This window comes from Sharpea azabuensis DSM 18934 (assembly GCF_000702165.1).
GTDB lineage: Bacteria > Bacillota_I > Bacilli_A > Erysipelotrichales > Coprobacillaceae > Sharpea > Sharpea azabuensis.
Genome location: NZ_JNKU01000012.1, coordinates 1 through 57,671, shown reverse-complemented (window position 1 = coordinate 57,671; position 57,671 = coordinate 1). Strand labels below are relative to the sequence as shown.

Below are 57,671 nucleotides of genomic sequence, written 5' to 3'. Positions count from 1 at the left end.
GAACTGAAATACGCTGGTGATAAATTATATGTCAGCACGATCCTTGACCTGTATGACCGATATCCGGTTGGCGTTGTCGTCAGCAGAAGAAACGATACCAAACTGGTCAATGATACATACTTCATGGCCATCACCTTGAATCAGGGAGCTACTCCGCTCCTGCACAGCGACAGAGGATTTCAGTACACACGCGAGGTATTTTCCGGGATGCTTGAGAATGACGGACTGACACAATCCATGTCACGGGTTGGCCACTGTATCGATAACGGGCCAGTAGAATCCTTTCAGGGGTTCATCAAGGATATGGCCAAGGTTCTGTTTGGCAAGGCGCATACGTATGAGGAAGCTGCAGAGATCATATACCGGACATATGAATACTATATCTACAGATATCCACAGAAACGTTTTCATGGGAAGACTGCAAATCATGTAAGACAGGAAGCACTGGCTGCAGTTACACCGGAACAGTATCCGATTGCACCAAACAGAAGAATAGAACGATTCTGGGAAAAGATTCAAAAGAGCAAAGCAAAACACCAGGAGCAAGCACAACAATAAAAAAACAAGGCCAAATCTAATTGACCTTGCTTGGTAGTTGTTTTGGATATTTTCTCTGTCTACTTGACAGGGGTCATATCAGATACGCTATCTTAGAAGATTATTTTTTTGTAATGAAACCTTTCGCCTTCAGCAGTTCAGCACAAAGTACACCGCCACCAGCAGCGCCGCGGATTGTATTATGAGAAAGTCCCACAAACTTCCAGTCATAAACCTTATCTTCTCTTAAACGGCCAACAGATACACCAAAGCCATTTTCATAGTTGACATCTAATGTGACCTGTGGACGGTTATCTTCTTCAAGATACTGAATGAACTGTTTTGGGGCATTTGGTAACTGCAATCTCTGTGGTTCACCTGAGAATGAAGTCATGGCATCAATTAATTGTTGCTTTGTAGGATTCTTTCTGAATTTGACAAAGACAGCAGCAGTATGACCATAAAGAACAGGAACACGAATACATTGTGAAGTAATAGTGATTGTATCTTCACCTAAAGGTACAATGGCTTTCTTTTCATCATCAACATGGCCCCATACACGTAATGGTTCTCTTTCACTCTTTTCTTCTTCGCCACCAATGAAAGGAATAATATTGCCAACCATTTCTGGCCATTCCTTAAAGTTTTTACCAGCCCCTGAAATAGCCTGATAAGTTGTAACAACAACTTCATAAGGTTCAAATTCTTTCCAGGCTGTTAAGACTGGTGTATAAGACTGAATTGAACAGTTTGGTTTAACGGCAATAAAACCACGCTTAGTGCCTAATCTTTCTTTTTGGTATTTGATAACATCGGTTGCTTCTGGATTGATTTCAGGGATGATCATTGGGACATCAGGTGTCCAGCGATGCGCTGAGTTATTAGAAACAACAGGTGTTTCTGTCTTGGCATAGGCTTCTTCAATTGCTTTAATTTCATCCTTACTCATATCAACAGCTGAGAAGACAAAATCAACATGACTTGCGACTTCTTCAACTTCATTAACGTTATGAACAACAAGATTCTTGACGCTTTCGGGAATAGGTGTGTCCATCTTCCAACGGCTGCCAACTGCTTCTTCATATGTCTTGCCTGCAGAACGTGGTGATGCAGCAACTGTAGTTACTTCAAACCATGGATGATTCTCCAGTAAAGCTATAAAACGCTGGCCAACCATACCAGTTGCACCAAGAATACCAACTCTTAATTTATCACTCATGAAATTATTCCTCCTCATTATTTTCTATGAATGCTTCATGTAATAATACTTGTGCATCATTGACATCATTGCGGTCAATATAACAGCTGATATTGATTTCTGAACAGCTTGCCATTTCCACATGAATGCCATTGCTTTCTAATGTATTATAGACTTTTTCAAACATACCTTGACGATTGCGGATGCCTATTCCTACGACGGCTACTTTCCCAATATTGCCACGCACAATCGTTCGCTTAGGCTGTAATTCTTGTTTCATACTGTTTATCACTTCTAAAACAGTATCAATATCTTCTTGCTGGGTAATAATGGAGATATCCATATGTCCTCCACCTGTCAGTGCTTGATTATAGACATTGACATTAACACCGGCTTCACTGATTTTCTTAAACAAATTTCCCGCAACATTATTTTTAATTTCCACACCCACTAAAGTAAATCGTGCTTCATTCTGAGTGCCTGTAATGCCGCTAATTGCGAATTTATTGACATCTTTCATATCTTCTTCTCCTACCACATAAGTCCCTCTGCCAGGACGAAATGATGAACAACAATGAATCTTAATGCCCGTCTTTGCCGCGAGCACGACACAACGATGATTAAGTACTTTCGCACCATTGTTGGAAAGTTCAAGCATTTCTTCATAGCTCACCATATCTAGGCGCATAGCTCTTGGTACAATACGTGGATCAGCCGTATAGATGCCATCGACATCACTGTAGATTTCGACTTCACTTGCACCAATGGCGGCTCCTATCGCTACAGCTGATAAATCAGAACCACCACGACCAAGCGTCGTAATGACATGATCTTTGTTGTGGCCTTGGAAGCCAGGAGCAATGACAATATCAGCCTCTTCAAGCTTCTTCAAGATGGCTTCACCCTCAGCTGCTTCAATTGAAGCACATGTGAAAGAGTCATCAGTCATAATACCTAATTCTTCATTTGAAACAGAAGCAACACGGTACCCTAGTGAAGCAAGTTCACTTTTAATTACGAGCGTTGCTAAGGTTTCACCGATACTTGAAAGACGGTCAATTTCTTCGTCATTCAAGTATTTTTTTCTAACAACTGATAAAAGAGTATCAGTTGCATAAGGGTCATCATAGCGACCCATGGCACTTACGACAACAACAGCCTTGTTTTTTGCATTAACCACATCAATGATATTGTCATACATCATTGAACGTGTTTCTCTGTTACGTGTTGAAGTCCCACCATATTTTTGAACAATAATACGCATATCCTATCTCACTTTAAACAAATGATATTCCTGATCTCCTAGTTTGTTTAATAGTTCGTCTTTTTCATAGGCTCTTGTGATATAGATATGATCATTACCAAGAGTAAGATATTGATCATAATCAACATCAATAGGCTTATTTGTACGGATATAATAACTACTATAAGTAATAGGATAGATTTCATCTGTATGTTCATAATGATATGTCCATTTCTTATCATCATGACATTTGATAATATCACTTACAACCGCACTAGCCGTAACATAGCGGCCTGCACCCTTGCCATAGAATAAGACGTTTTCTAGGTAATCTGAGGTAATCTCCACTACATTATATGCCTCCATGACATTTCCGACAATATCATTTATAGGGACGAGGGTAGGAGCGACATCTAGGCCATAGCCATGTTCGAGCTTTTTTGCCTGGGCAATAAGCTTAATACGATAACCAAGCTTCTTGGCATAGTCCATATCTTTCTTTGTGACATTACGAATACCTTCAAGCTGAATTTTGTCAAAGTCAAAGAAGATATGGAAGGCATTCATGGCAAGCAGCTTAATCTTATGGGCAGCATCATAGCCATCTAAGTCAAGTGAAGCATCGGCTTCCACAAAGCCCTGATCATCAGCAATTGTGAGAGCTTCATTAAAATCAAGATTTTCTTTTTCCATTAATGTCAGAATAAAGTTAGTGGTACCATTCAGAATCCCTTCAATCTTATAGATGTTATTTGCGATTAAAGATTCTTTAGCTGGAACAACAACAGGAATACCACCACCAACAGCTGCTTCATAGTATAAATTGACATTGTTTTCTGTTGCACATTTGAAGAGCTCTTCACCATCATGGGCTAATAGAGCTTTATTAGCAGTAACAACATGTTTACCTTTCTTCAAGGCTTCAAGAATAATCTTTTTAGCTATCGTGACCCCACCAATGAGTTCAACAACAACATCAACTTCTTCATCATTAATGATATCATTGAAATCTCTGGTATAAATAATGCCCTCAGGCAAATCAACATCTTCAAGAGAACAGCCATATTTCACTTTTACTTCTTCACCAATCTCTTTTTCAAGACGTGCTTTTTCTTTGACAAGAATATCAACAGTACCAAAGCCAACAGTACCAAGGCCCACAACGCCAATAATCATAAGTTATCCTCCTTTAATACAAAAAGAAGCCAGTTTTCACATTGCCTTTTTTCATCAATTGCTTAAACTCGCTTCTCCCTTCTTTCAATATTTTTATCACCTTAACAAACATACTCTTAAAAGTCAATTTTTAACACATATATTTATGAATAAATAAAATGTGAATATATTAATTTAGAAAATAGCTATTTTTATAAGAGATACTTTAGAGATTCTCCGACACTTCCAACGATGTAATCAGCTTCCTTCTTTAAATCGTCTGGCCCATAGTCAAAAGTAAAGCTAACCCCACCTGCTTGAAGCAAGCTAATGTCATTGAAGCTATCACCAATCGCCCCAACTTTATGATGAGGGGTATTAAAATAATCTTCAATAAACTTTAACCCTGCACCCTTAGAGCAACCGTTCGCACAAATATCTACATGTTCATTATTCTGGAAAGCACTCATATGATCAAAGTATTGTTCATTAATCATATCAGTACATGCCTTTGCCTCTGCTAGCTGTCCTTTAGGAAAATGAAAACTCATTCCCATAATAAAGTCATCATCTATACTATCGAATGATTTTAAGACGCGTTGGTGGGGATGAAGGATCTTCGGAATCTTCTTATAATAATAAAATAACATCTTTTCATTATGAATAATCGATACATCCACATGTACTTTACTAATCAGTTCACGCGCTAAATCAAGGGGGATTTTCTTCATCATCAGCACATCTCTATTCTGATCATAAATCGCTCCACCACTATTACAAATATAGAAATCATATTTGATTTTACCCAGTGTTGGTGCCACAATCCCAAGTAATGGTCTACCCGTACAGACACCAAACTTACCACCAGCTTCTTGGAAGGCTTTTATGGCTTTAAGGTCATCTTTTTTAAAATGCCCTCTAAAATATAATGTATTATCAAAATCACTTGCAAGAATCACAACATTACCTCCATCACTATTATAGAATATCATAAATTCTCTATTATGAAAGTGGACGAACAAGAGAAAAAACAATAAAATATGAGAAGAAGGGAGGATAACGAGATGCTGAGTCAGGCTATTTTAGAGAAGTTGCTGGCATTTAGTGATGAAGAGATTGATGCCCTTAATGGTAAGGTGAATATTGATCGCAGTATTTACCTTGACGATGAAGAAACGATTGATGCAAGAAAGATTCTTGATGAAGGTGCCCTTATTGGTGTCAGAAAGCATACTCGCTTTATGTCCTATCCCGCTCATAAACATAATTATATTGAGCTGATGTATGTCTATAGTGGTACGATGACAACGACAATTGATGATCATGATATTCACTTAAAGACCGGTCAGTTGCTTCTTGTCAATCAAGCGATTGAACATTCCATTGCTCCTAGTGGGGAGAATGATATTATCTTTAACTTTATCATTAAGCAGGAAATGCTTTCCTTCTTATCAAGTGTAATGGGCAGTGAATATAAGCTTAATGATTTTATCTTTCATTCACTTTATTCATCGGAGAATATCGGGGAATATCTGATCTTTGACTTAGAGAAGAATGACTTGGTCACCTCCTATGTTGAGGCTATTATTACCCATCTCTATGAACCAACCCTCAACAACAAGATTGAATTAAAGCTATTAATGGGACTCTTGATGAGTGAACTGATGAATCATCCTGAAGCCATACAGTCCTATACAAAGAGTACTTATGATAAGGTCTTAATGAGCACAATCTATAAATACATCACTCTTAATTACAACAATGCCTCACTTAGTGAGCTTGGTGAAATGGTCCATATGAAAGACTATCAGCTCTCTAAATTCATTAAGAAAATGACGGGGACAACCTTCATTCAATTACTCAAAGATATGCGTTTTAAGAAAGCTACTGAACTCATGGAATATTCATCTTATTCCATTGAGAGAATTATTAATGAAGTAGGTTATGAAAATGAATCCTATTTCTATAAGACCTTCAAGAAGCAATATCATATGACACCAATGGCCTATAAGAAAAAGCAGGAGGGCAAGCATGAATCACTATAAAGTCGCTGTATTTGATCTAGATGGCACACTTTTCAACAATCAGAGTCAAGTCTCTCAACAGAATCTAAAAGCTTTAAAGTCTCTTAAAGAGACGGGCATGCTTTTGGGCATTGCGAGTGGGCGTGATTATGCCCATATTGCCACACACTATCAAGATCTTGCGAATCTGATGGATTTTATCGTTGAGGAAAACGGCACACATTTCATAGATTTACATACAAACAAAGAAACATTGATAAGTAAACCAGTTGATAGCCAACAGTTCGCCAACTTCTATCAGAAACTAAGCGTAGTGACAACCGCTGCCTTCTTCAATGAAAAAGGCAAACCTTATGGTGTTGGTGATCGTGATGTTCTTGATTTCTTCATGGCTCAAGCGAACGCAAATGAAGTTCATATGATTTCAACACAGGATTTAGAACAACATACCTTTCATAAGATTGTTGTGGCACATTATTTAGCAGACAGTGCACAATTAGATCAGCTTGTATCAAAATATCTGCCTCATAACCTTTCTGCAACCAAGTCTGTCAATTTCCTATTTGAAATACAGGATGCTGATACATCAAAAAGCAGTGGCATTCAATCCTATCTTGATACGCAAGGGATCAAGATGAGTGAGGTTGTAGCTTTTGGTGATGGGGATAATGATTTATCGATGATTCAGGATGCAGGTTTAGGTGTTGCGATGAAGAATGCCATGAATGATGTAAAAAAGGTGGCAAATATGATAACAGAAGACGATGCCAATAGAAATGGTGTGGCAAAATTTATCGAAAAGTATTTTTTTCATGCATGATTTTCATGCATTTTTTCTTTTTTTCAAAAAAACGCGATGAAATCGTGATAAAATAGCTATAGAAAGCTCTTATGTAGTGAACTATATTTAGGATAAATAGAAACTATACTTTTTTGGTATAATCTAAAAAGTGGCGTTATATAAGGCTTTTTTGGCTCTTCAAGAACTTGAATTTTGATTTTGTGAAGAGTAACATATATTCGATATTGATAGGAGTGATAACATGGATAAACTGATACAAGATATCATTAATTTTGACCATGAATGTGCAGCATCAGTAGAAGATGCCAAACATCAGCGTGCTCTTAGTTCTACGAACATGAACGCACGTAAAAAAGAGGTCTATGATCAATTCGTTAATGAATATCAGAAGACTCTCGATGAAAAGAAGAAAGAATTAAAAGCTTCTATTGAAGCAACGAAGAAAGAGAATGATGAACACTATATGCAGCAGTTAAGTTCACTTTCTTCCTATTTTGAAGCCCATAAAGATGAATGGATTGCCAAAATGGTTGCCGCTTGTAAGGAGTAAAAATGGCATTTGCTTCTAATGCGATTCTTGCGAAAGCAAGATCGATGTATGGAGGACATCTCACTTCATCAGATTATGAGGCTTTATTATCTTTAAAGTCTGTTAGTGAAGTTGTGAATTATCTCAAAAACAATACTGCCTATAGCAGTGTGTTTGGAGATATTCGTGAAAATGATGTCCATCGTGGACAGCTTGAAGCACTCTTGAGTGAAGAAACATTCATGCGTATTTCAAGACTGGCACGCTATGGTGTAGGTAAAGAAAGAGATTTCTATATGTTGAATATTATGGGGCGTGAGATCAATATTCTTCTCCATGTCCTCAGACTCATCAACGCTGATCGTTTAGAGGATCTCAAAGTCATCCTACCATCCTACTTGAAAGGTTATACGACATTTGATATCAATGGGCTATTAAATGTGCATAACATTGATGACCTGATGAAATTAATCGAAAAGACAGATTATGCCAAGGTCATTTCATCTTGCTTGCCTGAAAGAGGTAAGAGAATCAACGTAAACAAGATTGAACTAGAATTAAAGCGAGCATACTATGATCACTATGAAGAAACTGTAAAGTCGTTATATAAAGGGAAAACACAGCAGGAACTTCTCAAGATGCTTGATACAAGTGTTGAATTAGACAATATCACAAAGATCTATCGTTTAAAGAAATACTTCAATGCATCACCTGTCGACATTACAGAACTCTTGCTTTTGGATCATACAAGAATCTCTAAGCGCATGATGAAAGAACTCATCAATGCCAAAGATGCTGATGATATGCTTGCGAAATTATCAACATCAGCCTATAAGATTGATGTTGGTGATCATGATTATGTTTATATTGAATACTATACACAGCGTATTGAATATAACCTTGCTAAGAAATATATGATGTTTTCAACAAGTGCACCACTTGTCTTCATGACTTATGTTATTGTGCATAATCTTGAAATTGAAAATCTCAAACATATTGTTGAAGGGGTTAGATATAATCAAGATGCAGATAGTATTCGCAAACTAATCATTCAATAAAAGGGAGGGAATATTGAAGCATGGCTATTGCAAAACTGAAATTACTTGAAATCGAATTCCCTGTCGAAAATGTTGATGTTATATTGGATAAGCTTGTTGATTCAACAACATTTCATCCAGAGCTTGCCAGCAAGTTTGCTGATGGCGTAAGAGACATCACTGTGATGAATGTCGATAACCCATATGGGGATATCGCCCATCGTATTGAAGATGCCTGTAAGAACCATCATCTTGAACTTGATGAAGCGCGTACAGAAGAAATCGATGTTGAAAAAGAAGTGCAATTTCTCAATGATTTTGTGAAGAAGTTTGATGACTTCGATGAAACAAAACGTCAGCTTTTAGAAATGATGGATGAGAATGCGGCTGTTAAGAAAGAAATCAGTCACATGGTGAATTCCGGCATTAACTTCGACTATTTGTTCGATTCCCACTATCTACAAATTAGAATTGGCCACATGCCAAGTTCTTCGCTGACAAAGCTTGAATATTATGAAAATCAGGAATTCCTTTATAAGGTCTTTGAAGAAGATACTCAAGAATGTTATATCATGTATATTACAACCCGTAATAAGGCACCTGAAATTGATAATATTTTCTCGACATTATTCTTCAAACGTGTGCGTATTCCAGAATTCGTCCATGGCTCAGTTGAAGATGCAATTGTGAAACTGGATGAAGAAACCAATACAGCAACAGCCTATCTTGAAGAATTAAAAGCAAGAAGAGCGAACTTTATTGAAGAAAACAAAGCCCATCTTTCAAAGCTTTACGCATCAGCACGCGAACTCAACCGTATTACCGAAGCGAAGAAATATGTGGTGATCTTTGGTAAGAGTGCTGCTATTTATGGCTTTGCGACTGTCAAAGATGCCAATGTGATTAAAGAAGAATATGAAAAGATGGACCGTGTGCGTGTTGATTTAACACCACCAATGAGTGATTATCGACTCAAACCACCTACAAAGCTTGTCAACCACTGGTTTGCGAAACCGTTTGGTATGTTCGTAGAAATGTATGGTGTACCTAATTATACGGATATGGATCCGACGAACTTCGTGGCTTTAACTTATTGTATTCTTTTTGGCATCATGTTTGGTGATGTTGGCCAAGGGGCAATGTTGATTCTCTTTGGTTATTTGATGAGTAAGTTCAAAGGCTTCAAGCTTGGTGAAGTTGGGGTAAGAATTGGGATCTTCTCCATTATTATGGGGATTATCTTTGGTTCAGTCTTTGGTAGTGAAACCTTGATTAAACCATTCTTCGTCCCACTTAAAGCTTCCAATACTATGACACTACTGGGAACAGCAGTTGCGATTGGGGCTGTCCTCATCATAATTACGATTAGCTTTAATACTTATATGAATGGCAAGAAGAAGAATTGGGGCGAATTCCTTTTCTCACAAAATGGTCTCGCTGGTTTGGTATTCTATTTAGCAGTGATTGCCTTAATTATTAATATGATTGCTGGTTTACATTTACCATTAGGTCGTCCATTTGTGGTCTTCTTCATTGTTGTACCAATATTATTGATGTTCTTAAAAGAACCACTGACAAGAAAGATTGGTGGTTATCCAATGTTCCCAGATGGATTTGGGGCATTCTTTACAGAAGGATTCTTTGAACTCTTTGATGTCCTTCTTACATTTATTACCAATACAGTATCTTATCTTCGTGTGGGTGGCTTCGTATTGTCCCATGCGGGCATGATGCTAGTTGTTTATACATTAGCCGGAATGGTGGGTGGCTTTGGCTACTGGATTGTTCTTGTGCTAGGCAATATCTTTGTCATGGTGCTTGAAGGTATGATCGTTGGTATTCAGGTTCTACGATTAGAATTCTATGAAATGTTCTCACGTTACTATGAAGGTGGCGGAAGACCATTTGAAAGTATGAAAGAGGCTTTAGATAAAGCCAAATAAAAAGGAAAAAGAGGAGAGAAAAACATGTTAACATTTATTTTACCTGCAATCGTTGTTGTTGCATTATCATTACCATTAATCAAGGTGTTCAAAGGAGAAGCAAGTGTCAATAGTGCGAAGAAGAGACTTGACTTACATATCTCAGGTGTTGTTGGTGCTGCTGCTTTAGTATTATTCTTAGGTGTTGCGAATGCACCAGTATTCGCTGCTGGTTCAGCTATCACTGGTACAATTGCTCAGGGTCTTGGTTTCTTAGCTGCTGCTTTAGCTACTGGTATGTCAGCTCTTGGTGCTGGTATTGCCGTTGCTGCTGCTGCCCCTGCTGCTATTGGTGCATTCTCTGAAAATGCTGAAAACTTCGGTCGTTCATTAATCTTCGTTGCCTTAGGTGAAGGTGTTGCCATCTATGGTCTATTAATTTCTATCTTGATTATCAACCAGTTATAAGAGGGGATTAAATTGAAGTTCTATTTAATCAGTGATAACATCGATACCTTAACAGGTATGCGATTGGTTGGTATCGAAGGGCAGGTTGTCCATACGAGACATGATTTCCTGAATTTATTAAAAGAGAAAATGCAGGAAAAAGATATCGCAATCATTCTTGTTACGACCAAACTGATTGAATTGGCACCCGATGTTATCTCTGAAATCAAATTGAAACAGCCTAAACCGCTTATTACAGAAATCCCTGACCGTCATGGTGAAAGCAAGATTGGTGAAGCTATTGATGGTTATGTATCTGAAGCGATTGGTGTAAAACTATAGGAGATGTGAAATGCAAGATATAGAAAGAATCTTCGCTGACATGAAGAAGGAAATTGCTGAAGAATCAAAAGAAGAAGTCAATGCCATCTTAGCAGATGTCAAGAAGTCTGAAGATGATGCTTTGGTCACAATGCAGCAAGAAGCTAAGAAGAATGCTGATTTACGTTTAAAACAGGAACTTGAAGAAATGCATTCTGAAGCAGCTACAGAAATTTCTCAGGTTAATAGCGAAAGAATGAAAAAACTGATTGAAAAGCGTGATGAATATGTCAATACAATCTTTAAGACTGTAGAAGATCAATTACATGCTTTTGTTGAATCAGATGAATATGTTACTTATTTAGAAAAGAAAGCTAAGCAGGCAAGTGAGGCACAGTTTGAAGAAGCTGTGATGTATGTCCGCGATGCTGATCTCAAATTAGCTGATCAATTAGTAAAAGCTTATGGCAAGCAGATTGAAGTGAAAGCATCAGATCGTATTCAATTAGGTGGTTTGATTGTTGAAGACAAGCTTTCTGCTTTAGTTGTCAATGAAACATTGGATGAAGCTTTAAAAGCTCAGCATGAATGGTTTAATAAAAATTCTGGACTTGTCATTAAGTAGAAGGGGGTAACGAATGAATAATCAAGATGTCATCTATTCAATTAACGGACCCGTTGTCAAGGTTAGAAATACAAAATCATTTTCAATGATGGAAATGGTTTATGTTGGTAAGAAGAAGCTGATGGGGGAAGTTATTTCTGTCAGCCGTGATGAAACAACAATCCAGGTCTATGAAGAGACAAGTATGCTTCAGCCTGGAGAACCTGTGGAAGGAACGGGTGAACCTATTTCCTTAACATTGGGTCCTGGTATCTTAAAGAATATCTATGATGGTATTGAAAGACCATTACAGGCTATTCGTGAAAGCAGTGGGGCTTTTATTCCTACTGGTAGTGCTGTTGATCCATTGGATGTTAAGAAGTTATGGGATGTGACTTTAACAGTTAAGCCCGGTGATCATCTTGTTGGTGGGGATGTCTATGCGACTGTTCCTGAAACAGGATTGATTACGCATAAGTTAATGGTACCTCCTTATATGAAAGGTACTGTTAAATCAGTTAAAGAAAATGGCATGTATCGTATTCATGATACAGTTGTTGTTCTTGAAACTGAAGATGGTGATAAAGAATTAACACTTTGTCAAAAATGGCCAATTAAGACAAGTCGTCCTGTCAATAAGAGACTACCAATCTCAATGCCTCTTGTAACAGGTCAGCGTGTTCTTGATACACTCTTCCCAATTGCCAAGGGTGGTGCAGCAGCCATCCCAGGTGGATTTGGTACTGGTAAGACAATGACACAGCACCAGATTGCCAAATGGTGTGATGCCGATATCATTGTTTATATTGGTTGTGGTGAACGTGGAAATGAAATGACTCAGGTTCTTGAAGAATTCCAGGAACTGATTGACCCTAAGAGTGGTCATCCATTAGTAGACCGTACTGTTCTTATTGCGAATACATCCAATATGCCAGTTGCAGCCCGTGAAGCATCTATTTATACAGGTGTAACACTTGCGGAATATTACCGTGATATGGGTTATCATGTTGCCATCATGGCTGACTCGACTTCACGTTGGGCTGAAGCGCTTCGTGAAATCTCTGGTCGTCTAGAAGAAATGCCTGCTGAAGAAGGTTTCCCAGCTTACTTACCATCACGTCTAGCGCAGTTCTATGAACGTGCAGGTTATGTGGAAAATCTCAATGGTACAAATGGTTCCGTTACAATTATCGGTGCCGTTTCACCACAGGGCGGCGACTTCTCCGAACCAGTTACTCAGAATACAAAGCGTTTCGTACGTACATTCTGGGCTCTAGATAAGGCTCTTGCTTATGCGCGTCACTATTTTGCCATCAACTGGACACAGAGCTATTCAGAATATATCCCTGATGTCGAAAGATGGTATGCCAAGAATGTCGATCCTGAGTTCATGCGTGATCGTCAGGAACTCCAAAGAATTCTTGCTGAAGAAGCAAGATTGATGGAAATCGTCCAGTTAATGGGTTCTGATGTCTTACCAGATGATCAGAAGCTGATGATTGAAATTGCGAGAGTTGTTCGTGTTGGTTACCTTCAGCAGAATGCCTTCCATAAGGATGATACATTCGTACCTCTTGAAAAACAGTTCAAGATGATGGAAGTTATTCTTTACCTCTATAAGAAGGCTAAGGAAGTTGTTGATGAAGGCAAGCCAATTCGTGAAGTTGTTGAAACAGGTATCTTTGATGAAGTCACAAAGATGAAATATGATGTGCCAAATGATAATTTAGCACTCTTTGATAATTACTATACAAAGATCGACAAGATCTGTGCATCCATTGAATAGGAGGAATAATATGGCTTTACAGTATATCGGATTAGATGATATTAATGGCTCATTAGTCGTATTGGATCATGTCAAAGATGCACATTACGATGAAATGGTCGAACTACAGTTAGAAAATGGTACGACAAGATCTGGACGTATCGTTCAAGTTGAAGGGGAAAGAGTTGTTATTCAGGTCTTTGAAGGGACAAATGCCCTTTCACTTAAGAATACAAGAACGAGACTTTTAGGTCATCCAATGGAATTACCAGTCTCAATGGAAATGCTTGGAAGAGTATTCTCTGGGGCCGGTAAGCCAATTGATGGCATGGGTGAAATCTATGCCGAAGAAAGCAAGGACATCAATGGTCAGCCATTGAATCCAGTTGCCCGTGTTTATCCAAGAAACTACATTAATACAGGTATTTCTTCAATTGATGCCTTAATGACATTGATTCGTGGGCAGAAATTACCAATCTTCTCAGGCTCAGGTTTACCTCATAACCAGTTAGCTGTTCAGATTGTCAAACAAGCCCAGATTACCGATAAGAACCAGGGCTTTGCGGTTGTTTTTGCGGCAATGGGTGTCACAAATGACGTTGCCAACTACTTCAGAAAATCATTTGAAGAAGCTGGTATCATGGATCATGTTGTCATGTTCTTAAACTTGGCTAATGATCCAATTATCGAACGTATCTTAACACCTCGTTGTGCTTTGACAGCAGCAGAATATCTTGCTTTTGAAAAGAATTATCATGTTCTTGTTATTTATACGGATGTGACTTCTTATTGTGAAGCTATTCGTGAATTCTCATCTTCTAAAGGTGAAATCCCTTCACGTAAAGGTTACCCAGGTTACCTCTACTCTGACTTAGCTTCACTTTATGAAAGAGCTGGTATTTCAGCTGATGCCAAGGGCTCAGTAACTCAGATTCCAATTTTGACAATGCCTAATAATGATATTACCCACCCAGTACCTGACTTAACAGGATATATTACTGAGGGTCAGATTTCATTATCACCAGAACTTAACCAGAAGGGTATTTTCCCACCTGTTGATGTTCTTCCATCTCTTTCTCGTTTGATGAAGGATGGTATTGGTGAAGGTTATACAAGAAAAGACCACCAGGATGTTGCCAACCAGTTATTTGCGGCTTATGCCCATGTCCAGGAAGTCCGTTCGCTTACTTCCGTTATTGGTGAAGATGAATTAAGTGCAACAGATAAGAAGTTCATGGAATTTGGTCGTTTATTCGAAGAATATTTCCTTAATCAGGGATTTGAAGCCAATCGTAGTATTGAAGAAACATTGGATCTAGGCTGGAATCTACTTTCCGTACTTCCAAGAAATGCCTTAGACCGTGTTGATGACAAGGTTCTTGATCAGTTCTATGATCATGATAAGGCTGTTCGCAGCTTTAATCTTCAAGAAGATGGTGTCATCAAAGAACTACAGGAAGCAGTTAAATAATGGCACAGAATGTAACACCTACAAAATCCAACTTAATGGCAACCCAGAAATCTCTGGCTCTTGCCAAGATGGGTTATAATCTTCTTGATAAGAAGAGAAATGTTTTGATTAAGGAAATGATGGGATTACTAGATGATGTGAAACTGATCCGTGATCAGATTACGGATAAATATAATCTTGCCTATCATGCTCTTCAGGAAGCCAATATTTCACTCGGTATTATTTCGGATATTGTTGAAGATGTACCAGTGGATTATGGCATTCATGTCAAATATCGTTCGGTTATGGGTGTGGAATTACCTCGTATTGATTATGAGGAAAGTAAATTAAATTTAGACTATGGATTTGAGCAGGCCAACTCTAAAGTAGACTATGCTTATAAATGTTTTAGCGATGTCAAAGAATTAACTGTCAAGCTAGCAGAAATTGAAAACTCAGTTTACCGTCTAGCCAATGCTATTCGTCAGACATCGACAAGATCTAATGCCTTAAAGAATATTTCCATTCCACAATTCGAAAAGACCGTTAAGATGATTTCTGAATCGCTTGAAGAAAAGGAAAGAGAAAGTTTCTCAGTACAAAAAGTCATCAAATCACAGAAGGAAAGAGCACAATAGCTCTTTCTTTTTTTTATACTGACTTAGATATTCATAATGTTTGTGCTAGAATAGCCTGGGAAGACATTATAAATATCAAAGAATATATTTATCGCTGGATTTTCGTATTGCTTGGTTTTATTGGGTTAGTGGCTTTATTTCCCAGTGATTTTTATCATTTACGCTATTATACCTATTTACCCAATTTCGTTGTGATGGGTTTTTATGCTTATCTTGTCCTAAAGAATAAGCCCCTTACAAATCGTGAACTACGCATTAAAACAGGTGTGATAATTGCCATCACATTAACTTTTGTGATCTACAATCTCTTATTACTGCCCCAACAAACAACCCATCAGATCTTTCAAATAAGAAATCTGGTCATGCATGAAATCATTCCTTTAATGGTGATTTTTGATTGGCTGATATTTGATGATAAGACGTACTATCGTCAACGTGATCCACTGATTTGGGCTATCTTTCCCATGGTCTATTGTATACTCAGCGTGTTTGCAGAATTGAGTCAATGGCTATTCCTCACGAAAAAGCGTCACCATTTCCTTATTTCTTCTTAAATGTGAGTCAAAATGGCTGGTTGAGTCTTTTGACTCACGTTGGGATTATTACCATATGTTATGTGGGACTGGGGTATATTATGCGCTTTGTCAAGATGAAATAAGAATCAGCCTTAGTGCTGATTTTTTTGGTTGGGGAGAGAAGAGAGAACTTGTCTATAGGCACAAAGAAATGTACAATACACATAAGGTGATAGAATGGAAATTTATTATGAAGACCATGGCAAAGGCTTTCCTATTCTGCTTTTACATGGCAATCAAGAAAATCGAAAAATCTATGATCGACTGATTGGTGATCTAGAAAATCAATATCGTCTTATTGCGATTGATACAAGATATCATGGTAAATCGATCAAGAGTGGAGAAGTGAGCTTGAATCAGTTTGCCTTGGACGTGAAAAATGTAGCGGATGAATTACATTTAAAAGCTTATGATGTAATTGGTTTTAGTGATGGGGCTAATATAGCCTTAACACTTGCTGGCATGGATGAACGCATGAAGAGTATGATCTTGCTTTCACCCAATAGTACACCAAAAGGTATTAAGGCTATTTATCGTATTGGAATGATTTCTCAGCTCATTCTTTTACCTATTTTTATGATTTATAATAAGAAGGCTAGACGCATGTTTAAGCTGACTCAGTTCATGTTGAAAGAACCACATTTTGACTATGATTATTTACATAGCTTAAAGATACCTGCTTTACTTATGTCAGGCGAAAATGACATGATTAAAGCAAGTGATATCCGTTTTATTGGGGAAAGTCTGCCTTATTGTGTCAGTCATGTGATGGAGAATTCTTCACATTTTCTACTCGAAGATGCTTATAACAATGTATTAAAAGAAATCAGGGGGTTCCTATATGCAAGTCATCAAAACTAATCATCCCGTTGTTCAAGTCAAAGATGTCATCTTAGGTGAAGGGATGCCAAAAATCTGTTTACCTGTCGTGGGGAAAACAGAAGAAGAAATCCTACAAACAGTAGAACACTACGAAAGTCTTTCAAACTGGGATATACTCGAAGTGCGCTTGGATTATTATGAAGGGCTTGCCTTTGGGGATTCTGTAGAATTGTTAGGAAAAATCAGACATGAGACAACACGTCCAATTCTTGCCACAATTCGCACTCGACAAGAAGGGGGAGAAGTGGATCTTGATGATGATCATTATTCATTAGCCTTAACATCCATTATCACCAGTCATACAGCCGACCTAGTTGATATTGAAGCAAGTCATAGTCATGGAGTAGTCTTGAGTCTTTGTGATTTATGTGAAGAGCATGATGTTGTATCCATTATTTCATCCCATAACTTTGAAGAAACACCAAGCAATGATGATATGCGTGAAATGCTTTCAACAATGCATGTCCTAGGTGGGGATATCTTGAAGCTAGCTGTTATGCCCCATGATCGTATTGATGTGATGCGTCTTATGAAAGTAACGACAGAAATGAGTCAACGTATTAACCGTCCACTGATTACTATGAGCATGGGTGACTTGGGCAAGATATCGCGAATTTCCGGGGAAATAACTGGATCCGTGATGACTTTTGGGACTGCTGGCAAAGCGAGTGCACCAGGACAGATTGCACTTGATGAACTTTATCAGTTCTTGAAGGAGCTTCATTGTGATTGATATGCAGAAGGCTAGAGTCGCCTTTAAAGACTATGTTGGACATTATGATGTGCATGTAGATGAAATTCGTTTGAAGATTGTTCATACCTATGAAGTCATCAAGCTTACTGATTATATTTGTGACAAGCGTCATATAAAAGGTGATGACAAAGCTCTTGGTGAACTGATTGCCTTATTGCATGATATTGGACGCTTTGAACAGTTTGTCCGTTATGGCAGCTATATTGACTATCAGACCATTGATCATGCTCAGCTAGGTAGTGATATACTCTTTAAGGATGGACTTATACGCTCATTTGTAGAAGATGATCAATATGATGATATCATTCGTCATGCCATCGAACAGCACAATAAATTTCAAGTCAGTTCATCCTATGATGATCATACAATGTTTTATATCAAGCTCATCCGTGATACGGATAAGCTTGATAACTTCAGGGTCAAAGAAACAGAAAAAGTAGAAACATTATTGCATGCCCCTCTTGATACCATTCTTCAAGAAGATATTACTGATAAAGTCTATGATGATTTTATGCATCATCATCTTATCTATGGCCCTGATCGTCAGAGTCATATTGATATGTGGGTTTCCCTCGTTGCCTTTATTTATGACTTTAACTTTCCTGAAAGCAAGCAATATGTCTTAGAAAATGATTATATCAATCGTTCATTCAACCGACTTACTCCTGCAAGAGAAGACGTTAGACAGAAATATGAAGCATTAAGACAGGAAGCATTACGTTACATTCATGAATAAAACACGATCAATGAGTTTTCTCGCCATGCTTTCAGCCATGGCGATTGTTTTGAATATGATTGAAAATATGCTTGCTTTGCCTTTAGGTGTTCGTATCGGTATGGCTAATATTATGGCTTTGATTGTTGTGCATATCTATGGTGTGAAGGAAATGCTTTTTGTGAATTTCTTGAGGGTTGTTGTCTCAGGACTTCTTTCTGGGATTATTCTTAGCTATCCCTGGTGGATGAGTGTTGGGGGTGTGACTTTATCAAGTCTCATGTTGATGACGGTTTATAAACATAGTTCCTTCATGTTTACTGGCGTCATGTGTGCTATCGCTCATAGTGTGGGGCAAATTCTTGTTCTCTCATTCTTCTTGACATCATCGGCCTTCATGCCTTATTTAGGCATCATGATTATCATGTCCATCATCACTGGTATTTTGACTGGCAAAGTCAGTGAAATTGCGACAAAGAGACTTAAGCGAGGTATTCATCATGCATCCTGATCTTTCGAAGCTTACAAACAAAGAACGAGAAGCTTATCAATTTCTCAATACCCATCAACAACTCATTAGCTATATGTCACTAAGAGATATCGCAAAACAAACACATATCTCAACCGCGACAATCTTAAGACTAATCACAAAAATGGGTTATAAAAGCTTTCAGGAATACAAATTTTCTTTAAAAGAAGATGAGTCTGTTGATCTTTCATATGATCTGACTGAAATCATCAAAGCCCTAAAGCATCTTGAAGATGATTATTATGAAGAGAAGCTCTATGAGATTGCAGGGCTCTTGAAAGAAACAAATGCGATTATCTTTCATGGCATTGGGGCTTCGGCCTCAATCGCAGCTTATGGGGCAAGAAAGCTAGCAGAAGCTGGGCTCTTTGCCTTTTCATCAAGTGACCCCTTCTTCATCAATGCTTCCATGGTTAAACAAAGAGCAGATATCTTTCTATCAATAAGTGGAAATACAAAAGAAATACTAGATCTAGCAACACTTGTTTCCAAAGATAATGAAAGTGGACAATTTTCCATAGCCATCACAGCTAATTTATCGAGTGATCTGGCTAAGCTATGTGACTGGACTATTGCATATCCACTCACAATCAAACGTGATCAGCAGTTTATCAGTACTTCCCAGCTTGTCACTGTGGCGATTATTGAAAAACTTACTTATCTTATAAAAACATTGTCCTAAGTCTCCAAAGTTATCTTTGAAGACTTTTTTTGACACAATTTTATTGAAAGGAGAGGTATATAAAAAATGCCAACAAAACTATGAAAATATTTATTGTTTTAGTACATTTTTTTCTGCATCCATTTCAACTGTTAAAGCTGTTGAGACTCCTTCTACTAATGAGTCAATGTGTACAATTCCAAGAGAAAGTGGTGATGAAATTTTTATTTCCATGATTGATAATCAATATAATATATCTAGACATGATGAAAATGTTTTTATTCAATATAATGGAGACGGAACGACTTCAATTTCAATTGTTAATTCAGATCTATCTGTGACAATACTTACTTCACAAACCGCAGGAGAGAATGAAAATGCTCAAAGTGGAAAAAGAAGAGGTATGAAAAAAGTTATTTATAAAATTTTGGTATGGTTATATAATGCTTATTCTATTGGTGGAGACATAAAAACAGGTTGTAAAATAATTAAGGGTGTTTCAGGAATTGATGCATGTGGATATGTCTCTAAAGAAGTTATAAAAAGTTTAGTGAAATCAAGAACAAGGAAGAAATTTAATGTTGTTCGCTATGTTGAAAAACTGACTTGTCCTTACCCACCAAATTCGCAGCAGTGTAATGCACCACCATACGCATATTGGCGAACAGAAATAGAGGCTACTTAGTTATGGCAATCCGCATATTTTGGCTATTCAATACTGCCATCTGGAATGTTGTTACAATGACAAGAATTTTGACACAGATGTTTAACTATGATTTTGTGAATATCTTCTTTGCGATATTAGGACCATTTGCTTTAATCTATCAAATAAAGGTATTCTATCAGAAAATGAAGGAATAATGTGTTGTTCGTTCTACATGTTACAAACTGTTACAAAAATGTCATCTTTTTAAAGAAAGTGAAGGCATTTAAGGAAGGGCTGAAGCTCTTCCTTTTTCTTTGTATATAAATATAATGGGATTTGTCGATAAAAAGAAAACGTTTTCAAAGAAAGAAGAAGGAAATTAATTATGGAAAAGATGCAGAACTTTATGGAAAAGTATTTTGTTCCGCTTGCCGGAGCAATTAACTCGCAGCGCCATGTTGCAGCTGTACGTGATGCCTTCACATTGTCATTTCCATTGACAATGGCAGGTTCGATGGTTTTATTAATTAACTATGTATTTCTTGATCCAACTGGATTTATTGCTTCACTCTTACATCTCGATAAGCTCATTCCTAATCTTGCAAGTTATCAGAAAGTATTAGCTTCAGTTATTAATGGTACGACAAATATTCTTGCTTTGATTATTGCATTCTTAGTTGCTTATGAACTAGGTAAGAATATGAAGGGTGATGCAGTATTATGTGGTATTACTTCATTATCTGTTTATTTCATTCTCTATCCTGCTGCTAAGAACTTTGTGGGTAAAGCTGGTACGGGTCTTTCAACAACTTATTTTGGTGCACAGGGGTTATTCGTTGCAATTATCTTTGGCTTGATTACGGCTGAACTCTTAACCCGTTTAGGTCGCAACGACAAATTAAGAATAAAGATGCCAGAAATGGTGCCACCTGCAGTTTCCCAGTCATTCAATTTATTGATTCCAATTATGATTGTTTTAGCTGTAATGGCTATCTTAAACTTTATTTTCTCTAAAGTAACAACTGATGGTATTCAGGTGATTATCTATTCTACAATTCAGGCTCCACTTACTTCTCTTGGTTCATCAATGGGAACAATTATTGTCTTTGTCGTTGTTCAGCAGCTCTTATGGGTACTTGGTATTCACGGTCCTAATACACTTTCAGCTTTACGCTCAGTCATTTGGACAGAACAGGGCAATGCGAACTTAGCTTATGTTGCTCAGCATGGTTCTGCCTGGGGCGCACCTTTCCCAATCAACTGGGGTTCAATCAACGATGCCTTTGGTAATGGTGGTGGATCTGGTGCTACACTCGGTCTTATTATCGCTATCTTTATTGTGGGCAGAAAGAATAAATCACAATATGAAATTGCCAAGATGTCATTTGTGCCTGGACTATTTAACATCAATGAACCTATTATCTTTGGTTTACCAATTGTTATGAATCCAATGTATTTGATTCCATTTATTCTTGCCCCTGTTGTATGTGATTTGATTGGTTATTTCTTTGTTGTGACAAAGATTATTCCACCCGTTGCTTACTCAGTTGCATGGACAACACCAGAAATATTAACACCATTTCTAGGTTCGGGTGCTACAAGCCTCATGTCATTAATTGTTGGAGTAGTTTGTTTAGCAGTCTCAACACTGATTTATTTACCATTCGTCATGGCTAGCACAAGAGCAGCCATCAAGCAGGAGGTAGAAAATGCGTAAAGACTTTCTATGGGGCGGGGCGGTTGCAGCCCATCAGGTAGAAGGCGCCTGGGATGTTGGAGGAAAGGGACCTAATGTCTCTGATATGATGACGGCTGGTAATGTGAATACTAAGCGCATAATTACGGAAACGATTTTACCTGATGCCTACTATCCCAACCATGAAGCCATTGATTTCTATCATCACTACAAGGAAGATATTGCTTTATTTAAAGAGATGGGCTTTAAGTGCTTCCGCACTTCCATCTCATGGGCGAGAATCTTCCCCCATGGGGATGAAGAAGAACCTAATGAAGAAGGCTTGAAATTCTATGATGATTTATTCGATGAACTGCTTGCCAACGATATTAAGCCTATTATTACTTTATCCCACTTTGAAATGCCTTATGGCATTGTCAAAGATTATGGCGGATGGCGTAATCGTCAATTCATTACCTTCTTTACACGTTTTGCGAAAGTCTGCTTTGAAAGATATCATACAAAAGTCAAGTACTGGATGACCTTCAACGAGATTAATAATCAGGCTAACTATAAATCGGAAGGCTCTGTCTTTACAAATTCAGGCATTATCTTTCGAGAAGATGAAGACAAGGAAGAAGTCGTTTATCAGGCATCTCATTATGAACTTGTTGCTTCAGCAATTGCTGTAAAGATTGCTCATGAGATTGATCCAAGCTTACAAGTGGGCTGTATGATGGCGATGACACCCATCTATCCTTATTCTTGCAATCCTGATGATATGTTGAAGGCAGTTGGCGCTAATCACAAACGCTTCTGGTATCTTGATGTCCAGACAAGAGGTTATTATCCTGGCTATATGAAGACATTCTTTAAACGCAAGAATTTCAGGCTTGATATGACTGAAGAAGATTTGGCAGCACTTAAAGAAGGATGTGTGGATTATATTGGCTTTAGTTACTATATGTCTTTTGTGACTAAGGGTGATGGTGATGAATATCTTGATTATGATGAATCACGTGATTTATGCAAGAACCCTTATCTTCAGGCAACGAAATGGGGCTGGCCAATTGATCCAAAGGGATTAAGATATACATTGAATTATTTATATGATCGTTATCAGTTACCAATGTTTATTGTTGAAAATGGCTTTGGAGCTAATGATGTCCTTGAAAATAACACTGTTCATGATAATGATCGCATTGATTATTTAAGTGCTCATATTCAGGAAATGAAGAAAGCCTGCGATATCGATGGTGTCGACCTTATTGGCTATACTGTCTGGGGCTGCATTGACTGCGTAAGTTTCTCAACGGGAGAAATGAAGAAAAGATATGGCATGATTTATGTTGATAAAAATAATGATGGCAGTGGCAGCTTGAAGCGCTATAAGAAGGACTCGTTCTACTGGTATCAGAAAGTCATTAAGACAAATGGTGAAGAAGTCTAGATAAGGAGTATACAATGAAGACAATAAAGAAGATTTTCCATAAACAAGCAAATCATACATCACTCATTAAGCGTCTTATCGCTTATGGTATTGACTGGTATTTAGGATCAGTACTTGCGTCACTTCCTTTGATGGTTACTTATTATATGATGCATGATCATGTCAAAATCATTCCTAATCAAATAACACTCTTTGATTATCCAATGAATATAATTGTAGCTTTGCTTTGTTTTGTTGTGACATTCTTCTATTATGTCTTCATCCCTTATAAATATGATGGGCAGACGCTAGGAAAAAAGCTCTTAAAGCTTAAGATTGTCAATGAAGACTATAGTACATTATCCAAAAAGACATTGCTGCTTCGACAAGTAGTGATGATGATGCTTGTAGAAGGCAGCATCTATGCCTCAACTGCAACTCTTCACCAGCTTTTACAACTCTATTCAGGAGCAGCATTCACAAAGATTTATACTGCTGTTGGACTTGTAATCACCATTCTCTCCATTGTCCTTTTGGTTATCACAAAGTCTCACCAGTCCTTACATGATCTTGTTTGTCATACGCTTGTCGTAGATACGGCATCAACTGAATATCAAAATCAGCTTATTCAATTACAAAAACAGAAAAAACGTATGAAAAAATGTATATCCTGGTAAAATGGACCTAGCAGGTCCTTTTTAGTAAATAGGAGTATTATTCATGGATAATATTAAATACTTAAGTAATTTAGAGTTAGAAATCTATCATTATGTCATAGCCCACAAAGACACGATCACCAAAATGAAGATGAAAGAGTTGTCAGCCATCCTTCATGTCTCTCCGGCAATGATTTCAAGAGTTGCGAAGAAACTTGGATATGCTGGCTTTACGGAGTGGAAGATTGCCTTGAAGATTGACAACAACGAATATATCAAACCCAATGAGTCCAATCTTAACTACATCATGGACTTCTTTCAACGTGTCAATGATGGTGAGTTTGATGAAGATGTGAGAGAAGTAGGAAAGATGGTAGCTCAAGGGGATACTATTTTGTTCTATGGCTTGGGTATTTCTGATGGTATTGCCAAGGCTGGAGCGATGCTCTTTAATCGCCATGGAAAGAATGCTATTCACGTTGAGGATTTTTCAAGTCGCATCGATGTCTTTCATCAAGATGATGTGGCTATTGTGCTGACGGTATCTGGTGAGACACCGGAAATGATACAGGTTCTTACATTGTTGAAAGAGAGACATATCCAGACAGTCGCCATTACGAATCTTGCAACATCATTAGCGGCAAGAAGCAGTGATAAAGCTTTATGTTACTATATGCCTAATATGCGTGATCAACATTTCTTTTCAAATGCAACGCAGGTCCCAGTGATTTATTATTTAGAAGCTATAGCGAATGAGCTTAAACAATATGGAATTGATTAAAAGTGGAGGAAATTTATGAAGAAGTATGTAGTATGTGATATTGGTGGAAGTAGTATCAAGTATGGCTTATTGGATGAAGAACATCATTTTCTTGATAAAGGCAAAATTGATACACCCAAAAGCTTGGGTGAGCTTTATCAAGCATTGACATCTATTTATCAGCACTATGAAGATGTTGCTGGGGTGGCTCTCTCCATGCCTGGGGCGATTGATCCAGAAAGAGGCTATACATATACATCCGGTGCCTTAGGCTATTACAACAACACAGAATTCGTGAAAGAATTAAGTGCTTATATCCCTGTCCCTATTACAATTGGCAATGATGCAAAATGTGCGGCGAATGCTGAAGTGGGCTATGGCGCTTTAAAAGATGTGGATGATGCTTATGTGATTGTTCTTGGTACAGGTATTGGTGGGTGTCTTGTTATGAATCACAAAGTTGTGCCTGGTAAGCATTTTGCCTCAGGTGAAGTCAGCAATCTGATCACAGATTATCATGATCCTAAAAACATGAAGGAATTATGGGCAATGCGCTGTGGTATTTATGGCTTGTTAAAACATGTTCAGGAGGCACTTGGCGAGGAAGTTGAGCTTTCTGGCATTGAAATCTTTGACCGTGCGAATAATGGTGATGAAAAAGTCATTGCCGGGATTGATGCCTTTGCGCGAGAAGTCGCTATTCAGATTATCAATATAAATACTATTGTCGACTTAGAACGTGTAGCTATTGGTGGCGGTATTTCTGTTCAGCCATTATTGCTTGAACTGATTCAAAAGAACTATGATGATATTTATTCCTATTATCAACAATATGCTTTCCCATGTGCGAAGGTAGAACTTGTAACTTGTCAGTTTAATAATGATGCCAATCTTATTGGTGCTTTATATCAGCATCTGACATCCAAATAATATGAAAGTGCCTGACACTTATTTGAGACCTTTTTGAGACAACTTTGAGACTCTCAAGAGGTCTTTTTAAGTTATCATGTAGCTGGGTGGTAGAAATGAAATGTCCTCGTTGTGGTAACCAGGATCCGCGTTACTTTGCACAAATGCATGGACGCATTTATTGCCGTAAATGTATCCAGTTTAATCGTGTATTTATTGATGAAGATCAAAGAGAAGAGACGAATATCTCACAGATTCATGCTTCTTATTCACTGAAGTTTACATTATCGAAAAGGCAACAAGAAATCTCTGATGCTCTTGTCACGAATTATGAACGAAAGGTCAATACGCTTGTCATGGCTGTTTGTGGTTCAGGAAAAACGGAAATCACATATCAAGTGATTTGTCATGTGATTAACGCGGGTAAACGGGTCTGTTTTGCCTTGCCACGAAAAGCCCTTGTAGAAGAACTTTATGAACGTATGTTGCAAGCTATTCAAGGTATTGCAATAGGTTGTCTTTATGGCGGAAAAAAGATTAATGAAGATGCCCCTCTTATCATTTGTACAGCTCACCAATTGTATCGCTATTGTGACAAGCCTTTTGCTTTATTATTGATGGATGAAGCTGATGCCTTTCCGTTCTATGGCGATGAAGTGCTTAATCATATTTTTCATAGATGTTATAGTCGTTGTTTTATTAAGATGAGTGCAACACTCGTCTCAAGTGACATTCACCAAGAAGATGTCCTTATTATGAATCGACGCTATCATCAACATAATCTCCCTTTACCAACAATAAAAAGATGTCCTAAAATATGTGACTGGCTGCTAATGAAACGAATTGTACATCTCTTTATACAACAAGGTAAAGTGGCTTTGATCTATGTGCCTAGAGTGGAAGATCTTCACTATTATCAACATAAACTTAAACATGTCAGAAGTGCCTGCGTTTCATCTTCTACCCCACATATCAATCAACTTATTGATAAACTGAGAAATCATCAGCTTGATGTCCTTTTTACAACAACAATATTAGAACGTGGTATCACTGTGGATGATGTGCAGGTCATTGTCATGAATGCCTCCCATCCGATCTTTGATGAACGTACACTCATGCAGATAGAAGGCAGAGTAGGGCGTTCGATGGAACATTATGATGGTGAAGTGATCTTTATTGCCGAAACAATCAGTCAGGAGATGAAAAAATGCATATCCACAATCCATTATCTCAACAACCTCTCTGTCTCATCTGCCACAAGCCGATAAGAAAAGAGCCGAGTCTCTTTACCTTAGTTTATGATTCACCCATATGTGCTTCCTGTTTAGCGCAATTTGAACCATTACATTATGTGGGAAGCTTCCATGATGTGAAATTGACAATTCTCTATCGCTATAATGCATTCTTTCAGACATTATTATTTCGTTATAAGGGGCAATATGATTACGAGCTTCGTAATGCCTTTATTGTAAGTGATCAACGTTTCCTCTCTGACTATTATCGATCACATGTCATTGTTGTAGCACCAAGTGATGATATTGCCAACAAAAAGAGAGGCTTCATACCAACAGCTGGTATTGCCTCTTCTTTTTCTTCCAATATATTTACTGGGCTTTATAAAAAATCACCCTTTAAACAGGCTGAACAAAGCTTTGAAGGTCGTCAGAAGATTAAAGATGTCATAGATATTAAGAATGGTGAAGTCTTGAGAAAGAAAAAAGTGCTGCTTTTTGATGATGTCATTACATCAGGATCGACTCTCGAAAAATGTCTTGATCTTGTCTGTCATTATCATCCTGCATCGATAGAAATTGTCATTCTTGCAACACGTTCCTACCATTTAGAAAAAAACATTTGATTTGTATAAAATAATAAAGAAAGACTTGAATATTAGCGAATATTTGATATTCTTTCGTAGTATATAAGTTTGTCCTTTGTGATTGCTTATGCTATAATGATTGTGTTTTTGCAAATGGGAGGTTAACTATGCCTAAAAAGAAAGCTGAAATAAAGAAACAGTATAAAAAGAAAGTCGCAAAAGAAGGTGCTGAACATCAAGAACTGAACCAGCAGGCCGATATCGTCGATCTTGGCGATAACCGTGGTGATGATATTGTTGTTGAGACATTTGATGATATTAAGACAAAGGCGAAACCATTGCCTTTTTCTACAAAACCTCAGGATGAACATCCTGGATTCTTTGGAAAAGTAAAATATACTTTTTCCCAGGACCGTTTAATCGTTAGAAAGCTTGCTAAGCAGGCTGATGAAATTCTTGCAATGGAGGATCAGGTAGCTGCATTATCTGATGAAGAACTGGCTGCGCAGACAACATTCTTTAAAGAACGTTTAGCGAAAGGTGAAACATTGGATGATATTCTTGTTGAAGCCTTTGCTGTTGTGCGTGAAGCAACTTATCGTGTACTTGGCTTAAAGGCATTCAAGGTGCAGTTGATGGGTGGTATTGCCTTACATAATGGTGATATCGCTGAAATGAAAACTGGTGAAGGTAAAACCCTAACAGGTATCTTCCCTGTATACTTAAATGCCCTTGAAGGCAAAGGTGTGCATGTTATTACGGTCAATGAATACTTAAGTGAACGTGACTGTACACAGAATGGTAAGGTTTTCCGTTTCTTAGGACTTACTACTGGTCTTAATAAGCGTGAACTTGATGCTGATGACAAGCGAAAACAGCATGCCTGTGATGTCACTTATACGACAAATGCTGAACTTGGTTTTGATTACTTACGTGATAACATGGTTACAAGCTATGAAGAAAAAGTTTTAAGACCATTACATTATGCTTTAGTCGACGAAGTTGACTCAATCTTAATTGATGAATCAAGAACACCATTGATTATTTCTGGTGGTAAGATGCATACGGCAAGTATGTATGTCTCAGCAGATCACTTTGCGAAGAGCTTAAAGAATGAAGAAGACTATGAAGTAGATGTAGAAAGTAAGACAGTTACTCTTACTAATGAAGGTATCAACAAAGCTGAACAAGCATTTAAGGTTGAAAACCTTTATGATCCAAAGAATACAGCTTTAGTTCATTACATTAACCAGGCTTTAAAAGCCAACTATACAATGACAAAAGATGTTGAATACATGGTGGCAACTGATGATGGTACCCATGATATTCGTAATGCCCAGATCATGATCATTGACCAGTTTACTGGTCGTGTAATGCCAGGTCGTGCTTATTCTGATGGCTTACATCAGGCCATTGAAGCTAAGGAAGGTGTACCAATCAAGGAAGAGACTGTTACACTTGCTACAATTACATATCAGAACTTCTTCCGCTTATTCGATAAACTTGCCGGTATGACTGGTACAGCTAAGACTGAAGAAGAAGAATTCCGCTTAATCTACAACATGCGTGTTGTTGAAATTCCAACAAACAAGCCAGTTATCAGAGATGATATGCCTGATCGTGTCTATTCATCAAAGAGTGCGAAATACAAGGCTATTATTGAAGAAGTGAAAAGACGTCATGCCTATGGTCAGCCAATTTTGCTTGGTACAGTTGCGGTAGAAACATCTGAATTATTAAGCAACTTATTAAGAAAAGAAGGTATTAAGCATAACGTCCTGAACGCGAAAAACCATGCCAAGGAAGCACAGATTATTGCTAACGCTGGTGTTATGGGTGCCGTTACTATCGCGACAAACATGGCTGGTCGTGGTACCGATATTAAGCTAGGTGAAGGTGTTCCTGAAATTGGTGGTTTAATGGTTATTGGTAGTGAAAGACATGAATCACGCCGTATTGATAACCAGTTGCGTGGACGTTCTGGTCGTCAGGGTGACCCAGGCTGCTCAGTATTCTATGTATCATTCGAAGATGAATTGATGCAGCGTTTTGCCAATGAACGTGTTAAGGCCTTCACGGATTCATTCCTTGGTGATGATGTCATTGAATCAAAGATGGTTTCTCGTTCTATCGAATCTGCTCAGAAGCGTGTTGAAGGTCAAAACTTCGATATCCGTAAGCAGCTTCTTGAATATGATGATATCATGCGTCAGCAGCGTGAAATCATGTACAAGGAACGTGATGATATTATGTTATCAAAAGACTTAACTGATATCATCAAAGGTATGTTCAAGACAGCCATTGAAGAAGATATTAAGAAGTACACAGATAACTCTGGTAAGAAACCAGTTGTTGATGTCAAGAACTTAGTTGATCATGTTGCTAAGAACTATATGCTTTTATCAACAATCGTACCTTCTAATATCGAAGCTGTTGAACATGAGCCTGCCAAGATCGTCAATGCCTTAAGTGAAATCTGTTCTATTCAATATGAAAACAGATTTAATAAGGACTTGCCTGATGAAATTAAGTTAGACTATGAACGCCGTGTACTCCTTGGCGTTATTGACCACACTTGGATCAATCACATTGATGCAATGAGTAAGTTAAGAAATGGCATCTATTTAAGAGCCTATGCACAGCGTGATCCACTTCAGGAATATACTGAAGAAGGTTTCTATATGTTCGAAGAGATGACTAAATCTATTTCTCAAGATATCTCTAAGACAATTGTACATATGGGTATTCGTCCAGGTACAGAAGCAGAAATGAACATTCCACAGATCAAGGTAGAGCTTGAATTTAAATAATGGAATTATATGAAATCAGAAGCGGGCTTGAAAAAGCTCGCTCTTTATTGGATGAATTGTTTGTTTCTGCAAATATAGAAATATTAAAAAGAGAAATAGAAGGATTAACAGTCAAAAGTGAAGCACCGGATTTCTGGGATGATCAGAAACGGGCTACAAAAATCTATCGCAAAATGAATGATATGAAAGCTATTGTTGATGGCTATGAGGCATTAAAGAATAGTTTTGATGAACTTCAGGAGATTTATGACTATGTCAAGGATACTGATGATGCGGATTTTAGAGAATCACTTGAAAATGACTATATGACTTTTGAGAAAAGTCTTGATGAGTATGAAAAAACACTTCTTTTCGATGAAGAATATGATCATAATAATGCGTTATTGGATATACATCCTGGTGCTGGTGGAACAGAATCACAGGATTGGGCTCAAATGCTGATGCGTATGTATATGCGTTATGGTGAAAAGAAGGGCTGGAAGATAGAAGTTGTTGATTATCTCGCTGGTGAAGAAGCCGGTGTGAAAAGTGTGACATTGCGTTTTAGCGGCAAGAATGCCTATGGCCTCCTGAAGAGTGAAAAGGGTGTTCATCGCCTTGTACGTATTTCACCATTCGATTCTTCTAAAAGACGTCATACATCTTTTGCTTCTGTTGATGTAATGCCCGAGATTGATGATGATATTGAAGTGAATATTAATCCAGGTGATTTACGCATTGATACTTACCGTGCCAGTGGTGCTGGTGGACAGCATATCAATAAAACAGATTCTGCTGTTCGTATTACCCATATTCCTACCAATACTGTTGTCACTTGTCAGTCACAGCGCAGTCAGCTTCAAAACAAGGAAGAAGCCATGCGTATGTTGAAGAGTCGTTTATATCTCTTGATGCAAGAAGCTCATGCCAAGGAGTTATCTGAGATTCAGGGAGAAAAGAAGGCTATTGAATGGGGCTCACAGATTCGTTCCTATGTCCTTCATCCCTATTCTCTCGTCAAAGATAATCGCTCGGGTTATGAATCCCATGACCCTCAGGCGATCCTTGATGGCAATCTTGATGATATGATTTATGCCTATTTAAAAGCATATGTGAAAAAAAGAGGCGAAGAAAATGTATAATCAGTTGAGACAAAATCGTATATTACGATTAATCATGCATGCCATTATCGTATTGACTGGTAATTTTCTTCTGGCAATCGGGGTGCAGAGTTTTGCGATTCCAGCTAAGATTATTGTCGGTGGGGCATCAGGTATGTCGATTGTCATCGGACATTTTATTCCTGTGTCTCTTTCTTATAGTGTTTTAGTGATTAATATTGTTGCCTTAATTCTTGGCTTGATTTTCTTGGGCAAACGTTTTATCGTGGGCACCATTGTGTCCACCTTTGCCTTCCCATTGTTTTTGGAATTTGTCGCCAAGACACCCTCTTTAAACAATCTGACCAATGATCGCCTCTTAGCTGCGATGTTTGCCGGGGCTTTGCAAGGTATTGGTGTGGGCATTGTTTTCCGTGTTGGTTATTCAACTGGTGGTCTAGATATCCCACCTTTAATCATCAACAAATATACAAGCATTCCCGTTGGAACAGTTGTTTATATCGTTGATATCATTATTCTCCTAGCCCAGATTCCTTTTGTGAATATGGAAGGGATTCTTTATGGTATTATCAATGCGATTATTTCAGGATACTGTATTGACAAGGCGATGATGATTGGTGAAAGCAATATTCAGGTGACAATTATATCCACTAAGCCTGAAGAACTTGTCGATATGATCTTTAATGAGATTGATCGTGGAGCAACGTATTTGAATATTACAACAGGCTATTTTAAAAAAGATACCAAAGCTGTCATGGTTGTATGTTCGAGAAGACAGGTGACTAAACTGCAAGAACGTATCCAGAAAATTGATCCGAATGCCTTTGTCATTACGAATGAGGTCCATTCAGTAAAAGGAAGAGGATTTACGCTTCCAAGCATAGATTTATAAAAAAAGACAGGCATACTTGCCTGTCTAATTTAAATGGTATTTAATAGGATTATAGAAGAGCTCGATGTGACCACAATGAGGACAAAAAGCTGCTTCAACGGGAGCTTCATGTTTTACAAAATTCTCATCACGTCTAACAATATATAAATCGTTAAGAAAATTGGCCTTATTAATAAGATATGCATCTTCATGCATTTCTTTGTGACATATTGGACATTTTCGCATGGTGAAACACTCCTTTACTTGGTATCATAACATAAATGATAAAAGGAAAGAAGTTGAAATGTGAATTTTGGTGAACTATGTGAAATTTAAAAAATATGATACATATTATTGTAATGTGTTATAATGCTTTAGGGAGTGTGAAAGAAATGATTAAACTTGAAAATGTAACGAAAGTTTACAAAACTGGCGTTCGTGCATTAAATGACGTCAGCCTAGATATAGCTCCTGGAGAATTTGTTTACGTCATTGGACCTACTGGTGCTGGTAAGTCCACTTTCATTAAATTGCTTTATCGTGAAGAAGTTGCCACGAGTGGTAAAGTCTTTGTCGATGGACAGGATGTTAAAAAGATAAAGAACTGGAAAGTTCCTTATTTTAGAAGAAAGATTGGCGTTGTTTTCCAGAACTATCGTCTATTACCTAAGAAGACAGTATTTGAAAATATTGCCTTTGCCTTAGAAGTTACGGATACACCAAAAGTAGAAATCCGTAAGAAAGTAAGAAGAGTCTTGGAACTTGTCGGCCTAGAAGATAAGGCCAATGCTTTTCCACATGAATTATCAGGTGGGCAGCAGCAGCGTGTTGCCATTGCAAGAGCTATTGTCAATAATCCAAAAGTGCTTATTGCCGATGAACCAACAGGTAACCTTGACCCTGATACATCAAAGGAAATTATTGAATTGCTTGAAAAAATTAATGAAGTGAATAAAACAACAGTGCTTGTTGTAACCCATGACCGTGATATCGTTCAAAAGTACAAGAAACGTACAATTAGAATTGAAGATGGTTGTATTAAGACTGATACAAGTTTAGGAGGTTATAACATATGATGATTGTACGTGGGATTAAGAACTTCCCTAAACATTGTAAAACTGCGCTTGTTTCAATCTGGCGTAATGGCGTCATGTCATTCTCATCCATCTTTGCAGTAACAATTACTCTACTCTTGATTGCTGTAGTTATGACAATTGCCTTAAATGTCAATAAGATTACTGTGAATATTGAAAACAGCTTAACAATCTATGTCAAAGTAGACCGTGCGGCAACGGCTGAGCAGTCCAAAGCGATTGAACCACAGCTAAAAGCCTTAAAGGGTGTGAAGGATGTTAAATTCTCATCAAAAGATCAGGAATTAAATAAACTGATTGCTTCTCAGGATAAAAACAACAAGAAGTTATTTGAGAATTATCGTAATGATAACCCACTTGGGGATGCTTATACGGTTGAAGTAAAAGACGTCAAGACTCTTGATAAGGTTGCAAAAAAGATTGAGAACATTCAATATGTCAACGAAGTGACATATGGTGGCTCTTCAACAAACAAACTTGTAAAAATTCTTGAAAATATCCGTAATGGTGGGGCAATCTTCGTTGTTGCATTGGTTATTGTGGTACTCTTTATGATTGCCAATACTATTAAGATGGCCATTACAGCAAGATCAACAGAAATTGCCATTATGAGAATGGTTGGTGCTTCCAACTGGTATATCCGTATTCCATTCATGCTTGAAGGGGCATTTATTGGATTATTTGGAGCAATCATTCCAATTGTGGCATTACGTTATGGCTATACATTTGCCTATGAACAATTAACACAAATGATGGGAGCTGGGCTTGTTGCCTTTGTTTCACCATTCCCATTTGTCTACCAGTTGAGTGGAATTCTCTTATTGCTTGGAGCAGGCGTTGGTTTGATTGGTGCCTTCTTCTCAGTAAGAAAGTTCTTAAAATTATAGCAAGGGGTGAGAATGATGCGTTATTCGAAAAAAGAAATCTTCAGTATTCCTAATATTTTAAGCTATATTAGACTTGCTTTGATTCCTATCTTCGTGCATGTCTATTTAAATGTCGAAACTGCATCATTCCATCTTATTTCTACTTGTATTCTTGCTTTTGCATCGATCAGTGATTTTCTTGATGGTAAGATAGCGCGCAGCTTTAATATGATCACGGATTTAGGCAAGATACTTGATCCGATTGCTGATAAAATCTATCAATTTACATTAGCAGCTGTTCTTATGTATCATTATCCTTTAATGGGAATAGTGATTGCAATTATGGCAATTGAAGATGCGATGCTCTTGTTTTTTGGCTATTATGTCTATGCGCAATATCAACGCCATATTCCACAAGCCAAGATGCCAGGAAAAATTGCCAGTGCTGTCTATTTTGTCTTTACGATTTTCCTCGCTGCCTTTGATTTAACTGGCTCAATAGTTTCCACAATAATGATTGCCATGATGACTATTCTGATGGCCTATGCTTGTATGAGCTATGGCTTAGAGCTTTTTAACTATTATAAACAAGGAAAGGCAATTGGAAATGGCTAGTCGTGATTTAAAAGAACATGTCTATATTGAAGCGCTTGAGGATGCGATTACGAATGTTGAGATGATTGAAAATCATCTAGAACGCTTATCCGATGAGAATAAGGTTGTAGCCATGCATATTTTAAGAAAAGATCGTATTAAGACTATTCTTTCCTTAGAATTAGCACTATCAACATATTGTATTCTTTTAAGAAAGATGCAGGAAAATCATTTTATTTCTTATTCTGATGCTATTAGAATGGATATCAATTCCATCATTCATTCTAATCGCTTTGAGTATTATGATGATGAAATCATCGTCTATTCAGCAAGAGGAAGAGAAGATGTTGATCTCAATAATCTTTTAGATTTTGGACGATCAATTCTTCAATCTATTGATTAAGAAGACTGAGGTATGAACTCTAGTAACAAAATATGTACTAGAGGCATACCTTTTTTGTTAGGTTTATTTCTTTTTTTGCGTCTATATTGTTTTTAAAAGGCAATAATGTTAAAATTTCAATGTTTAGAAAGGAAGAAAATAACTATGAAAAAAAGACCTATCGTTTTATGTATCTTAGACGGTTATGGATTAACTGATCGTGTTGATGGCAATGCTGTAAAGCTTGCTAACACTCCAAATTTAGATGACTTAATGGCAATGTATCCAACAACTACAATCCAGGCATCTGGTAATGCTGTTGGTTTACCAGAAGGACAGATGGGTAACTCAGAAGTTGGCCATATGAACATTGGTGCAGGTAGAGTTGTTTATCAGTCTCTAACATTAATTAATAAGGCTGTTAGTGATGGAGAATTCAATAAGAATGAAGAATTCTTAGCAGCAATTGACCATGCGAAAAAGCATAATAGTAAATTACATATCATGGGCTTACTTTCATCAGGTGGTGTTCATTCATCAAATGAACATATCTATGCTTTATTGAAACTTGCAAAAGCTCAGGGTGTGGAAAATGTTTATGTTCATGCATTCCTTGATGGCCGTGATGTTGCTCCTGATTCAGGTAAGGATTTCGTTGCTGAATTAGAAGAACAGATCAAGAAGATTGGTGTTGGTTCTATCGCTTCTATCTCTGGTAGATATTATGCAATGGACCGTGATAAGAGATTTGATCGTGTTGATCTTGCTTATACTGCAATGGTTGACCATGCTGGTAAATCATTCACAGATCCAGTTCAGTTTGTAAGAGATTCTTATAAGGAAGATGTATTTGATGAATTCGTAGTACCAGGCTATAACAGCACTGTTGAAGGCACAATCGCTAATGATGATGCAGTCATCTTCGCTAACTTCCGTCCAGACAGAGCTATCCAGATGGCTACATTAATCACTAACCCAGAATTCTATGCAGATAAGGGTTATACACCTGCTACAAAGTTATCTAATGTTTACTTTGTATCAATGATGAAATATGCTGATAGCGTTAAGGGTCATATTGCCTTCAAGCCACAGATTTTAAGCAATACATTAGGTGATTACTTAGCAGAAAGAGGCTTAAAGCAGTTAAGAATTGCGGAAACTGAAAAATATGCCCATGTCACATTCTTCTTTGATGGTGGTGTTGATAAGGAAATCGAAGGTGCTAAACGTGACTTGATCGCTTCACCAAAGGTTGCTACATACGATTTACAGCCAGAAATGTCAGCATATCTTGTTAAGGATAAATTAATCGAAGAATTAGATTCTGGTGAATTTGATGTTGTTGTTGTGAACTTCGCTAACTGTGACATGGTTGGTCATACAGGTATCATCCCTGCTGCTATTAGCGCTGTTGAAACAGTTGATGAAGTTGTTGGTGAAGTTTATGAAAAGGTATTAGAAATGGGCGGTACAATGTTAATTACTGCTGACCATGGTAATGCTGAAAGAGAACTTGATGAAGAGGGTAACCCATTCACAGCTCATACAACAAACCCAGTTCCATTAATTGTGACAAATTCACATATCGCATTAAAAGAAGGCGGTAAGTTAGGTGACTTAGCACCAACTATCTTGACATTATTAGGACAGCCAGTACCAGAAGAAATGACAGGTAATGTCTTAATTGAAAATGATCCAGAAAGTCTTCAGTAAGATTTCAAGCCTAGGAATACCTAGGCTTTTTTCTTTGTCTTTAGAACGACATATGTTAGAATAGGAGGCATATGAAGGAGGGGTTATATGAAAAAGATTTTTCTTATTATTCTATCAGCATTGTTTCTAGCAGGCTGTGCATCAGAAACAAAAACAACCCGTGTACAAGTTAAAGGAATCGAAGAAGTCAGCTATGATAAGCTCATGAGCCTGATGAAAGAAGATAAACAATTTATTCTTTATATTGGTCGTCCAGACTGTGGTGATTGTCAGCAATTTGAACCATTACTCAAAGATTACTTAAATAAGCACAAGAATGAAGGGGTCTATTATATCAACACCAAGACATATCGTGCTAAAGCTAAGCAGGAGAATGCTTCAAAGAAGGATATCGCCTTTTATGAAAATCTTCAAAAGAAACTGAAATTTAACTGGACACCAACACTCGAAGTCATTACCAATGGCAAAGTTGGCAAACAGTATAAATATCTTGATGAAGAGTATTATGAAATCAAGGATCGTGCTAAACAAATTCAGAAGCGAAAAGAATTTGAACAAGAGTTCAGAGACTTTATGAAAGATTATTACAAGGAGGGATAATATGAAATGTCCACGTTGTCATCATGACGTGCGTCAAGAAGACCATTTTTGCCCCTATTGCGGTTATGATCTCATAAAAAGTGCCAAGATTACACCATTTCAATATCCGCTCTTTCCACTCTTGCTGATAGTCTTCTTAGTTGTTGTATTGCCGATAGCCTCATCGATTTATTCAACAGTCAATATCTTACAAGATGATCTAGGGAATGACGCAACATTTTCCATCAAGCCTGTTGAAGAAAGCAAAACAAGAACGAAGCTCTATAGCTTTGATTCTATCGCATCCTTTAAAAAGAATGTCAGCAACGCTGATGTATTTCTAGAGCCCATAAACAACTATACAACAGCCCTCAATAGTCAGTATCAAACACAATTTGATGCACAGGCGAGCTTTGTCATCTACTCTGATTATGATGTGCATATCAATCTAGTTGAGAAAGCACATTTATCCAACAACGAATTTCTGACCATCAACCGTAGTTATGACCGTAAGCAAGATGATGAGATCACAACTTCATACACAAAGAGCCATCTTTCTCATTTTGATGAACTGACATTGAAAGATGAACGTGAAAAGATCAGTACGTTTGTTCCTGTTCAAACTTATGATGCATTAGTAAATAAGCTCTTGAAACAAAAAGATGTCTTCGAAGACAAGAAAGACAAGATTGGCCATTATGGGATTGGTGCTTACAATAAAGATGCATCTTTGGTTATCTATCAAGATGGTGAGTACTATAAGAGCACTCTGCGTGTAATGACAAATGGGAATCATTCTCTAAAAAGATAGTTAATTCTATCTTTTTTTCTTACATAAATACAACTTTTATGTTATAGTCCTATCAATGCGGTAAAATTGGCAACATACAATGTGGTATGAACAACACGTAAATATAGAAAAGGAGTATGAAAATGCCAAAAACAAAATTCCAAAATATTGTATTCGCCCTAATGATGACTTTTATTATGGTTTATGCCATGATTTGTTACAACATTGCTTTAAATATCGGTGGGATGACCAATGAAGTCTTCATCATGGCTTTAGGCGAATTAAAACTGATGTGGCCAATTGCCTTTGTCTTAGAAGTCTTTGTCTTAGAAAGAGTTGTTATTTATTTTTTTGAAAGACTTATTGATGATCATATGCCTTTATTATGGATGATCCTTATTCGTTCGAGTTTAACTGTATGCCTGATGTGTCCAACAATGAGCTTTGTCGCAACATTATTGTTTAAAGACTATGCACAAGCAGGAATGATTGGAACTTGGTTACAGGTTTCAGCTCTTAATTTCCCGATGGCACTCGCATGGCAAATTTTCTTTGGGGGACCTTTAGTAAGATGGATTTTCCGTTTAATTTTTGAAAGGAAATCGAATGTTGTATTAGAATGTGAATAAGCACGATGAAGAAGTCTTTGTGGCTTCTTTTTTTTGTAAAAGTTGTTTGGCATAAGTGTATACAATGTATATAATAGGGGAAAAGAGATAGGGAGGTGCTGATGTGATTCTCTTTACCGATTTAGATGGTACTTTACTTGAAAATGGTAAAGTCAAGACACAAAAAGATATTGATGCCTTACATCAATTTCAAGATGCTGGAGGCATTGTGGCAATCTGCACGGGAAGAAGCAAATTTGAAGTCGTTCCGGCAATTGAACAAGGACTGCCATATAATTATATGATTCTTAATAATGGTGGGGAAATCTATGATGGTGAAAAAGCTATTATTGAACATCGTATAAGTCAAAAAGCAGGTGTAGAAATTCTGGATATGCTTGTGAAAGAGAAGCATTTATATAGCTATTTTGCGAATGATGATGAACAGCTGTCCTATTATCAAGGCAAGTGTGCCTACTTCCCTTCCCATAAACCAACAGATCTAGATTTCATTGATGAATATCATCGTTCTCATGGTTTTACCATTCTTTGTACACATCAGGATACTGATGATTTCTCTATTACACAGAAATATATGGATATCATTAATGAAAACTATAGGGATGAAGCTACTGCCCATCGTAATGAAATCTTCCTCGATATCGTACCAGCCCATTGTTCTAAGGGAACAGGCATTAAAGATCTTGTGCATTATTTAGGTGATAAGCATCGGACTTTTGGCATTGGTGATTCTTACAACGATCTATCAATGATTGAGATGTGTGATGTTGGGGCAACATTTCATCTTAGTGATCTAAGTATTAAAGAAAAAGCGCAAAAAAGCTATAGCTACGTTTATGAATTTATTGATGATATCTTAGGAGGGTATTATGAGCTGGAGAGATAATTTAAGACAGGTTGAACCCTATGTTGCTGGGGAACAGCCTAAAATGAAGAATCTAATTAAACTGAATACAAATGAAAATCCCTATGATCCTGGAGAAAAGGTTAGAGAGGCTATACAAAGATTTGATGCCAACCGTCTAAGACTCTATCCTAATGCGGATGCCGAGAATTTAAGACATGCTTTAGCGAGCTATCATCATTTAGAAGATGAACAGGTCTTTATTGGTAATGGTAGTGATGAAGTTCTTGCTCTGACATTTTTGACATGTTTTAATGGCGAGAAACCTATTCTCTTCCCTGATATTACTTACTCTTTCTATCCTGTATATTGTGAACTCTATCAGATTGACTATCATAAAGTTCCTTTATGTGATGATTTCACAATCAATAAAGAAGACTATTATGGTGATAATGGGGGAGTCATCTTCCCTAATCCAAATGCCCCAACAGGCTTGTTGTTAAGTGTTGATGATATTAAGGATATCTTAGATCATAATCGCGATGCTGTGGTTGTGATTGATGAAGCTTATATTGATTTTGGGGGGACAAGCTGTCTAAGCTTATTGGATGATTATGAGAATTTACTGATCATCAAGACATTCTCAAAATTCAGAAGCTTAGCTGGCAGCCGTCTTGGTGCAGCTTATGGGAATAAGGAACTGATTTCCCATCTCTATGATGTGAAGAATTCCTTCAACTCCTATCCAATCGATGCTCTCAATCAGGCTATTGGTGAAGCAAGTGTTGCCGATAGTGCATATATCGAGGAGAATGCTAAAAAGGTCATGGCTACACGTGAACGTATAAGTGCTGAACTTAGAGAGCTTGGCTTTATGATTCCTGAAAGCTATGCCAACTTCATTTTTATTTCTCATCCAGAAGTCAAAGCTGAATATCTCTTTAAGGAATTACGTAAAAAAGGGATTATTGTGCGCTATTTCAATGCCAATCGTATTAATAACTATTTGCGTGTATCAATTGGCACTGATGAACAAATGGATGCCTTCATGGCAGGAGTGAAAGAAATTCTTTCAAGATAGGGCAACCTATCTTTTTTCTTTAGGATATGTACACTTATAATTGGAAAATAGTGGAATAGATGCTATAATGTGGTGACTAAAAGGAGGCTTCGTTATGGAAAAGCGTACAGATATTCATAAAACTGATGTTGTGCTTGTAACAGGTATGTCTGGAGCAGGCAAAACACAGGCCATGGCTGTTTTTGAAAATATGCAATATTATTGTATTGATAACTATCCGGTTGATTTATTAGAAGCTTTTGGTGACTATCTTAGACATTCACCTTATCAGAAGATTGCCATGGCAGTCTCATTAAATGATGCCATGCAGGCTATCCGTGTGCTTGATAACCTAGACTGGATTAATCTCTATATTGTCTTTCTTGATTGTGCCGATGGTAAGCTTATTCATCGCTATAAACAGACAAGACGTTCTCATCCGCTTATTATCCGTAATAAGGCAAGTTCACTGACAGAAGCCATTGAACTTGAACGCAAGATTTTTGAACAAATCTCATCAAGTGCCAATAGAATCATAGATACAACACTCCTAAAGCCTACAACATTGCAACAAGTCTTAGAATCATCATTCAATGATACTGCTCAAGAAGTCTTTAGAGTCAGCTTTGTATCTTTTGGATATAAATATGGTGTTCCTAAAGACGCAGATATTGTTCTTGATGTACGTTTCTTGCCTAATCCATTCTATGTAGAAGAATTAAGACATAAAACGGGTAATGACAAAGAGGTCTATGACTATGTCATCGATAAGCCAGAAACACAGGAATTCATCAAGAAAACAACAACTTATTATAATTACTTATTAAAAGAATATGAAAAAGAAGGTAAAATGCAGGTTATTGTAGGTATTGGATGTACAGGTGGACAGCATCGTTCTGTTTCTTTGACCAATTATCTCTATGACTACTATTCACAATTCTACCAGGTTTATAAATGGCACCGTGATGCCGATCATTAGAAAGGAGATTATTCATGCTCTCTTTTTCAAGAAAAGTCAAAGAAGAAATTGTCTTTAATGACTTTGATATCCCCTGTTCTAAAGCCTTGCTGACAGCTTTGATCAAGGTGACAGGGACATTACATTTAGGCAATGGCATGAGCTTAACGATTCGTACAGAAAATGCCAAGGTTGCAAGTTTTGTCCATAAGCTCTTAAAAGAACTTTATCATCCAAGTATTGAATTCATGGTTTCACGTAAGATGAAGCTTGCAAAAAATAATATTTATGTTTTACGTGTCTCAAAGGCAAAAGTCATACTTGATGATCTCCATCTCATGGACGGCCTTGGTTTTCCTGAAGTGCCAAGTGATGCCATCATCAATACCCCCGACACAAAACGTGCCTATCTCGCTGGCATGTTTCTTGCATCAGGCTCAGTCAACAATCCTGATACATCAAACTATCATCTTGAAATGAGTGCGGATAGTGAACAACAAGCACACTATATTATGCAGCTTATGAATGAATATGAGCTCAATGCGAAAGTCATAAAAAGGCGCAGTAAATATGTCATTTATCTGAAGTCGGCAGAAAAGATTGGTGACTTCTTAAGAGCTATTGGGGCAAGTAATTCCGTCATGGAATTTGAAACAACCCGAATTGATCGTTCAATGGCCAATACTGTCAATCGCTGGAATAATTGTGATATTGCTAATGAGATGAAAGCAATGAGTGCAAGCCAGAAACAAATTAATGATATTGCCTATGTCATTGATAAGGCAGGCATTGAGATTCTGGATTCAAAAACGCAGATTGTAGCCAAAATCCGTCTTGCCAATCCTGAACTCACGTTGAGTGAATTAACGGATGTCTATTTTGATGAAACAGGACAGACAATTAGTAAATCCGGTCTTCATCATCGTTTTAAGAAAATAAGCGATGAAGCAGAACGATTAAGACAGTTGGAGTCATGATTATGGAAAAAAGTATTACGATTGAAGAAAGATTTGGGATGCGCATTAGAGAATTGCGTAATCTCCAGCATATGTCCCAGGAAGAGCTTGCTTTTCGTTGCCAGCTTTCGAAAAACTATGTCTCAGATGTTGAAAGAGGACGGCGTAATGTCAGTCTTAAAGCAATTGAGAAGTTTGCCCATGGGCTCAATGTCAATCTTATTGAACTATTTCGCTATTAGGAGGATACTATGGATATTTTGGTATTGATTGCAGTTGTGATTATCATACTCGCAATCTTAGGATTATTCTTTCGCGTATTTATTGTCATTTGGCCAATTGTGCTTGTTGCAGCTATTATCTATGCGATTGTCAGTGCTTTTAAAAAGGACAAGAAGAATGATGATACAATGAACTCATCACAAACGTCAAATGATGATCCTAATGTTATTGATGTGGATTATAAGGTGGTTGATGAAAAGAGAGAAGGTGACAAGTAATGCAGTGTCCAAGATGTCATTATGAGCTTGACGAGAATGCAAACTTTTGTCCTCATTGTGGTATGAAGATTATTCGCTGCCCTGAGTGCCATGCACCTAATTTGGAAGAAGCGAACTTCTGTCAGCATTGTGGACATAAGCTTAAGGTTGATACACCTCAATATCAGTCACCCTATCACTATCAGCCTGTCAGGGACCTCTATGAAGGGGAAGCTGTTGATCGTGAAGAGATCAATGATGATATGGTTGTGGATGATCCCAATATCGATCATACAATTCACTGGAAGAAGGTCATCATTGCCTTTCTTGTCATGATTCTTGCCTGGGGGGCAAGTTACTACTACCTGGCAACTTCACCTAAGATTGCTCTGGCAAATGAAGATGGTGTGACAATTGCTTCTACATTTAAGGCTAGCAAGATGAATGAAGCAGAGCGATTATCCAATCTCTCTGGCAGTGGCTTGATTGCGAAGAGTGGGAAATATATTTATATGACGGATGATACGGGCTATCTCATTCGTGTTGATGAGAACTTTAAGCATCAAACAGAAATCACTACCGAGCCAGTGAATTATATTAATGCTGTTGGGGATTATCTTTTTTATACAAATGCATCACATCAGATTTGTTCATATAACCTGAAGACAAAAGAAAAAAGAACGATTGTCACAAATAATAGTTATTATGTTGTTGCAACAAAGGATGTCATCTATTATCAAAATGACAGTGATCAGGAATCTTTATATGCCTATGATATAGCTTCAGGTGTCTCGAAGAAGCTCGTTAATGATCATGTCTATTGTATTAATCCTGTGGGTGATCTAATCTACTATACAACAAAGAATGCTATTTGTGCCTATGATACAAAATCAGGACAGATTGCCCTCATCAAACAAACCCATGCCCATACTCTTGTCTACAATAAAGAGTGTCTTTACTATGTGGATGATAATGGCAGTTTGATTGTTCTTGATTTAAAGAACAAGACAAGTGATACAATTGCCTCAGGCTTAATGGGCAGTGCACTTATTAATGATCAATATGCCTATAGCTATGTTGGTGGTAAAGGTATAGTGAGAATTTCTTTAAGTGACAAGAAACAGGAATATGTCTATAAAGGCATGATTGCCGGTTACTATGATTATAGTATTATTGGCAACAACTTAATTGTAAAAGAAAATGGCCATTGGGTCTCTGTCAATACGACAAATCATAAAAAAGGACGTTTATTTAAATAGGGGAAAATTATGAAAATTGAGGAAATTGTCAAAGCGACAAAGGGACAGTTATTAAGTGGAAATGAAAATGATGAAGTGACTGGAATTACACAGGATACACGTCATGTAAATCCAGGTTATCTTTATATCCCATTGATGGGCAAACGTGATGGACATGATTTTATTCCACAAGCTTTTGAAAAAGGAGCAATTGCTTCACTTACAAATCATCCAATTGAAGATATGCACCATAATCTCATCTTAGTTCAAGATACACATCAGGCTATGGGTGATATTGCTCGTTATATGAGAGAAAAATCACAGGCATTGGTTGTTGGCGTAACTGGCTCTGTTGGGAAAACAAGCACGAAGGATATGATTGCTTCAGTTGTCGCACAAAGCTATACAACATTGAAGACACAGGGTAACTTTAATAATGATATTGGCGTACCTCTTACAATCTTCAATTACCAGCATGAAGAAGCCATGGTTATTGAAATGGGAATGAACCATTTAGGTGAGATTGATTATCTTACACATATTGCCATGCCCGATGTTGCTGTGATTACGAATGTAGGAACTGCCCACATTGGTGAAGTCGGTTCAAGAGAAAACATTCTTAAGGCCAAAATGGAAATTACCCATGGTCTTAAGAAGGGTGGCCGCTTAATTGTCAATGGGGATAATGACATGCTATCGAGAGTCAATAGCACCAACGATTATGAAGTCTATAAAGTGGGTATTGATGGTGATGTTGATTTAAAGGCCTATGATATTGCTTTAAATGAAGCTGGCTCCGTGTTTAAGGCGGATATTAATGGACAAGATGAAACATTTGTCGTTAATGAACCAGGTAAGCATTTTATCTATAATGCCTTAAGTGCAATTGCCGTTGGTTTAAGTCTTAATATCCCAGTTGAAAAAATCAGGAGAGGTATTGCGACTTTTGAACTGACAAAAAACCGAGCCGATATGTTTACATTAAAAGGTGGCATTAAAGTCTTTGATGGCACTTATAATGCCAACTTAGATTCGATGAAAGCCAGTATTGATGTTCTTGCCCAATATCAGGGTAGAAAGATTGCTGTTTTGGCAGATATGCTTGAACTAGGAGATTATGAAGAAAAGCTACATCGTGAAGTGGGGCAGTATTGTTGTGACAAACATCTTGATGTTGTTTTGACAGTTGGCAAGGCCGCAAACTACATCAGTGATGTCTGTAAGACAAATGGTATTGACACAAAGCATTTTGAGGATAATAATGCTCTCGTACAATATTTATTGCCTAACTTGCAAGAAGGCGATGTCATTCTTGTCAAGGGCAGCAATGGTATGAAGCTTAAAGAAGTTATTAGTGCACTTAAGGAGAAAGAAGCATGAAATTATTATTAATATGTGGTGGTCAGTCAACAGAACATAGTATCTCACGAATGTCTTGTACAAATATTCGTAAATATGTCAAGGATGAGATTGATGTTGAGGTTATGGGAATCACAAGAGAAGGCGCTTGGTATAAGCTTGCCGATGAAGTACGTGATTATGCGAGTGATGCATGGCTAGAAGGAGCAAAAGAAATCAAGGACAATTTTGCTTATCTCAAATCATTCGATGTTGTCTTCCCAGCCTTACATGGCCTTTATGGAGAAGATGGTACAATTCAGGGTATTCTTGAAATGTGCAATGTCCCTTATGTTGGTTGTCGTGTTATTGATTCAGCAGCAGCAATGGATAAGGTTGTAGCGAAAAAACTATTTAATGCAGCTGGCATTAAGCAGGTTCCATCGCTTTACGCCTTCAAGCGTTATGATGGAGAATTTGTCATCATTAATGATGATACAAGCGAAGATCGCCAGATTGTCGAAAGAGTCAAACATGATCTTGGCTTACCTGTATTTATTAAAGCCAGTCGTTCTGGCTCATCAGTAGGCTGTTATAAAGTGTCTAACGAAGAAGACATTCTCCCTCGCTTAAAAGAAGCAGGACAGTATGATCGCAAGGTTCTTATTGAAAAAGCGATTGATGCGACAGAATTAGAATGTGCAGTACTTGGCAATGATGATCTTGTTGTATCAAGAGTGGGCCAGATTCTACCACATGGTGAATTCTATACATTTGAAAGCAAATATGAAGATGAACAGTCAGCAACTTGTATTCCTGCCCGTGTTGATCAAAGTGTTCAGGATTATATCCGTAAAATGGCACCAATTGCCTTCAAGGCTGTTGATGGCCATGGTCTTGCCCGCTGTGATTTCTTCTTAGATAACAATACTGGTGATGTTTATTTGAATGAAATCAATACATTACCAGGCTTCACCAATATTTCTATGTATCCAATGTTGATGGCGGATGCAGGCATTTCCACAACAGAGCTTGTTGATCGTTTAATTCAACTCGCCTTAGAACGCTAAAGATTTCCTTCTTGGAAATCTTTTTTTATTGTCGATATTTATGAAAATACGAATCTATCACACCAAAAAGAGAAATCATACGAAAAAATAAGTTTTTTTTGAGAATTCGTATGAAACGAAATTGTATACACTGTAAGCACTTCATAACTTGTGAAGAAATAGTCATATCCATTGTATACAATAGTAAGTTTTCAATATTTTCGCTAAAATACGTGCTTATTTGATTTAAGGGACGTATAATGGTGATAAAGATGAATTGTATATACTTTAGAACAATATTTCTAAATATCCTAAAATGTATGAAAGATGTTTGTATTTGCGTAAAATTATTAGAAAAAATATGTTGACTTAAGAGGGCTAATAGAATAATATATGGTCAACAACCGAAGTAAACAAAGACGTTGAAAGGAAATAGTAAGAGTGGTAATAAGCTGAGAGAGACCTTGGTTGGTGAAAAAGGTACTTATGACATTCTGAACTCATCCTAGAGTGGAGCGCTGAAATCATAGTAAGTAGCTACGGATCCCGCACCCGTTATCGTGCTAGAGTATGTTAGTACTCGAAAAGGTTGGCATCGTGAGGTGTCAATAAATTGAGGTGGAACCACGAAGTTTAGACTCTCGTCCTCTTGCGCTACATGCATGAGACGGGAGTTTTTTATTAAAGGTTGGAAAGGAGAATAAAGAAATGATGAATTACCAGAAGTACAAGAGATTTGAAACAATTAGCTTACCTGATCGTACTTGGCCAGATCGCCATATTGAAAAAGCACCAACTTGGTGTTCAGTTGACTTACGTGATGGTAACCAGGCGCTCGTTACACCAATGAATATTGATGAAAAAGTTGAGATGTTTCAGAAGCTTGTAGAACTTGGATTCAAGGAAATCGAAGTAGGTTTCCCATCTGCCAGCCAGATTGAATATGATTTTATTAGAAAACTTATTGATGATCATTTAGTTCCTGATGATGTCACTTTGCAGGTCTTAACACAATGCCGTGAACATTTAATTAGAAGAACTTTTGAGTCATTAAAGGGACTCGATAAAGCCATTGTTCATATTTATAATTCCACTTCAGTTCTTCAAAGAGATGTGGTTTTTAATAAAAACAAAGAAGAAATCAAAAAGATTGCAACTGATGGATGTCAGTTAGTGAAAGACCTTTGTTCGGAATTTGATGGCAAAGTGATTCTTGAATATTCACCTGAATCATTTACGGGTACAGAAATGGATTATGCTGTTGAAGTATGTGATGCAGTCATGGATGTCTGGGGTGCTAGCAAGGACAATAAAGTCATCATTAACTTACCAGCAACCGTCGAAATGGATACGCCTAATGTCTATGCGGACCAGATTGAATGGATCGGCAGACATTTCAAAGATCGTGAACGTGTCATTCTTTCTCTTCATCCACATAATGATAGAGGCACAGGCGTAGCTGCAACGGAGCTTGGCTTATTAGCTGGGGCTGATCGTGTTGAAGGTACATTATTTGGTAATGGTGAAAGAACTGGTAATGTTGATCTTGTGACGGTTGCTTTGAATATGTATACACATGGAGTTGATCCTAAGCTTGACTTCTCGCATATTAATGACATCAAGAAAATGTATGAACGCGTGACAAAGATGGAAGTGCCACCTCGTCAGCCATATGCTGGACAGCTTGTCTTTACAGCTTTCTCTGGCAGTCACCAGGATGCAATTAATAAAGGTATGCATAAATATCGTGAACGTGACAATAAGCAATGGGAAGTACCTTACTTACCAATTGACCCTGCTGATTTAAATCGTCAATATGAACCTATCGTTCGTATTAACTCACAGTCAGGTAAGGGTGGCGTAGCCTTTGTAATGGATACAGTCTTCGGCTATCATATTCCTAAAGCAATGCAGGCAAACTTCGCAAAAGTCGTTCAGAATATTTCTGAAGCGGAAGGTGAAGTCTCACCAGAACGTATCTTTGACACATTCACTAAAGAATATATTGATATGGAAGAACCATATAAATTCATCAGTCAGAAACTAATTGATGAAAGTGAAGATCCTACTAATGACTTCGATCGTAAGGTTATCTTAAAGATTATTGATCATGGTGAAGAGAAAACATTGGTTGGACATGGTAATGGTCCAATTGATGCTGTAAGAGATGCATTAAATAGTGGTTCCAATGTTCACTTCACATTACTTGATTATTCAGAACATGCTTTAACATCTGGCTCTTCTTCAAAAGCTGCTTCTTATGTTGAAATGCAAGGTGAGGGCATGCAGAGTGCAGAATGGGGTGTTGGTGTACATGCCAATATCACGACAGCTACCATTAAAGCAATGATTTCTGGTTTGAATAGAATTCATCGAGATTTAAGAAATAAGGAGGGCTAGAATGGAGCGATTGGTACTCTCAATCCTGGTTGATAATACACCGGGGGTATTGAATAGAGTTGCAGGACTATTCTCTAGACGTAGCTACAACATTGATTCCTTGACTGTTGGGGAAACGAATGATCCCCATATTTCAAGAATGACTGTTGTCTCTACAGGTGATGCTGAAACCCTAGAACAAATTGAAAAACAAGTGAGAAAACTTGAAGATGTGAAAGAGGTCTTTAAGTTGGAGGATACAAATTCCGTCTATCGTGAACTTGTCCTTATTAAAGTGGAATGTTCACATAAGGAACGTGTTGATATTGTATCGATTGTAGATATTTATCGTGGCAAGATTGTCGATGTCTCTCCTGATTCCATGGTTATTGAAATCACTGGGACACAGTCAAAAATCGATGGCTTGCTGGCAATGATGACAGACTTCAACGTCACGGAGATCGTACGTACTGGTATTGCAGGTATCGGTAGGGGTTTACGTGACGAAGATAAAGAAAAGATTAAAGCTAGATAACAGGGGGTAAGAAAAATGGCTAAAATCTATTATGACAACGATTGTGATTTAAGTTTAATGGAAGGAAAAAGAGTAGCAGTTATTGGTTATGGCTCACAGGGTCATGCACATGCATTGAACTTGAAAGATTCAGGTGTTGATGTCGTAGTTGGTTTATATGAAGGTTCTAAATCAGCTGCTAAGGCTGAAGCACAGGGCTTAAAAGTAATGAGCACTGCTGATGCTGCTAAATGGGCAAATGTCATCATGATCTTGATTCCTGATGAATTACAGGCTTCAGTATATAAGAAGGATATTGCTCCTTATCTTGAAGAAAATGATACATTGATGTTTGCACATGGTTTCAACATTCACTTCGGTCAGATCGTTCCACCTAAGTTCGTAGATGTTTCAATGATCGCTCCAAAAGCTCCAGGTCATACAGTACGTTCTACATATGTAGATGGTCAGGGTACTCCAATGCTTGTCGCTGTACAGCAGGATTACTCAGGTAAGGCTCATGACAATGCCTTAGCCTATGGTGCTGCACTAGGTGGAGCTAGAGCTGGCTTACTTGATACTACATTCAGAACTGAAACTGAAACTGACTTATTTGGTGAACAGGCCGTTCTTTGTGGTGGCGTTGTTGCCTTAATGCAGGCTGGTTTCGAAGTATTATGTGAAGCTGGTTATGATCCTAAGAATGCATACTTTGAATGTATCCATGAAATGAAATTAATCGTTGACTTAATTTACCAGTCAGGTTTCGCAGGTATGAGAACATCTATCTCTAATACTGCTGAATATGGTGACTATATCTCAGGTCCAAAGCTTATCACTGAAGATACAAAGAACGCTATGCGTAAGATCTTGAAAGACATCCAGGATGGTACTTTCGCAAAAGACTTCTTACTTGAAATGTCTGCTGGTGGACAGGCTCACTTCAGAGCTCTTCGTCAGTTAGCTAATGAACATCCATCTGAAAAAGTTGGTGCTGAAATCCGTTCATTATATTCATGGGCTGAAGACGACAAGTTATTAAACAACTAATTATTCAACAACACACACTTGTGTGTTGTCCTAAGGGAGTCAGTATTGACTCCTTTATGACAACGGATAAATGATGCGTATAAAAGGAGGAATAGATATATGGCAATGACAATGACGCAAAAGATCTTAGCTGCGCATGCAGGTAAAGATCATGTTGCACCTGGAGAATTAATTGAGGCCAAGCTTGATTTAGTGATGGCTAATGATATTACTGGTCCAATGGCTTTACCAATTATCAAGAAGATGGGTGGTCATGTATTTGATAAGGATAAAGTTGTATTTGTCCCTGATCACTTCACCCCAAATAAAGACATCAAGTCGGCTGAGAATGCTAGAGCAATCTTGAAGTTCTCATTGGACGAAGGTCTGACGCATATTATGGTGCAGGGTAAGAATGGCGTTGAACATGCGATTCTTCCTGAACGCGGGCTTGTTTATGCAGGACAGGCAGTTATTGGTGCGGATAGCCATACATGTACTTATGGTGCATTGGGTGCTTTCTCGACAGGCGTTGGAACAACGGATATTGCAGCAGGCATGGCTAAGGGGATTGCCTGGTTCAAAGTTCCTTCCGCTATTAAAATACATTTAACAGGAAAACTTCCACCATATGTGAGTGGCAAGGATGTTATCCTTCATATTATTGGCCGTATCGGTGTTGATGGGGCTTTATATCAGTCAATGGAATTTACTGGTGAAGGTGTCCAGGAATTATCGATGGATGATCGTTTTACCATCTGTAATATGGGTATTGAAGCAGGTGGTAAGAATGCCATTTTCCCAGTTGATGACAAGGCGCGTGAATATATGCGTAATGCTGGCGTAAGTGAATGGGTGGAATATGAAGCAGATGAAGATGCCCAATACGTAGAGACAGTAGAAGTCAATCTTTCTGACGTACGTCCAACAGTCGCCTTCCCACATTTACCAGGTAATGCTCATACTATTGATGAGGTTGAGGCAGCTGATAAGATTTATATTGATCAGGTTGTCATTGGATCTTGTACAAATGGTCGTTATTCTGATTTAGAAAAAGCAGCCAAGATTCTTAAAGGTCATACGGTTGCTGATAATGTCCGTGTGATGGTTGTCCCAGCGACTCAGAAGATCTTTTTACAGTGTGTTGATAATGGCTTAGTTGATATCTTCGTGAAAGCCGGCTGTGCTTTTAATACACCAAGCTGTGGTCCTTGCATGGGTGGTCATATGGGCGTTCTGGCAAAGGGCGAAAAGTGTGTTTCAACAACAAATAGAAACTTCGTTGGTCGTATGGGTGATACACAAGCGCTTATTTATTTAGCTTCACCTGAAGTAGCTGCAGCAAGTGCAATTGCTGGCTATATCGCTAATCCAGAAAAAGTAGGAGGAGAAAACTAATGCAGGCACATGGAAAAGTATTGAAATATGGGGATAATGTTGATACTGATGTGATTATTCCCGCACGTTATTTAAATTCTTTTGATGCGAAAGAACTGGCAAGTCATGCAATGGTTGATATTGATCCTACTTTCGTTGAAAGAGTCAATGATGGTGATTTGATTGTTGCCGGTAAGAATTTTGGCTGTGGTTCATCACGTGAACATGCTCCTCTTGCCTTAAAGACAGCTGGTGTATCTTGTATTATTGCTGATAGCTTTGCAAGAATCTTCTATCGTAATGCCATCAATATTGGCTTAGCTATTTGTGAATGTCCTGAAGCTGTCGCTGAGATTTCTGAAGGCGATGAAGTGAAGGTTGATTATGATACGGGTGTGATTACTGATGTAACAACGCATAAGACATATCAGGCACAGCCATTTCCACCTTTCATTCAGAAAATTATTACTGAAGGTGGTTTAGTGAATTATCTGAATAATCAGGAGTAGGATTATGGAAAAGAATATTGCAGTTATTAAAGGTGATGGAATTGGTCCAGAAGTTGTCAGTGAGACAATGAAGGTCTTAGATGCAGTTGGTCAAAAATACAACCATCAGTTCCATTACACACAGATCTTAATGGGTGGATGTTCGATTGATGCCTATGGTGAACCACTAACAGATGAGGCGCTTGCGATTGCGAAAAGCAGTGATGCTGTATTATTAGGTTCCATTGGGGGCAATACATCTACTTCGCCATGGTATAAGCTTCCTCCAGATAAAAGACCAGAAGCAGGGCTATTGAAGATTAGAAAAGAGCTTGGCTTATTTGCGAACTTAAGACCAGCTTATCTCTATCCTGAACTAGCTGATGCCTGTCCACTTAAAGAAGCAACAAGCGCTAAAGGCTTTGATATGATTATTGTCAGAGAGTTAACTGGAGGTCTTTATTTTGGCGAACGTTCGACAAAAGAAGTCAATGGTGAACTTGTCGCTCATGACAACTTGATTTATTCAGAAAGTGAAATTAGACGTATTGCGATTAAGGCTTTTGAAATCGCAAGAGTGAGAAGAAAGAAAATCACTTCTGTGGATAAGGCCAATGTCCTTGATTCATCACGCTTATGGCGTAAAGTTGTCAATGAAGTGGCAAAGGATTATCCAGATGTTGAAGTGGAACATATGTTGGTGGATAACTCAGCTATGCAGTTAGTTGCCAACCCATCACAGTTTGATGTTGTCTTAACTGAGAATATGTTTGGTGATATCTTAAGTGATGAAGCAAGTATGATTACAGGTTCGATTGGAATGCTTTCAAGTGCATCGCTTAGAGAAGACAAGTTTGGTCTCTATGAACCAAGTGGCGGATCCGCACCGGATATTGCTGGCAAGAATGTCGCTAATCCCATTGCAACAATTCTCTCAGGCGCGATGATGTTACGTTATTCATTTGATTTGAATAAAGAAGCAGATGCGATTGAACAAGCTGTTCGTGATGTCTTAAAAGAAGGCTATCGCACAGTTGATATTTATAAAGATGGTGACAAGAAAGTTTCAACAAGTGAAATGGGAGACTTGATTGCATCAAGAGTATAGGAGGGGTCATGTTATGAAAAGTGATAATGTCAAAAAGGGTGTTGAAAGAGCACCACATCGTTCATTATTTAATGCATTAGGTTTTACTGAAGAAGAAATGAAGAGACCATTAATTGGTGTTGTATCTTCTTATAATGAAATTGTCCCTGGCCATATGAACTTGGATAAAATCAGTGAGGCTGTGAAAAAGGGCGTTTATTTAGCTGGTGGTGTTCCAGTAGAAGTGCCTGCCATTGCCGTATGTGATGGTATTGCCATGAACCATACAGGTATGAAATATTCCCTTGTCACACGTGAATTAATTGCTGATTCAACAGAATGTCTAGCAACGGCACATCAGTTTGATGGTCTCGTCATGATTCCTAACTGTGATAAGAATGTCCCAGGCTTATTGATGGCGGCAGCACGTATCAATATTCCAACAATCTTTGTCTCTGGTGGGCCAATGTTGGCAGGAGCTGAAATTGATGGCAAGAGAACATGCTTATCAACACTCTTTGAAAGAGTTGGTCAGTATAATGCAGGCAAGATTTCTGCTGATGAATTGGAATATGCCGAAAAAGTATCATGTCCAACATGTGGATCATGTTCAGGGATGTATACTGCAAACTCAATGAACTGCTTGACCGAAGCACTTGGCATGGGCTTAAAGGGCAATGGTACGATTCCAGCTGTTTATTCAGCACGTATTCGCTTGGCAAAACATGCTGGTATGCAGATCATGAAATTAATTGAAGAAGATATTCGTCCAAGAGATATCATGAACGAAAAGGCATTTAGAAATGCAATGGCTGTTGATATGGCACTTGGCTGTTCAACAAACTCTATGTTGCATTTACCAGCTATTGCTCATGAAGCAGGCGTTGAATTGAATCTTGATATTGCCAATGAGATCAGCAAGAAAACACCTAACTTATGCCACTTAGCACCAGCTGGTGATACATTCATGGAAGATCTTGATTTAGCGGGTGGTGTTTATGCCGTGATGAATGAATTGGATTCACTAGGCATTCTTGAAACCGATGGCATCACATGTACAGGCAAGACAATCAAAGAAAATATTGCTGGTTGTGTGAATAGAAATCCAGAAATCATCAGACCGGTTGATAATCCATATTCAAAGACAGGTGGTATTGCCGTATTACGTGGTAATTTAGCACCAGATAGCTGTGTTGTAAAACAGTCAGCAGTGGCTCCTGAAATGATGACACATGAAGGTCCTGCAAGAGTCTTTGATTGTGAAGAAGATGCCATCAAGGCTATTCGTGGTGGCAAGATTGTCAAAGGTGATGTCGTTGTCATCCGTTATGAAGGTCCTAAGGGTGGTCCAGGTATGCGTGAAATGCTTTCACCAACAAGTGAAATTGCTGGCATGGGACTTGATAAGGATGTTGCTTTAATTACTGATGGTCGTTTCTCAGGTGCTACACGTGGTGCTTCAATCGGTCATATTTCTCCAGAAGCAGCTGTTGGTGGACCTATTGCCTTAGTTGAAGAAGGCGATATCATCTCTATTGATATTCCTAATAATAAGATTAATGTCCTTGTCGACGATGCGACATTAGCAGCACGTAAAGAAAAATGGCAGCCAAGAACACCTAAAATCAATACAGGTTATCTTAAGAAATATGCAGCCATGGTTACAAGTGCAAATACAGGGGCAGTATTAAAAGTAGATAACGAAGATTAATGAAGATTGGAGGAATACGCATTGAAGTTAAAAGGATCTGATATCGTTGTTGAATGCTTGCTTGAACAGGGCGTTGATACAGTCTTTGGCTATCCAGGAGGAACAATCCTTGAAGTCTATGACTCACTCTATAAATATCAGGATAAAATCAATCATGTACTCACATCCCATGAACAAGGGGCAGCTCATGCCGCCGATGGTTATGCAAGAGTGACAGGTAAAGTCGGTGTGGCAATGGCGACATCTGGACCTGGTGCGACAAACCTCGTAACTGGTATTGCGACTGCCTACATGGACTCTATACCAGTTGTTTTCATTACTGCCAATGTTGCCGCAAGCAGCTTAGGTAAGGATGGTTTCCAGGAAATTGATATCAAGGGAGTCACTATTCCTATTACGAAACATAATTATATTGTCAAAAGAGCGAAAGACATTGCACCAACAATTAGACGTGCTTTCGAAATTGCGAAAGAAGGAAGACCAGGCCCTGTCTTGATCGATATCACAAAGAATGCAACTATTGAATCAGCTGAATATGAATCAAAAAAGCCAAATCCAGTAACAGCAAACTTTGATGAATATACGGATAGCCAGATTGATAAAGCTATTAAAATGATCAATGAAGCTGAGAAGCCATTTGTCTTTGTCGGTGGTGGCGCTATTGCTTCAGAATGTTCTACCGAATTAAGAGCATTTGTCGAAAAGATCGATGCCCCCGTTTGTGATAGTTTGATGGGTAAAGGTGCTTTTGATGGCCTTTCTCCTCGCTATTGCGGCATGCTTGGCATGCATGGTACGAAGGCAAGTAACTTGGGCGTTTCTAAATGTGACTTGCTGGTGGTTATTGGGGCTCGCTTTAGTGATCGTGTGACTGGCAATACAAAGACATTTGCGAAGGATGCAAAGATTATTCAGTTAGACATTGATGATGCTGAAATCAACAAGAATATTCATGTCAATCTTGGATTAGTTGGTGATGCCAAGCATATCTTACGTGCTATCACTGACAAGATGACACAGCAGAATCATCCTGCCTGGATGAAGAAGATTCGTGAATATAAAGACCGTTTCCCATTAAAATATGATACGGATAAATTAACTTGCCCATATATCATTGAACAAATAGACTTACTGACAGATTCAGAAGCGATTATCTCTACAGATGTAGGACAGCATCAGATGTGGACAGCACAGTATTATCACTTCAGACATCCCCGTCAGTTCCTGACTTCAGGTGGTCTTGGTACAATGGGTTATGGCTTAGGAGCGGCTATTGGTGCAAAATATGGCGCACCAAACAAACCAGTCTTCAATATTGCTGGTGATGGTTGCTTCAGAATGAATTTGAATGAGCTTGCGACAGCATCAAGATATAATGTCCCAATTATCCAGGTTGTCATCAACAACCAGGTATTAGGCATGGTTAGACAGTGGCAGACATTATTCTATGGTAAGCGTTATTCCAATACCGTCCTAACAGATAAAGTTGATTTTGTGAAAACAGCTGAAGGACTTGGTTGTGAAGCCATTTCCGTACGTACAAAAGAAGAGGTTGTGCCAGCGATTAAGCATGCCCTTGAGGCTAATGGACCAATTGTCCTTGATTGTCATATTGATCAGGATGATAAAGTCTTCCCAATGGTAGCACCTGGTGCAGCTATCTCTAAAGTCTTTGATGCTGATGACTTGGCAAAACAAAAACAGTAAAAAAAGCAATGCCACATTGTGACATTGCTTTTTAAAACAGATAAATTATCATAACAAGTGCAACATATGAAAAGTTCATAGGAATTATCTATGCTACTATGTGAGTGACCAAAAAAACATAGAATGGAGATAAGCCTATGAACTATAACCATATTAACATAAATGAGCGTTCCTGCATCTATCAATTTCTCGGTCTGGGCATGAGTATACGTGGGATTGCAAAGGCACTTCATAGAAGCCCTTCCACCATTTCCCGAGAGATAAAAAGGAATTCATACCGTGCCCGGAGCAATTTCAAAGAGCATGATAGATATTTTCCTGTAAAAGCCCAGGAAAAATATGAAGAA

General features: G+C 37.9%; 60 protein-coding genes and 1 other annotated feature (1 of these 61 running past the window's edge). Of the genes, 56 read left to right on the top strand and 4 right to left on the bottom strand.

Annotation, left to right across the window (positions count from 1 at the left end; all coding sequences use genetic code 11):
- On the top strand, positions 1-558 hold part of the coding region annotated (locus tag T529_RS0103940; RefSeq protein WP_033162315.1) for a DDE-type integrase/transposase/recombinase (this coding region is incomplete at its 5' end). The annotated region extends 31 nt beyond the left edge of the window; 558 of 589 annotated nt are visible.
- A gap of 100 nt (positions 559-658) precedes the next feature.
- Here the strand turns inward: T529_RS0103940 and asd are convergent.
- The 4 genes from asd to T529_RS0103920 form a co-directional block, all read right to left on the bottom strand.
- Positions 659-1,756 (bottom strand): aspartate-semialdehyde dehydrogenase, encoded by a 1,098-nt coding sequence (asd, locus tag T529_RS0103935; RefSeq protein WP_033162314.1) that lies wholly within the window; start codon positions 1,754-1,756, stop codon positions 659-661.
- A 4-nt stretch (positions 1,757-1,760) separates the two neighbouring features.
- On the bottom strand, positions 1,761-2,999 hold the full coding sequence (locus T529_RS0103930; protein ID WP_033162313.1) for an aspartate kinase: 1,239 nt from the start codon (positions 2,997-2,999) through the stop codon (positions 1,761-1,763).
- Positions 3,000-3,002: 3 nt separating this feature from the next.
- Entirely contained in the window at positions 3,003-4,154 is a 1,152-nt protein-coding gene (locus T529_RS0103925) for a homoserine dehydrogenase (protein ID WP_033162312.1), read from the bottom strand.
- Positions 4,155-4,345: 191 nt separating this feature from the next.
- Positions 4,346-5,125, bottom strand: coding sequence for an HAD-IIB family hydrolase (locus T529_RS0103920; RefSeq protein ID WP_033162311.1), 780 nt, complete (start codon positions 5,123-5,125; stop codon positions 4,346-4,348).
- A 72-nt stretch (positions 5,126-5,197) separates the two neighbouring features.
- Here T529_RS0103920 and T529_RS0103915 point away from each other — a divergent pair, with 72 nt between their 5' ends.
- The 55 genes from T529_RS0103915 to T529_RS13330 form a co-directional block, all read left to right on the top strand.
- A complete protein-coding gene (locus tag T529_RS0103915; RefSeq protein WP_033162310.1) occupies positions 5,198-6,178 on the top strand; it encodes an AraC family transcriptional regulator in 981 nt (326 codons plus the stop codon).
- Positions 6,165-6,977 carry an HAD family hydrolase gene (locus tag T529_RS12490; protein WP_051646842.1) on the top strand — a complete coding sequence of 271 codons (813 nt, stop codon included), beginning with the start codon at positions 6,165-6,167 and terminating at the stop codon, positions 6,975-6,977. Before T529_RS0103915 ends, T529_RS12490 begins: the two co-directional genes overlap by 14 nt.
- Positions 6,978-7,200: 223 nt before the next feature.
- On the top strand, positions 7,201-7,509 hold the full coding sequence (locus tag T529_RS0103905) for a hypothetical protein (protein ID WP_033162309.1): 309 nt from the start codon (positions 7,201-7,203) through the stop codon (positions 7,507-7,509).
- 2 nt (positions 7,510-7,511) lie between these two features.
- The gene (locus T529_RS0103900) at positions 7,512-8,546 is read left to right on the top strand and encodes a V0D/AC39 family V-type ATPase subunit (RefSeq protein WP_033162308.1); all 1,035 of its coding nucleotides are present in this window, start codon (positions 7,512-7,514) and stop codon (positions 8,544-8,546) included.
- A gap of 20 nt (positions 8,547-8,566) precedes the next feature.
- Positions 8,567-10,468 (top strand): V-type ATP synthase subunit I, encoded by a 1,902-nt coding sequence (locus T529_RS0103895; RefSeq protein ID WP_033162307.1) that lies wholly within the window; start codon positions 8,567-8,569, stop codon positions 10,466-10,468.
- 24 nt (positions 10,469-10,492) lie between these two features.
- Positions 10,493-10,915: an ATP synthase subunit C gene (locus T529_RS0103890; RefSeq protein ID WP_033162306.1), complete on the top strand. Its 423-nt coding sequence runs from the start codon at positions 10,493-10,495 to the stop codon at positions 10,913-10,915.
- A gap of 12 nt (positions 10,916-10,927) precedes the next feature.
- Complete coding sequence (locus T529_RS0103885) at positions 10,928-11,236, top strand: V-type ATP synthase subunit F (RefSeq protein ID WP_033162305.1); 309 nt, start codon at positions 10,928-10,930, stop codon at positions 11,234-11,236.
- Positions 11,237-11,246: 10 nt separating this feature from the next.
- On the top strand, positions 11,247-11,840 hold the full coding sequence (locus T529_RS0103880; protein WP_033162304.1) for a V-type ATP synthase subunit E: 594 nt from the start codon (positions 11,247-11,249) through the stop codon (positions 11,838-11,840).
- Positions 11,841-11,853: 13 nt separating this feature from the next.
- Positions 11,854-13,605, top strand: a complete 1,752-nt coding sequence (locus T529_RS0103875; RefSeq protein WP_033162303.1) for a V-type ATP synthase subunit A — start codon at positions 11,854-11,856, stop codon at positions 13,603-13,605.
- Positions 13,606-13,615: 10 nt separating this feature from the next.
- Positions 13,616-15,055, top strand: a complete 1,440-nt coding sequence (locus T529_RS0103870) for a V-type ATP synthase subunit B (RefSeq protein WP_033162302.1) — start codon at positions 13,616-13,618, stop codon at positions 15,053-15,055.
- Positions 15,055-15,672: a V-type ATP synthase subunit D gene (locus tag T529_RS0103865; protein ID WP_033162301.1), complete on the top strand. Its 618-nt coding sequence runs from the start codon at positions 15,055-15,057 to the stop codon at positions 15,670-15,672. Before T529_RS0103870 ends, T529_RS0103865 begins: the two co-directional genes overlap by 1 nt.
- 128 nt (positions 15,673-15,800) lie before the next feature.
- A complete protein-coding gene (locus tag T529_RS13070; protein ID WP_156032154.1) occupies positions 15,801-16,226 on the top strand; it encodes a Pr6Pr family membrane protein in 426 nt (141 codons plus the stop codon).
- 198 nt (positions 16,227-16,424) lie between these two features.
- Positions 16,425-17,108, top strand: coding sequence for an alpha/beta fold hydrolase (locus T529_RS0103860; protein WP_033162300.1), 684 nt, complete (start codon positions 16,425-16,427; stop codon positions 17,106-17,108).
- Positions 17,089-17,862 carry a type I 3-dehydroquinate dehydratase gene (gene aroD / locus T529_RS0103855; protein WP_051646841.1) on the top strand — a complete coding sequence of 258 codons (774 nt, stop codon included), beginning with the start codon at positions 17,089-17,091 and terminating at the stop codon, positions 17,860-17,862. Before T529_RS0103860 ends, aroD begins: the two co-directional genes overlap by 20 nt.
- Position 17,863: 1 nt before the next feature.
- Entirely contained in the window at positions 17,864-18,619 is a 756-nt protein-coding gene (locus tag T529_RS0103850; protein ID WP_238560778.1) for an HD domain-containing protein, read from the top strand.
- Complete coding sequence (locus T529_RS0103845) at positions 18,612-19,109, top strand: Gx transporter family protein (RefSeq protein WP_033162298.1); 498 nt, start codon at positions 18,612-18,614, stop codon at positions 19,107-19,109. The genes T529_RS0103850 and T529_RS0103845 overlap by 8 nt, the downstream gene beginning before the upstream one ends.
- The gene (locus T529_RS0103840; protein ID WP_033162297.1) at positions 19,099-19,809 is read left to right on the top strand and encodes a MurR/RpiR family transcriptional regulator; all 711 of its coding nucleotides are present in this window, start codon (positions 19,099-19,101) and stop codon (positions 19,807-19,809) included. Before T529_RS0103845 ends, T529_RS0103840 begins: the two co-directional genes overlap by 11 nt.
- A gap of 16 nt (positions 19,810-19,825) precedes the next feature.
- The gene (locus tag T529_RS0103835) at positions 19,826-20,473 is read left to right on the top strand and encodes a hypothetical protein (protein WP_238560777.1); all 648 of its coding nucleotides are present in this window, start codon (positions 19,826-19,828) and stop codon (positions 20,471-20,473) included.
- A gap of 2 nt (positions 20,474-20,475) precedes the next feature.
- A complete protein-coding gene (locus T529_RS13065; RefSeq protein ID WP_156032152.1) occupies positions 20,476-20,649 on the top strand; it encodes a hypothetical protein in 174 nt (57 codons plus the stop codon).
- Between the two features lie 170 nt (positions 20,650-20,819).
- The gene (locus T529_RS0103830; RefSeq protein ID WP_033162295.1) at positions 20,820-22,151 is read left to right on the top strand and encodes a PTS sugar transporter subunit IIC; all 1,332 of its coding nucleotides are present in this window, start codon (positions 20,820-20,822) and stop codon (positions 22,149-22,151) included.
- Positions 22,144-23,559 carry a 6-phospho-beta-glucosidase gene (locus T529_RS0103825; protein ID WP_033162294.1) on the top strand — a complete coding sequence of 472 codons (1,416 nt, stop codon included), beginning with the start codon at positions 22,144-22,146 and terminating at the stop codon, positions 23,557-23,559. Before T529_RS0103830 ends, T529_RS0103825 begins: the two co-directional genes overlap by 8 nt.
- Before the next feature lie 14 nt (positions 23,560-23,573).
- On the top strand, positions 23,574-24,215 hold the full coding sequence (locus tag T529_RS0103820) for an RDD family protein (RefSeq protein ID WP_033162293.1): 642 nt from the start codon (positions 23,574-23,576) through the stop codon (positions 24,213-24,215).
- 43 nt (positions 24,216-24,258) lie between these two features.
- A complete protein-coding gene (locus T529_RS0103815; RefSeq protein ID WP_033162292.1) occupies positions 24,259-24,975 on the top strand; it encodes a MurR/RpiR family transcriptional regulator in 717 nt (238 codons plus the stop codon).
- A 15-nt stretch (positions 24,976-24,990) separates the two neighbouring features.
- Positions 24,991-25,884 (top strand): ROK family protein, encoded by an 894-nt coding sequence (locus T529_RS0103810; protein ID WP_033162291.1) that lies wholly within the window; start codon positions 24,991-24,993, stop codon positions 25,882-25,884.
- Between the two features lie 95 nt (positions 25,885-25,979).
- Positions 25,980-27,131 (top strand): DEAD/DEAH box helicase, encoded by a 1,152-nt coding sequence (locus T529_RS0103805; RefSeq protein ID WP_033162290.1) that lies wholly within the window; start codon positions 25,980-25,982, stop codon positions 27,129-27,131.
- A gap of 101 nt (positions 27,132-27,232) precedes the next feature.
- Positions 27,233-27,721 carry a ComF family protein gene (locus T529_RS0103800; protein WP_051646840.1) on the top strand — a complete coding sequence of 163 codons (489 nt, stop codon included), beginning with the start codon at positions 27,233-27,235 and terminating at the stop codon, positions 27,719-27,721.
- 128 nt (positions 27,722-27,849) lie between these two features.
- Positions 27,850-30,492, top strand: a complete 2,643-nt coding sequence (gene secA, locus T529_RS0103795) for a preprotein translocase subunit SecA (protein ID WP_033162289.1) — start codon at positions 27,850-27,852, stop codon at positions 30,490-30,492.
- Positions 30,492-31,613 (top strand): peptide chain release factor 2, encoded by a 1,122-nt coding sequence (gene prfB / locus T529_RS0103790; protein WP_033162288.1) that lies wholly within the window; start codon positions 30,492-30,494, stop codon positions 31,611-31,613. The genes secA and prfB overlap by 1 nt, the downstream gene beginning before the upstream one ends.
- On the top strand, positions 31,606-32,484 hold the full coding sequence (locus T529_RS0103785; RefSeq protein WP_051646839.1) for a YitT family protein: 879 nt from the start codon (positions 31,606-31,608) through the stop codon (positions 32,482-32,484). The genes prfB and T529_RS0103785 overlap by 8 nt, the downstream gene beginning before the upstream one ends.
- 371 nt (positions 32,485-32,855) lie before the next feature.
- The gene (gene ftsE, locus T529_RS0103775) at positions 32,856-33,539 is read left to right on the top strand and encodes a cell division ATP-binding protein FtsE (protein WP_033162286.1); all 684 of its coding nucleotides are present in this window, start codon (positions 32,856-32,858) and stop codon (positions 33,537-33,539) included.
- On the top strand, positions 33,536-34,444 hold the full coding sequence (gene ftsX / locus T529_RS0103770) for a permease-like cell division protein FtsX (RefSeq protein ID WP_051646838.1): 909 nt from the start codon (positions 33,536-33,538) through the stop codon (positions 34,442-34,444). Before ftsE ends, ftsX begins: the two co-directional genes overlap by 4 nt.
- A gap of 12 nt (positions 34,445-34,456) precedes the next feature.
- Complete coding sequence (locus tag T529_RS0103765; RefSeq protein ID WP_033162285.1) at positions 34,457-35,038, top strand: CDP-alcohol phosphatidyltransferase family protein; 582 nt, start codon at positions 34,457-34,459, stop codon at positions 35,036-35,038.
- On the top strand, positions 35,031-35,420 hold the full coding sequence (locus T529_RS0103760) for a hypothetical protein (protein ID WP_033162284.1): 390 nt from the start codon (positions 35,031-35,033) through the stop codon (positions 35,418-35,420). The genes T529_RS0103765 and T529_RS0103760 overlap by 8 nt, the downstream gene beginning before the upstream one ends.
- 144 nt (positions 35,421-35,564) lie before the next feature.
- Positions 35,565-37,112, top strand: a complete 1,548-nt coding sequence (gene gpmI, locus T529_RS0103755; RefSeq protein WP_033162283.1) for a 2,3-bisphosphoglycerate-independent phosphoglycerate mutase — start codon at positions 35,565-35,567, stop codon at positions 37,110-37,112.
- A gap of 87 nt (positions 37,113-37,199) precedes the next feature.
- Complete coding sequence (locus tag T529_RS0103750) at positions 37,200-37,712, top strand: thioredoxin family protein (protein WP_033162282.1); 513 nt, start codon at positions 37,200-37,202, stop codon at positions 37,710-37,712.
- Position 37,713: 1 nt separating this feature from the next.
- The gene (locus T529_RS0103745; RefSeq protein WP_033162281.1) at positions 37,714-38,502 is read left to right on the top strand and encodes a zinc ribbon domain-containing protein; all 789 of its coding nucleotides are present in this window, start codon (positions 37,714-37,716) and stop codon (positions 38,500-38,502) included.
- Positions 38,503-38,624: 122 nt separating this feature from the next.
- Complete coding sequence (locus T529_RS0103740) at positions 38,625-39,110, top strand: DUF2798 domain-containing protein (protein WP_033162280.1); 486 nt, start codon at positions 38,625-38,627, stop codon at positions 39,108-39,110.
- A 103-nt stretch (positions 39,111-39,213) separates the two neighbouring features.
- Positions 39,214-39,996, top strand: a complete 783-nt coding sequence (locus T529_RS0103735) for an HAD-IIB family hydrolase (protein WP_033162279.1) — start codon at positions 39,214-39,216, stop codon at positions 39,994-39,996.
- Positions 39,980-41,035: a histidinol-phosphate transaminase gene (gene hisC / locus T529_RS0103730; protein WP_033162278.1), complete on the top strand. Its 1,056-nt coding sequence runs from the start codon at positions 39,980-39,982 to the stop codon at positions 41,033-41,035. The genes T529_RS0103735 and hisC overlap by 17 nt, the downstream gene beginning before the upstream one ends.
- A 112-nt stretch (positions 41,036-41,147) precedes the next feature.
- Positions 41,148-41,993: an RNase adapter RapZ gene (gene rapZ, locus T529_RS0103725; RefSeq protein ID WP_033162316.1), complete on the top strand. Its 846-nt coding sequence runs from the start codon at positions 41,148-41,150 to the stop codon at positions 41,991-41,993.
- A gap of 14 nt (positions 41,994-42,007) precedes the next feature.
- Positions 42,008-42,949, top strand: coding sequence for a DNA-binding protein WhiA (gene whiA, locus T529_RS0103720; protein ID WP_033162277.1), 942 nt, complete (start codon positions 42,008-42,010; stop codon positions 42,947-42,949).
- A 2-nt stretch (positions 42,950-42,951) separates the two neighbouring features.
- Complete coding sequence (locus T529_RS0103715) at positions 42,952-43,170, top strand: helix-turn-helix domain-containing protein (protein ID WP_033162276.1); 219 nt, start codon at positions 42,952-42,954, stop codon at positions 43,168-43,170.
- A gap of 9 nt (positions 43,171-43,179) precedes the next feature.
- Positions 43,180-43,428 (top strand): hypothetical protein, encoded by a 249-nt coding sequence (locus T529_RS0103710; protein WP_033162275.1) that lies wholly within the window; start codon positions 43,180-43,182, stop codon positions 43,426-43,428.
- On the top strand, positions 43,428-44,666 hold the full coding sequence (locus T529_RS0103705) for a DUF5050 domain-containing protein (protein WP_033162274.1): 1,239 nt from the start codon (positions 43,428-43,430) through the stop codon (positions 44,664-44,666). Before T529_RS0103710 ends, T529_RS0103705 begins: the two co-directional genes overlap by 1 nt.
- Before the next feature lie 9 nt (positions 44,667-44,675).
- Positions 44,676-46,025, top strand: coding sequence for a UDP-N-acetylmuramoyl-tripeptide--D-alanyl-D-alanine ligase (locus tag T529_RS0103700; RefSeq protein ID WP_033162273.1), 1,350 nt, complete (start codon positions 44,676-44,678; stop codon positions 46,023-46,025).
- On the top strand, positions 46,022-47,053 hold the full coding sequence (locus tag T529_RS0103695) for a D-alanine--D-alanine ligase family protein (protein ID WP_033162272.1): 1,032 nt from the start codon (positions 46,022-46,024) through the stop codon (positions 47,051-47,053). Before T529_RS0103700 ends, T529_RS0103695 begins: the two co-directional genes overlap by 4 nt.
- Before the next feature lie 392 nt (positions 47,054-47,445).
- Positions 47,446-47,684 (top strand) — a binding site (T-box leader).
- 56 nt (positions 47,685-47,740) lie between these two features.
- On the top strand, positions 47,741-49,432 hold the full coding sequence (leuA, locus tag T529_RS0103690; RefSeq protein ID WP_033162271.1) for a 2-isopropylmalate synthase: 1,692 nt from the start codon (positions 47,741-47,743) through the stop codon (positions 49,430-49,432).
- 1 nt (position 49,433) lies between these two features.
- The gene (gene ilvN / locus T529_RS0103685; protein WP_033162270.1) at positions 49,434-49,946 is read left to right on the top strand and encodes an acetolactate synthase small subunit; all 513 of its coding nucleotides are present in this window, start codon (positions 49,434-49,436) and stop codon (positions 49,944-49,946) included.
- 15 nt (positions 49,947-49,961) lie between these two features.
- A complete protein-coding gene (gene ilvC / locus T529_RS0103680; RefSeq protein WP_033162269.1) occupies positions 49,962-50,975 on the top strand; it encodes a ketol-acid reductoisomerase in 1,014 nt (337 codons plus the stop codon).
- A 99-nt stretch (positions 50,976-51,074) separates the two neighbouring features.
- A complete protein-coding gene (gene leuC, locus T529_RS0103675) occupies positions 51,075-52,352 on the top strand; it encodes a 3-isopropylmalate dehydratase large subunit (RefSeq protein WP_033162268.1) in 1,278 nt (425 codons plus the stop codon).
- Complete coding sequence (gene leuD, locus T529_RS0103670; RefSeq protein WP_033162267.1) at positions 52,352-52,840, top strand: 3-isopropylmalate dehydratase small subunit; 489 nt, start codon at positions 52,352-52,354, stop codon at positions 52,838-52,840. Before leuC ends, leuD begins: the two co-directional genes overlap by 1 nt.
- A gap of 4 nt (positions 52,841-52,844) precedes the next feature.
- A complete protein-coding gene (gene leuB / locus T529_RS0103665) occupies positions 52,845-53,927 on the top strand; it encodes a 3-isopropylmalate dehydrogenase (RefSeq protein WP_033162266.1) in 1,083 nt (360 codons plus the stop codon).
- Between the two features lie 13 nt (positions 53,928-53,940).
- Positions 53,941-55,617, top strand: a complete 1,677-nt coding sequence (gene ilvD / locus T529_RS0103660) for a dihydroxy-acid dehydratase (RefSeq protein WP_033162265.1) — start codon at positions 53,941-53,943, stop codon at positions 55,615-55,617.
- A 21-nt stretch (positions 55,618-55,638) separates the two neighbouring features.
- Entirely contained in the window at positions 55,639-57,324 is a 1,686-nt protein-coding gene (ilvB, locus tag T529_RS0103655; protein ID WP_033162264.1) for a biosynthetic-type acetolactate synthase large subunit, read from the top strand.
- A gap of 137 nt (positions 57,325-57,461) precedes the next feature.
- Positions 57,462-57,671, top strand: a 210-nt coding sequence (locus T529_RS13330; RefSeq protein ID WP_033162263.1) for a helix-turn-helix domain-containing protein, incomplete at its 3' end; no start/stop codon positions are given.

Excerpts from the sequence above, each read along its gene's own strand:
- T529_RS0103700 (WP_033162273.1), top strand. The coding sequence starts at position 44,676 with ATGAAAATTGAGGAAATTGTCAAAGCGACAAAGGGACAGTTATTAAGT.
- ilvC (WP_033162269.1), top strand. The coding sequence starts at position 49,962 with ATGGCTAAAATCTATTATGACAACGATTGTGATTTAAGTTTAATGGAA.
- aroD (WP_051646841.1), top strand. The coding sequence starts at position 17,089 with ATGCAAGTCATCAAAACTAATCATCCCGTTGTTCAAGTCAAAGATGTC.
- leuD (WP_033162267.1), top strand. The coding sequence starts at position 52,352 with ATGCAGGCACATGGAAAAGTATTGAAATATGGGGATAATGTTGATACT.
- T529_RS0103710 (WP_033162275.1), top strand. The coding sequence starts at position 43,180 with ATGGATATTTTGGTATTGATTGCAGTTGTGATTATCATACTCGCAATC.
- T529_RS0103765 (WP_033162285.1), top strand. The coding sequence starts at position 34,457 with ATGATGCGTTATTCGAAAAAAGAAATCTTCAGTATTCCTAATATTTTA.
- T529_RS0103810 (WP_033162291.1), top strand. The coding sequence starts at position 24,991 with ATGAAGAAGTATGTAGTATGTGATATTGGTGGAAGTAGTATCAAGTAT.
- T529_RS0103750 (WP_033162282.1), top strand. The coding sequence starts at position 37,200 with ATGAAAAAGATTTTTCTTATTATTCTATCAGCATTGTTTCTAGCAGGC.
- asd (WP_033162314.1), bottom strand. The coding sequence starts at position 1,756 with ATGAGTGATAAATTAAGAGTTGGTATTCTTGGTGCAACTGGTATGGTT.
- whiA (WP_033162277.1), top strand. The coding sequence starts at position 42,008 with ATGCTCTCTTTTTCAAGAAAAGTCAAAGAAGAAATTGTCTTTAATGAC.
- gpmI (WP_033162283.1), top strand. The coding sequence starts at position 35,565 with ATGAAAAAAAGACCTATCGTTTTATGTATCTTAGACGGTTATGGATTA.
- T529_RS0103860 (WP_033162300.1), top strand. The coding sequence starts at position 16,425 with ATGGAAATTTATTATGAAGACCATGGCAAAGGCTTTCCTATTCTGCTT.
- T529_RS0103870 (WP_033162302.1), top strand. The coding sequence starts at position 13,616 with ATGGCTTTACAGTATATCGGATTAGATGATATTAATGGCTCATTAGTC.
- leuB (WP_033162266.1), top strand. The coding sequence starts at position 52,845 with ATGGAAAAGAATATTGCAGTTATTAAAGGTGATGGAATTGGTCCAGAA.
- T529_RS0103815 (WP_033162292.1), top strand. The coding sequence starts at position 24,259 with ATGGATAATATTAAATACTTAAGTAATTTAGAGTTAGAAATCTATCAT.
- T529_RS0103925 (WP_033162312.1), bottom strand. The coding sequence starts at position 4,154 with ATGATTATTGGCGTTGTGGGCCTTGGTACTGTTGGCTTTGGTACTGTT.
- secA (WP_033162289.1), top strand. The coding sequence starts at position 27,850 with ATGCCTAAAAAGAAAGCTGAAATAAAGAAACAGTATAAAAAGAAAGTC.
- ilvN (WP_033162270.1), top strand. The coding sequence starts at position 49,434 with ATGGAGCGATTGGTACTCTCAATCCTGGTTGATAATACACCGGGGGTA.
- leuC (WP_033162268.1), top strand. The coding sequence starts at position 51,075 with ATGGCAATGACAATGACGCAAAAGATCTTAGCTGCGCATGCAGGTAAA.
- T529_RS0103930 (WP_033162313.1), bottom strand. The coding sequence starts at position 2,999 with ATGCGTATTATTGTTCAAAAATATGGTGGGACTTCAACACGTAACAGA.
- T529_RS0103745 (WP_033162281.1), top strand. The coding sequence starts at position 37,714 with ATGAAATGTCCACGTTGTCATCATGACGTGCGTCAAGAAGACCATTTT.
- T529_RS0103915 (WP_033162310.1), top strand. The coding sequence starts at position 5,198 with ATGCTGAGTCAGGCTATTTTAGAGAAGTTGCTGGCATTTAGTGATGAA.
- T529_RS0103900 (WP_033162308.1), top strand. The coding sequence starts at position 7,512 with ATGGCATTTGCTTCTAATGCGATTCTTGCGAAAGCAAGATCGATGTAT.
- T529_RS0103805 (WP_033162290.1), top strand. The coding sequence starts at position 25,980 with ATGAAATGTCCTCGTTGTGGTAACCAGGATCCGCGTTACTTTGCACAA.
- T529_RS13065 (WP_156032152.1), top strand. The coding sequence starts at position 20,476 with ATGGCAATCCGCATATTTTGGCTATTCAATACTGCCATCTGGAATGTT.
- T529_RS0103695 (WP_033162272.1), top strand. The coding sequence starts at position 46,022 with ATGAAATTATTATTAATATGTGGTGGTCAGTCAACAGAACATAGTATC.
- prfB (WP_033162288.1), top strand. The coding sequence starts at position 30,492 with ATGGAATTATATGAAATCAGAAGCGGGCTTGAAAAAGCTCGCTCTTTA.
- T529_RS0103895 (WP_033162307.1), top strand. The coding sequence starts at position 8,567 with ATGGCTATTGCAAAACTGAAATTACTTGAAATCGAATTCCCTGTCGAA.
- T529_RS0103785 (WP_051646839.1), top strand. The coding sequence starts at position 31,606 with ATGTATAATCAGTTGAGACAAAATCGTATATTACGATTAATCATGCAT.
- ftsE (WP_033162286.1), top strand. The coding sequence starts at position 32,856 with ATGATTAAACTTGAAAATGTAACGAAAGTTTACAAAACTGGCGTTCGT.
- leuA (WP_033162271.1), top strand. The coding sequence starts at position 47,741 with ATGATGAATTACCAGAAGTACAAGAGATTTGAAACAATTAGCTTACCT.
- ftsX (WP_051646838.1), top strand. The coding sequence starts at position 33,536 with ATGATGATTGTACGTGGGATTAAGAACTTCCCTAAACATTGTAAAACT.
- T529_RS0103825 (WP_033162294.1), top strand. The coding sequence starts at position 22,144 with ATGCGTAAAGACTTTCTATGGGGCGGGGCGGTTGCAGCCCATCAGGTA.
- T529_RS0103880 (WP_033162304.1), top strand. The coding sequence starts at position 11,247 with ATGCAAGATATAGAAAGAATCTTCGCTGACATGAAGAAGGAAATTGCT.
- T529_RS0103840 (WP_033162297.1), top strand. The coding sequence starts at position 19,099 with ATGCATCCTGATCTTTCGAAGCTTACAAACAAAGAACGAGAAGCTTAT.
- T529_RS0103705 (WP_033162274.1), top strand. The coding sequence starts at position 43,428 with ATGCAGTGTCCAAGATGTCATTATGAGCTTGACGAGAATGCAAACTTT.
- hisC (WP_033162278.1), top strand. The coding sequence starts at position 39,980 with ATGAGCTGGAGAGATAATTTAAGACAGGTTGAACCCTATGTTGCTGGG.
- T529_RS0103850 (WP_238560778.1), top strand. The coding sequence starts at position 17,864 with ATGCAGAAGGCTAGAGTCGCCTTTAAAGACTATGTTGGACATTATGAT.
- T529_RS0103920 (WP_033162311.1), bottom strand. The coding sequence starts at position 5,125 with ATGATATTCTATAATAGTGATGGAGGTAATGTTGTGATTCTTGCAAGT.
- T529_RS0103820 (WP_033162293.1), top strand. The coding sequence starts at position 23,574 with ATGAAGACAATAAAGAAGATTTTCCATAAACAAGCAAATCATACATCA.
- T529_RS0103740 (WP_033162280.1), top strand. The coding sequence starts at position 38,625 with ATGCCAAAAACAAAATTCCAAAATATTGTATTCGCCCTAATGATGACT.
- T529_RS0103890 (WP_033162306.1), top strand. The coding sequence starts at position 10,493 with ATGTTAACATTTATTTTACCTGCAATCGTTGTTGTTGCATTATCATTA.
- T529_RS0103865 (WP_033162301.1), top strand. The coding sequence starts at position 15,055 with ATGGCACAGAATGTAACACCTACAAAATCCAACTTAATGGCAACCCAG.
- T529_RS0103845 (WP_033162298.1), top strand. The coding sequence starts at position 18,612 with ATGAATAAAACACGATCAATGAGTTTTCTCGCCATGCTTTCAGCCATG.
- T529_RS0103905 (WP_033162309.1), top strand. The coding sequence starts at position 7,201 with ATGGATAAACTGATACAAGATATCATTAATTTTGACCATGAATGTGCA.
- T529_RS0103715 (WP_033162276.1), top strand. The coding sequence starts at position 42,952 with ATGGAAAAAAGTATTACGATTGAAGAAAGATTTGGGATGCGCATTAGA.
- ilvD (WP_033162265.1), top strand. The coding sequence starts at position 53,941 with ATGAAAAGTGATAATGTCAAAAAGGGTGTTGAAAGAGCACCACATCGT.
- T529_RS0103875 (WP_033162303.1), top strand. The coding sequence starts at position 11,854 with ATGAATAATCAAGATGTCATCTATTCAATTAACGGACCCGTTGTCAAG.
- T529_RS0103830 (WP_033162295.1), top strand. The coding sequence starts at position 20,820 with ATGGAAAAGATGCAGAACTTTATGGAAAAGTATTTTGTTCCGCTTGCC.
- T529_RS12490 (WP_051646842.1), top strand. The coding sequence starts at position 6,165 with ATGAATCACTATAAAGTCGCTGTATTTGATCTAGATGGCACACTTTTC.
- T529_RS0103760 (WP_033162284.1), top strand. The coding sequence starts at position 35,031 with ATGGCTAGTCGTGATTTAAAAGAACATGTCTATATTGAAGCGCTTGAG.